A 57,671-nucleotide genomic window follows, 5' to 3' on the forward strand; every position below is an offset into this window, starting at 1 on the left:
CATCCTGGAAGTCGGTGAGGACGCCACCGGCCGCTGGGCCGTCGCCGAGGCGAAGCTGTGGGGCGACGACACCTGCGTCTACCGCGCCGACCGGCTCGGAATGCGCGTCTGTTGAACGCCCCCGGCGACCGCGACGGCCGCAGACCTCACCGTCCCGGCCGGGCGACCAGTCGTCCCCGTACCTCTCCGCGGGCGATGCGCTCCAGCCCCTCGTTGAGCTCGCCGAACGCGATCTCCTCGACGACGGGACGGATGCGCTCCTCGCCGATGAAATCGAGCACCTGGTGGAGTTCCTCCTTCGCGGCCCCGTACGAGCCGCGCAACTGCACACTCTTGCGCACCAGGTTGCCGCCGGTGAAGGACGTGGTCGTAGAGCCCAGCCCCACCAGGACCACCCGGCCCCGACGGCGCACCACGTCGATCGCGTCGGACGTCGTGGAACCCACGCCCACGAAGTCGACGACGGCGTCCGGCCGCAGCTCGGCCAGCGCACCGACCTCGGTGAAGCACGCCTTCGCCCCCGCGCTGTGAGCGGCCGAGAAGGTCGCGGGGTTGATGTCCACCCCGTAGACGGTGGCCCCCGCGAGCACCGCACTGCGCACGCCGTTCAGGCCGAGCCCGCCGAGGCCCACCACGGCGATGACATCACCCGGCCGGGCACCGGCCTCGGTGCGCACGGCGTGGTAGGCGGTGACGACCGAGTCGGTGGCTACGGCGGCGTGCACGGTGGACACCTCGTCCGGCACGGGCACCAGCGTGGAGGCGTGGGCCGTCAGCCGCTCGGCGTAGCCACCGTCGATGCCGATGCCCGGCGCGTAATGGGCCAGCACCTGCGGGTGGGCGATGATGGCGACGGCCACCCGGTCACCCACCGCGACCTCCCGCACTCCGTCGCCGACGGCGGACACCACCCCAGCGACCTCATGTCCCAGCGTGAACGGCGGCCGGCGTGACGGCTTGATGGTGCCGTCCAGCACGTGCACGTCCGAGTGGCACAGCCCGGCCGCTTCGACGTCCACCACCACCCAGCCCGGTTCCGCCACGGGATCCGGTACCTCGGTCAGCCGCAACGGCTCGTCCTGGGACACGTACCTGTACGCCTTCATCGGATCGCTCCCCACATCAACGGTCTCTTGTGAGGTGTACGGACGGGACGCACGCGCAGGTTCGTCCCGAGCGCACAGCTGGCCGAAACCGGTCGAGGTGCTACCTTCCTCAGCGTCGCGCAAGGAAACCTTGAAGGGGATCCGATGACATTCATCCGGCGCTTCGACCACGTCGGCATCACCGTGGCCGACCTCGACGCGGTGACGGCGTTCTTCGTCGGCCTCGGTCTGGAGGCCGATCGCAGGATGGCCGTCGAAGGCGAGTTCCTGGACACGGTGATCGGCACGACCGGCGCCCGCACCGAGATCGTCATGCTGCGACCACCCGGCGGAGGCACGACGTTGGAGCTCTCGAGCTTCACGCGTCCGGACCACCTCCCGGGATCTCCTGCCGCGCCGGCCAACGAACTGGGCGTGCGCAACGTCGCCTTCGAGGTGCACGACCTCCGGGCGGCGGTCGACCGTGCCGCCGTCGACGGCTACGGCCTGGTGGGAGGCATCGGCGAGTACGAGGGCATGTGGCGGATGGCCTATGTCCGCGGGCCCGAAGGAATCATCGTGTCGTTGGCCGAACGCATCGAGAAGTAGGGAGACACCATGAGCACGACCGTGACCGACGAACAGATCCAGGCTCTGGCCGCGACCGCGAAGCCCTACAGCGTGGCACTCCTTCAGTGGGGCCCGGAGCGCACCATGGACGGCGCGGACGCGATCGAACTGGAGCACCAGCGCCGCATGGTGTCGCTGCGTGCCGAGGGGACGATCGCGGTCCTGTGCCCGGTCGCCTCGGACACCTTGGCCGGTGTCGCGATCATGACGGTGCCGGCCGAGGAAGCCGCGGAGATCATGGCCGGGGACCCCTGCGTGCGAGCCGGGATGATGCGCTTCGAGGTCCACCCCTGCCACGGCTTCCCCGGAGACGCCCTCCCCGCCTGAACGATCGCAGCCGGCGGCGGGCCCACCGAGGGGCACGGCGGCCGGTGGAGCCGGCCGCGTCGTTCACCCGATTGCCCCACATCCAACCGCCTGGAGAACCGTTACTCCTGGCATGATCAGCAAAACACGGGGCGGGGATGTCCGGCCGTCGGGGGACGGGGAGAGCACCTCATCGCCTCCTCCGTGAGTATGTTCAGCGGCATGGCGGCCTACGAGCCCCTGCGCCTGACCGCTTCCGCCAGCGCGTCCGGCGGTGTGATGTCGTGGTGGCCGCTGCTCGTCTACGGCCCCTGGCTGGTGGCCTCACTGGCCGTACTGAGGGCGGCCCTCCACCAACGCCGCGCCGTGCACTCATGGGCGGTGGTCGTCCTGTTCTCGGCCCTGGCGATGCTCCTGTGCGTCCTACAGGCGCCGAGGACGCTGGCGGACACGTCGTCGGCAGCCCTGCCGGGACTGGCGTCGCTGATCTGCTTCCAGCAGGTCGTCCGGCAGATCACCCTGAGCCGGCCACCTCGCAGGGCAGTGCCCCGGCATCGTCAGCCTCCAGACGGCCGCACGGCGTCCAGCGCGAGCGGGCAAGCACCACCACCCCACCCGCGTCCCTCGCGCCCCCGCGTCCAGAACACCGTCCCCAACCGGGGCCGACCTGCCGGCACCCGTCCCTGAACCCGAAGCGCCGGGGGGGTGACGTCCTCGGGACATCACCCCCCGGCGGCAGGTGCACGGCACCCGCCGGATGCCGTTGCGCACGTGAACGTCCGTGGTGGGAAACCCCCTTGAGAGATCCGGAGAAGAGCGCATCCGTAGGTCAGAGCACTCGAACGAACCTCCGCCGTATCCGGCGGATCGGCCGGTCCGGTGGCCGGCCCAAGCCTTCGCCGAGGGCGCCGGAGAGGGCCAGTCGGTTGAGCCCGACGTCGTCCCGCGCTCACCAGCGGAGGCGTTTCGCGCCGCGTCGACGCCCGAGGCGGCTTTCGACGCGCTGTACGTGCACGCGGCGCCTGATCTGGTCCACCAGACGCACCTGCTGACCGGGCATCGAGGGCGAGCCTTCGAATCCGTCGAGTATGCCTTCTGCCGAGCCTGGGAATGCTGGCCGGAGGTCGCCGTCACCCCGGACCCGGTGAGCTGGGTGCGAGCGTGCGCCCATGAATACGCTCTCTCACCGTGGCATCGTTTTCGGACGGCCTTCGAACGACAGCCGCCCGCTCCCGGCGATCCGGTGTCCAGCGCGCTCCTTCGCCTGAGTCCGCAGCACCGGCGAACCCTCCTGCTCTGTGACGGCCTGCAGTTGACCGCCCAACAGGCGGCAGCGGAACTCGAGGCCTCCCGTACCGCCACCCTGAACAGGCTGCTCCACGCCCGGGCCCACCTCGCCCGGCAGCTCCCTGGAGTCGGTGTCCCCGAATCACTGCCTCCGAGGATCAGAGCACTCGTGACGACGCGATCGACCGCGACCCTGCCCACGGCAACCGCGGTACGTGGCGAGAGCGAGCGCCGGGTCCAACTCATCATCCGCACGGTCGCCGGCGCGGTGCTCGCGCTGAGCACCCTCGTCACCGTTTCCGTCCTGACGAGTCCGGATCGGCCCGATCTCCCCGCGTCCCAGGAGACCGCCGGGACCGCCGGGCATGCGAGCTGCCCCTCGAACACCACGTGGGCTGAGTCCTGTCACCGCACGCGGATGAGTACCCGTACTCACGTCCAGGGCATCCCGCGCCGCGACCATTGACGCAGAGACGCAGGCACGGGCGTCGACCGACACCCGAGACCATCATGGGGGAACCTTTCATGTCCCGACGAATCGTCCTGTCCTCGGCAGCCGCGGTGCTCGTCCTCGGCGGTGCGGGAGCCTTCGCACTCGCGCAGGACGAGGACCGGCCGATCTCCCTGGCGAACAGCACCGCGCGTTACACGCCCCCCGGCCACAACCAGGACGGCTCCCTCACCTTCACCACCGACGTCACGACGTCCGAGGGCCTGAAGGACCTCAAGGTACTGGCCTGGCCGGCGGACAACGCCACCTTCGCGAAGAACGGGCTGACCGAGAAGGACATGGCCGAGGTGGAGTCCGCCACCTGCGAGTCGACCGGCAAGGACACCGCCCGCTGCACCTACCGGATCACCGGGCCCGCCGCCGGGGTCGAGAACGGCACCTGGTACGTCGCCACCCTTGCCACGGCGAAGAACGGCGACACGGTTCTCGACCCGAAGACGTCCACCTTCACGGTCGGCTGAGGGCAGTACGGCCCCCGAGAGCGGTGAGACCGAGCGCGAGGTCCATAGGTGTCGTCCGCTTCAACATGGCACTCACTGCGAGCAGTTGAAGAACGGGGCCGTAGGGTGCGGCACATGGAGTCGTTGATCGCTGCCCTCCGTGAGGAGGAAGATGCCGCCCACTTCCTCGCCCGCACTTGAGGGGTTTGCCGGCGACGGCGCCGGCGGCACCTTCTTCTTCTGCGGTGAAAAGGAGGAGCGGCTCTGGTGGCCGTCGGTCTTCCCGAGTTGGTCCGGCTTCTGCCGGTCGCTCCGTGGTGGCAGGGCCGCCAGACCTTCACGGACGAGGAGAGTCGTGGGCTTGAGACGGAGTATCTGGACGGTCTGAGGCTCCCTCTCCGTCAGAGCCACGTTCCGTGCCGTTGACGGCCGGGAGCGGACGGCCGCCGTCACCGGCGGCTCTGCGGTGACCCGCGCTGCTCAGGGCGATCCCACCACCGTGCTCCGGCCCGTTCCAGGTTCGAGAGGGCGGTCGCTGTCTTCCGCCGCGTCAAAGGCTTCGCGTGCTTGCTCGATGGCCGGCATGTGCTGCGATGCCCAGGCCAGCAGCACGTCGATGGGGTGGCGAAGCGTCTTGCCGAGACGGGTGATCCGGTACTGGACCGCTACGGGCCGGGTGGAGACGACCTCGCGCTCGATCACCCCGTTGCGTTCGAGCCGCCGCAGTGTCGCGGTGAGCGACTTCTGTGTGACCTGGGGGATGGCCCGGCGCAGTTCGTTGAAGCGGCACGGGCGTTCACAGAGCTCGTTGAGGACGCTGAGCGACCACTTGTCGAGGATCTGGTCGAGCAGTTCGCGGTGCGGTGCGTCGATGCGGAGCTCGTCGGCGGTGTCCATGGCGAAACCTGGTTTCGTTGAAGTGTCCTTCTGCCACTAGGTAGCTTACCGATACCTACTCGGGTGACCACTTCAGAGGAGCGAGACATGACTGTTCAGCACTTCACGCCGGCCGGCATGCTGCAGCCGACCCCGTACCACCACGTCGCCGTGGGCACCGGAACCAGGCACGTCCACGTCAGCGGCCAGATCGCACGCCAGGCCGACGGGACACCGGTCGCGCCCGGCGACCTGACCGGGCAGGTCGCCCAGGCGCTGCGCAACACCTCCGTCGGCCTGACGGGCGCGGGTGCCTCGCTCGCGGACGTACTTCGCCTGACGTTCTACGTGACCGGGTGGAGCCCGGAGAAGATCGCCGATTTCACGGCGGGCGTCGAATCCGTCGCCGACGAGATCGGGCTCCGTCTCCCCATGCCCCCGGCCTCCCTCATAGGCGTCGAGTACCTCTTCGAGCCGGACGTCCTCGTCGAGGTCGAGGCGACCGCCCTTCTTGACTGACGAGCGCGTCCCGGACCGGACCCCGCGAACGACGCAAGTACGGCGGCGCTCCAGGATCCCGCCCGATTGGCCGCGAGGATCACGAAGCCGGACCGAGGGATCAGGAGCGGTCGAACAGAGTGACCACGCTCTGCGGCGCCCCTCGGCCGAAGAAGACCTCCAGGTTCCGCGCCGAGCGGTCGGCCGCGTCGGTCCCGCGCGGGAACAGCCGCTCTTCGTAGGCGGTGAGCGCGGCCTCGGCGTCGGGTTGCTCGGCCAACTCGCCGGCCAGGGCGGCGCCGTCGTACATGGCGAGGTTCGCGCCCTCGCCGGCGAAGGGCGACATCAGATGCGCGGCGTCGCCGACGAGCGTCACGCCGGGTACCCGGTCCCAGGTGAGCCCGACGGGAAGGGCGTGGATGGGCCGGAGCCGCGGTGTCGCCTCGCTCGCGGTGACGAAGGCGGTGAGCAGCGGGGACCAGCCGTCGAACTCGTCGGCGACCTGGCGCAGGCCCGCGGACGGGTCGCCGAAGTCGATCGACCTCATCCACGCCTCGGGCTTGTTGAGTGCCACGTATCCACGCACACGCCCGTCTGCGTCGCGATGGGCGATGATGCCCCGGCCCGGCGCGACGGCCATCAGCGTGCCGCTGCCGATCGCGGCCACACTCGCCCGATGGTCCCGGCCGCCCGGGGCGAGGGCGATCTCGACGAAGCAGGTCCCGCTGTAGGAAGGCGTGGCGGGGGTGAGCAGCGGTCGCACCCTCGACCAGGCGCCGTCCGCGCCGACGACGATGTCGGCGCGCGCGGTGGAACCGGTGTCGAAGGTGAGGTCGTAGCCGCCCCCCTCACGGTGCCGGACCGAGGTGAGTTTGTGGCCCCACCTGATCGTCCTGGACGCCAGTGAGTCGATGAGCAGGCGTCGCAGTTCGCCACGATCCACCTCCGGACGGCCCGAACCGGGGTCCGCGGGCCTGTCGAAGAGGAACCTGCCGTGGCGGTCGACCACGCGCTTGGCGTCCTCGCCCGGACGGACCAGAGCGAGGAACTCGTCGTACAGACCGGCCGTGCGCATCGCGACCTGTCCGGTCTCTTCGTGGATGTCGAGCAGGCCACCCTGCGTGCGGGTCGTCGCCGAGTCCTCGCCCTCGTAGATCGTCGTGGCGACGCCGTGGGTCTGAAGCACCCGGGCGAGCGTCAGGCCGCCCAGCCCCGCTCCGACGACGGCGATGGTCTTCCGCATGCTGCGCTCCTCTGTGGCGCCGACACACGTCGGCGATGGTCAGGAGACGCTCACCGATCAGAACCATCTGCATCGATGTACGAGCGATGCCCCGGTGGGTGGACCCGCGGGCCATCGTTTTTCGCGACCCGGTGACTATAGCCCGACGTCCGGGGACGGCAGCCGGCGGGAAGCCCACACCGTTAACAACAACTGCATCCTCCCTGCTTGTACAGACCGGCTCGTCCTCGCCGTCCGGTCGGGCCACCCGCTCACCGAACAGCCCGTGACCGTGGAGAGCTACACGGCGGCCGAGCACGTCACCGTCTCCCGGCGCGGCAGCCTGCACGACCGGATCGACGACGCCCTGACCGCCCTTGGCCACGAGCGCCGCGTCATCGCCTCCGCCCCGACCACGGCCCCCGCACTGCAACTCGCGCACGACACCGACCTCGTGGTCACCCTTCCCGACGCGACCACCCGCTCCAGCCGTCACCAGTTGGGCCTCACCACACTCCAACTCCCGCTCGAACTGCCCCCCGTGACCCTCCACCTGCTCTGGCACCATCGCCACGACAACGACCCCGCCCACACCTGGCTGCGCGACACGGCGATACAGACCCTCCGGGCCCTGTTCCGTACCTAGACGTGCCTTCCTCCGACCTGCCCGCCAGGCATCGACGCGGTGTGGCCGGGCAGCGGTGCTTACGGGACCGTCAGGACGATCTTGCCCTGGATGTGCCCCTGGGCGGCGCGTGCGTGTGCGGCCTGGGCGTCCGCGAGCGGGAACGTGCTGTCGATCGCGACGCGGATGGCGCCCGTGCCGAGCAGGTGCCCCAGTTCGGCGAGCTGGGTGCCGTTCGCGCGGACCTGTGTGCCGGTCACGGTGATGTCCAGCTTCGCGTTCTCCTCGTCGTCGAACTCCCCGAAGTACACCGGGTGAAGGGCGCCGCCGCGCTTGAGGGTGGACAGGAAGCGCCGGCTGGTGGGGCCTCCGACGGCGTCCAGGACGACATCGACACCGCGGACGAGGTCCTCGGGGCGCTGCTTGGTGTAGTCGATGAACTCGTCGGCGCCGAGATCGCGCAAGAACCTCTCGTGGCGTCCGGATGCCACGGCGATCACGCGGGCCCCCTTCCACTTCGCCAGTTGCACGGCGAGGTGGCCCACGCCACCGGCTGCGCCGTTGACGAGCACGGTGGTGTCGCCGTTCAGCGCCGGGGGACGGTGCCTGGCGTCCTGGAAGGGGGAGGGGTGGTCGTGTCCCACATCGATCAGGTACTGCCACGCCGTGAGCCCCGACATGGGCAGTCCGGCGGCGTGCGTGTGGTCGATCGCGGCCGGCTTGTGGGCGAGATCGGATGCCGGAGCGGTGACGTACTCGGCGTACGCACCGCTCTGCATCAGAACGGGGAAACGCAGCATGCCGGTCACCTCGTCCCCGGCGGTGAAGCCGTGGACGTCGTCGGCGACGGCTTCCACGGTGCCCGAGATGTCCGTCCCCGGAATCAGCGGCAGGTCGAACGGGGGCCTGAACTCGTCAGGGATGCCGGGCATGCCCTCGCGTACGTACCAGTCGGGCGGGTTGAGGCCGGCCGCGCGCACGCGGACGAGCACCTCGCCCGGCGCCGGTGCGGGTATCTCCGCCTCTTCGTGGCGCAGTACTCCGGGGCCGCCGAATGCGTGCAGCCGGATGGCCTTCATCGTGAGGTCCGACATGGTTCTCCCTATGTCCGCGGTGCGGGTACGCTGATTCGGATCAGCGATCCATATAACCGGTTCACTGATCCGAATATATGGATCAGCGAACCGGATCGTCAAGCGGCAAGTGAGGGACCCATGCGGGCCGACGCCAGGAGAAACCGCGACCACCTGCTCGCCGTCGCAGGCGACGTCATCAGTGAGCAGGGCGTCGACGTGTCGATGCGCGACATCGCGCGCCGGGCGGACGTCGGACTCGCGACGCTTCTGCGGCACTTCCCGACGCGCGAGGCACTGCTGGAGGCGCTGCTTCACACGAGCTTCCACGAGCTGACGGCGAGGGCCGCCGAGCTCGAGGCGTCGCAGGCGGTCGAAGGGGCCCTTGTCGCGTGGGTCCGCGAGTGTGTCGCCTGGACCACCGAGTACCGGGGCGTGACGGTGCTGATGGCGGCCGCCATCGAGGACCCCGAGTCCGCACTGCACGTCTCGTGCACCACTCTGCGCGCGGCCGGGGGCCGCCTCCTCGCCCGGGCGCAGGCCGAGGGCAGGGCGCGTGACGACATCGACGGCGACGACCTGTTCGCACTGATAGCCATGCTCGCCTGGGCCGGTGACCAACCGGCGCTCGCTCCCCGCGCCGACCGCCTGTTCGCCGTTCTCGCCGACGCGGTCCTGGTGGACGCGGGTGACCGCGGGGGGCGGGGTGCCGAGAAACCCGCTCAGCCCAGCACGCGCCCGAGGAAGCCGCGGAGGTAACCCGCGACGACGTCCAGGAATTCGTGCAGGAGCGGGTAGAGCGGGCGGTGGTTCCGGTAGTCGCGGAACAGTGCCAGCTGGATCTCGTCGTTGCCCTCACGGGAGACGAGGGCGAAGTCGTGCTCCCAGGTGTCCGGGCTGACCAGGCTCGGGTCGGGCACGCCGCGCACGTATCGCCAGCGGATGGCGTCGGGAGTCAGCGCTGAGCGGACGGCCGGTTCGGTGTCGGCGCCGGGGTCCGCCCCGTACGCCCGGACGTCGGTCCAGAGCGACTCGTCGAGCGCGTATCGGTCCAGGCCCAGTTGGTCGAGCAGCGGGGAAGTGAGGTCGGCGAGGGCGTCGAAGGTGTAGGCGAACTCGCCCGCGAGAGGGGCGGCGGGGACGGCCTCGCTGACTCGTCAATCGATTTACGGGTTAGGAAGGGCGCCGTCGATGGGCGTACCGCTGGACCTGCTCGACAGCCGGCCGCTCGATGTCGGCCGGGCTGCCGGCCATGATCGTGCGGGTGTGCTCGGTGATCAGGTCGGCGGGCCAGTCCCACCAGGCGGCGCGCTGGAGCCGCTCGATGTCGGCGTCGTCGAAGCGCTGCCGGATCGGTCTGGCCGGGTTGCCGCCGACGATCGTGTACGGCGGGACGTCTGCGGTCACCTGGGCGCCTGGCGCGATGATGGCACCGTCACCGATCCGCACGCCGGGCATGACCGTCGACCGGTAGCCGAACCACACGTCGTTGCCGACGACCGTGTCGCCGCGGCTGGGCATCGCGGTGACGATGTCGAGGGTCTGCTCGGCCCACCGGCCGCCGAACATGGTGAACGGGTACGTCGAGACGCCCATCGACGGATGTTCGGCGCCGGCCATCAGGAACGTGGTTCCCGAGGCGATCGCGCAGTACCTGCCGATGATCAGGCGCTCCGGCCCGTAGGCGTAGAGGACGTTGCGGTGCTCGAAGTCCGTGGCGCCGTCCGGGTCGTCGTAGTAGGTGTACTCGCCCACTTCGATGTTCGGGGAGGTGACCAGTGGGTTGAGGAACACCACGCGGTCGTGGGCGGGCAGCGGGTGCACGGTGGTCGGGTCAGGAGACAAGGCTGGAGTCCTTTGCGTAGGGGTGGGATGTCGCGCGGCGTCCTGGTGGGCCGCGACCGGACCAGGTGCGGATGCGACCTGGCACCTCTCCCGGCCAGGGCGGGCGGCCGTGACGGTCAACGGCCGTTCAAGGGCGCCGTGTTCGAGGCAGCGACCGCGTCCGGCGAGATGGCACGGCGCGGTGCCGCGGAACCTGCCGTGGGATGGGACTTCACCAACCACAGTCCGGTGAACACGGCGCTCGCCAAAGTGACCGCGCCCGCCGTGACGAAGGCGCTGCCGAGACCGGTCTCGAAGGACGCGCCACCGGCCTGCCGGGTGCGCACGACGGCTCCGAGTACGGCCACGCCGAGCACCGCGCCGATCTGGCGGGTGGTGCTGCTGATGCCGGATGCGAGGCCGCCCTCCTGCGACCCGACCGCTTGGATGGCGGCGCCGGTCAGCGGGGACATGGCGAGGGCGAAGCCGGTGCCGGCCAGTGCGAGGCGCCACCACACGTTCCCGTAACCGGTGTCGGCGTGCACCGTGCCGAGCGCGAGGAGACCCAGGCCGGCCAGGGCCAGGCCGGTGGTGACCACGACGCGGAAACCGTAACGGGCGGCCAGTCGGCCCGCGTACGGGCTGACGATCACCATGGCGAGGGAGACCGGCAGGGTCTGCAGGCCGGCACGCAGGATCGAGCTGCCCTGGACGTACACGAAGAACTGGGAGAAGAAGAACGACGAGCCCATGAGCGCGAACCCCACCACCGTCATGGCGGTGTTGGACACGGTGAACAGGCGCTGCCGGAACAGCCGCAGCGGCAGCATCGGAGCGGAACGACGCCCTTCGACGGCCACGAACACGGCGAAGAGGATCACCGCGGCGCCGAAGCTTCCCAGGATGAGCGGTGAGGTCCAGCCGCGGACGCCCCCCTCGATCAGACCGTAGGTCAGGGCTCCCACCGCCAGGACGGACAGCACCGTGCCGGGGACGTCGAGGGCGGGGGCGTTCGGATTGCGGGACTCGGCGAGGTGGCGCAGGCCGACCAGCAGCAGAACCGCTCCGATGGGCAGATTGACCAGGAAGATGGCGGGCCACCCGAAGGCGTCCGTCAGCACGCCGCCGGCCGCGGGGCCCGCGGCCAGACCGATTCCGCTGAGTCCGGCCCACAGCCCGATCGCCTTGACGCGTTCCTGCGGCAGGGGATGGGCGGCGGCGAGCAGGGCGAGTGAGGCGGGGGCGAGCGCCGCGGCGCCGACGCCCTGCAGTACCCGGCCGGCGACCAGCCAGCCGACCGAGGGCGCGAGGCTGCACACCACCGACGCGGCGGTGAACACCGCCACACCGGTCAGGTACACGCGCTTGCGGCCGAACCGGTCGGCGAAGACACCCCCGGTCAACAACAGCATGGCGACCAGCAGTACGTACGCGTCGACGATCCATTGCAGACCGGTCAATTCCGTGTGCAGCCGGTGCTGCATGTCGGGTAGTGCCGCGCCGACGATCGTGTTGTCGAGCAGGACCATGAACTGGCCCAGGCAGGTCACCGTCAGCAGCACGGTCCGACTTGATCGACTGCTTGCGGTCGCATGCGATGCAGTCATGGGGTTCCCCTCGATCGACAGGTGTACCCGGTCGGGGCCGACGCGGGTGGCGATACAGCAGAGCGCGCTAAAGCCGTCCGCGACTGCGTTAATGGACTGTACGTCGGTGCGCCTCACAAACGCAACCAGCCACTGCGTTAAGATGGGATCATGAACGAACAGCGAGCCAGGCGGCCCGGCGGGCGCAGCGCCCGAGTTGCCGCGCAGGTACACCAGGCCGTCACCGACCTGATCGGCGAACGCGGCTACGGCAACTTCACCGTCGGCGACATCGCCACTCGCGCCGGAGTGGCCGACAGCAGCATCTATCGCAGGTGGGGAAGCCTGGAAACCCTGCTCACCGACGTGGCGCTCACCCGCCTCAACGCCCAGTCGCCGATGCCCGACACCGGGAGCCTCGACGGCGACCTGCGCACCTACGCGGCCCAGGTGGCCCGCGAGATCACCGGACCCGACGGCCCTGCGGTGCTGCACCTGGCCGTGGCCCTGGCGGGCAGCGGTCAGCACGGCGTGCAGGCTGGTGCCGACCTCCGGGCCGAACGCACCCGCCAGTTGGAGTCCATGCTCGACCGCGCTCGCCAACGCGGCGAGAAGGCACCTGACGCACTCGACGTGCTGGACCACATCCTGGCCCCGATGTACATCCGCGTCCTGTTCGGCATGGTCCCGCTCACCCCGGACTACATCGACGGACTGGTCGACCGGCTGCTGTGACCCCGACCGCCGTACCGCCGCCGCAGGTTCCTGATCACTCCGCTCGTCCGGCCACAGGGTCGTCGGCGGCTTGCGCGGCCCATGAGGCCAGGATGCGCAGACGTGCGTGACTGGGCGTGCCGGGCTCGGCGGTCAGGGTGACGAGTTGCTGGTCCGGGTCGTCGGTGGAGGTGAGGAAGGACCAGTCGAGGGTGAGCGGGCCGACCACCGGATGGTTCAGCGCCTTCGTACCCGAGCGCTGGACGGCGACCCGGTGGGCACCCTATCAGCGCCTGAAGTCGGGGTCCCGCAGCGACAGTTCACCCACCAGCTCGGTCAGCCGAGGGTCGTTCGGATCACGGACGGCTTCCATGCGCAGCTGCGCCAAGGTCGTCTGTGCCACCCACTCCCAGTTGCTCTGTGCGGCGCGCCTTGAGGAAGGCGCCCAGTGCGCTGTGGTGGGCCTCGCTGCTGCTCGGTGCCATGGATCCCGGACAACGCAGAGGAACTGCTGGAGACGGCCACCCGGCAGTTCCGGGAGATGTTCGACTTCTACCGCACCCCGCGCGGCTGTCACCCCCGTGCCGTCCAGGAGTGGGTGCTGCGCAGCGTCGACCAGCTGGCCCAGTACGACTCGTACGCGATGATCCGGCTCGTCTCGCCCCGCCCCCTGCTCATGATCGTCGGCTCGGAGGCGGAGAGCGCCTACTTCAGCAGGGAGGCGATCGACCGGGCGGCCGAGCCCAAGGAACTGGCCGTGATCGACGGTGCCATCGACCTGTACGACAGGGACGCCTACGTCACCCCCGCCGTCGCCAAGCTCACCGAGTTCTTCGGCACCTGCTTGTCCGGGTGAGTCCATCCGCCCTCCCCGCCCAGCAGGAGTCGTGTGGGGGTGGAGGGGCCCGTTGCCGACCGTCAGTCTTCGGCAAAGGTTCACATGAATGACCTGGAAACATATACATGACTCTTGACTCGTGCTTGCCGCCCCCTCTACGGTCCCCCGATAGAGAGCGTTTTCTGCCGTCGTTTGTCGCGCCCCACTCACGAGAAAGCCCCTGTTCGTACCCAGTCATCCCCCACATTTGGAGTTCGAACGATGGAACTGAGACCTCTCGTCGCCTCCTTCAGCCTGCTCGCCGGCACTCTGGCCGCGGTGGCCACCGGCACTACCGCACAGGCCGCGGCGCAGGCCGCGACGACCGTGTACGTCGCGCCGTCCGGGACGGCGGGCGCCGCCGGCACCCTGGCCGACCCGACGACGCTGGCCTCGGCGGTCAGTCGCGTCGCCGCGGGCGGCACGATCTACCTGCGCGGCGGAACGTACGCGTACAGCCAGACCGTCACCGTGCCCCAGGGGCAGAACGGCACCTCCTCCGCGCGGACCACGATCACCGCCTACGCGAGCGAGAAGCCGGTGCTCGACTTCTCGGCGCAGAGCGAGAGTTCGACAAACCGCGGGCTGCAGGTGAACGGCTCGTACTGGCACGTCAAGGGCATCGTCGTCGAGCACGCCGGGGACAACGGCATCTACGTCGGCGGCAGCAACAACATCATCGAGCGCACCGTCACGCGCTTCAACCATGACACCGGCCTGCAACTCGGGCGGATCTCCTCCAGCACACCCGCGAGCCAGTGGCCGGCGAACAACCTGATCGTGAGCGCCGAGTCGCACGACAACGCCGACTCCGACGGCGAGGACGCGGACGGGTTCGCCGCCAAGCTCACCACAGGCACGGGCAACGTCTTCCGCTACGCGGTCTCCCACCACAACATCGACGACGGCTGGGACCTGTACACCAAGACCGACACCGGAGCGATCGGCCCGGTCACCATCGAGGACTCGCTGGCGTACGGCAACGGCACGCTCAGCGACGGCACGCTCAGCGACGGCACCGTGAACACCAGCGGTGACCGCAACGGCTACAAGCTCGGCGGCGACGACATCGCCGTCAACCACGTCGTGCGCCGCAGCATCGCCTTCAAGAACGGCCACCACGGGTTCACGTACAACAGCAACCCCGGCACCATGGCGATCTCCAGCAACCTGAGCGTCGACAACGCCGAGCGCAACTATTCCTTCGACAAGGGCACGTCGGTGTTCCGCTCCAACACCTCGTGCCGGTTCTCGGTTTCCGGCTCGAACGACAAGACCGTCGGGAACGCGGACAGCTCCAACCAGTTCTGGACGGGCGCGAACGGCAGCCGCTGCTCCTCCTACAGCGGAGCCCTCGCCTGGTCGTTCGCCACCGACGGCAAGCTCGTCGTCACCCTCGGCGGCAAGACCGTGACGTTGTAGGACCTGAAGCGGGTAAACGCCCGAGGGCGCAGACGTCACCGAAGTCTGACGCTCCGGTCCGTGGACAGCACCATGCGGGGCCCTGAAGCAGTCGTATAGGGCCCCGCACGGTGCCGACGCCGTCCAGCAGACCATCAGCAGGAGCAGGTGGCGGCGCTTGAGCGCCCGGCGAGGACTGTCCGGTCCGGTGGGTGAGTACGGTCAGTGCCGTATGCTCGTGCGCGTGAATTCCTCGCCCCCCGCCCGCAGACGCGACGGCGCCGTGACGCGCGAGGCGATCCTCGCCGCCGCGGTCGTGGAGTTCACCGAGCACGGGTACGCCAGGGCCGGGGTGCGGCAGATCGCCGAGCGAGCGGGTGTCACGGCGATGATGATCAACCGCTACTTCGGTTCGAAGGAGCTTCTGTTCGCCCGGGCCGTCGACCGTGCCTTCGCACCGCCGACCGTCGTCGGTGACGGGTCGCCGCGGCTGGCGCACTCCATCGCCCGCACGCTGGCCGAGCGCACATCCGCAGGTGCCGAACAGCTCGATCCGTTCCTGCTGCTGCTCCGTTCGGCGGCGGACCCGGAAGCGAGGGACATCGTCCGGCAGGGTGTCGAGGACCATGTGGGCGCTCGGTTCGCCGGGCTGCTCGAAGGTCCGGACGCGGGCGTCCGGGCGCAACTGGGGCTGGCGCTGGTGGCCGGTACGTGGCTGCTGCGCAGCGTCGTCGGCACCACCGCGCTCGCTGAGGCGGACGACGGACCCCTCGCGGACATCCTCACCGACATGCTCCGCCCGGTCACCCGGGAGGGCGGCGCCTCGGCGGCCGAAGGCCCGGACGGCGGCCTCGGAACCGGTCCGGACGGCGCCGCCGGGTAGCGCACAGGCGCGGTGCCGGCGGAGTGATGCCCGGGTCCGTATCAGAAGGCGGAACGGATCAGCCCGCCGTCGACGCGGATGGTGGCTCCACTGACGTACTGGGCGTAGTTGCTGCAGAGGTAGGCGACCGCCGCGGCGATCTCCTCCGGCTCACCGAACCGCTCCTGGTCGTTGGGGATCAGGGCGTTGACGGCGTTGGGCTGGATCTCCTCCCAGGTCTCTCCCCACCCGCGGGCCGGGCCGATGGTGGTGACGAGCTCCTGGGTGGCCTCGACCAGGATGGCGCCGGGGGAGACCACGTCGGAGGTGACGCCGGTGCCCTTCAGGTCGCGGGCCAGGGAGACGGCCAGGTTGTGTCGGGCCGCCAGGGTGGCGTTGTACTGCGGGTGGGTGTTCATCGGCTGGGAGGCGAGGCCGCCGCCGATGGTGACGACCCGGCCCCAGCCGCGCTCCCGCATGGCGGGGACGAGATGCTGGATCATGCGGACGCCGGAGACGACGTTGACGTTGTAGGTGTCCTGCCACTCCCCCGGGGTCGCCTCGGCCCAGGACAGGTGGCGGTAGAAGCCGGCGTTGTTCACGAGGATGTCGACGGGGCCGTCAGCGGTCGCCGCGCGGGCCACCTCGGCGGCGGCCGCGTCGTCGGCCAGGTCACCGAGCACGATGGAGGCGGTGCCACCGGCCTCGCGGATCTCCCGCGCAACCCGCTCCGTGCGCTCCTTGTCGCGGCCGTGCACGACGACGGCCGCGCCCTCCGCCGCCAGCAGCTTCGCGGTGGCCTCACCGAGTCCGAGGCTGGAGCCGGTGACGAGCGCGCGCTTTCCGGTCAGATCGAGGTTCATGCCTGTTCTTTCCTTGGAGGTTTCTCGGCCGTGAGGGCCGGGAATGTGTGTCTCCCTAGAAGTATACAGCTGTAGACGTTTGGCGTCTGCCGGTTGCGGTCCGCCTGGTGCGGTCGGTTCACCAGCGTCCGAACCGGTCAGTGGGGCTGTGCCCGACCTCTACCGCAGGGCCATGGCGTTGGAGGAGGAGCCGACTCCACCGGTGAGGCAGCCCCGACGTCTCCTGGTCCTACACCGGTTTCCACATGTTCAGGCAGTGGCTGGCCGTTGCAGAGGGCTTCACCCTTGGTGAGGTGCGCGGGTTCGGTGGAGACCGCGAGTGGAGCAGTGTCTCCACCACACTGACACCGCTGCTCGACCACCCAGACGCTGACGGATCCCTCACGGCCGCTCAATGCGCAGCCATGTTGCCCAGACTGGAGGCGATCATCGATCAGCTCGGTCCCGAGGAGGGCGACCTCGTTCTCCAGCGACGTGTCGACGACGCCCGCGAACTGGTCACCGTGATGAAGTACTGCCTGGGCAAGGGCGTTGATCTCGTCTTCGGCTGACTGTCGCAAGCGGTTCCCTGTCGGAGACGACCTGCGGTTACGGGACATCTCTCCCGGCGGTCTCACCGAGCCTTGAGCGGCGCTTCTCACAAGCCCGGGTGACCTGAGTCAGTCGAAGAGGGCAACAAGCCCATTCACCCAGATCGCGAGGAACCCAAGGGTCGCCGCCAGGCAGCCGACGCCCGCCAGCACACCGCCGGCCGTCCACGGCTCGGAGGGCGCCTCGTACGCTCCTTCCAGGGCGTCCCGGTAGGAGGTGGGGTCGTCCCAGTCGACAGGGTGCCCCAGTTCCACGGCGCAGGCGGTCCGCACCGCGACCAGTTGCTCCTCCGCGAAGGTGGAGGCGGCCTTCGCCTCGGGGCCCTGCCAGGCGAGGGCCTCCATGCGCCACCGGGAAGACCCGTACCGCGCCTCGAAGGCAGCGGTCTCGTCGGTGTTCCGGTCCTCTTCGAGGTACATCCAGCGTCCAGCCTCGGCGGCGTCGCCGTAGAGCCGGTACACCTCGGCGAGACGACGGCGGAGCGTCAGATCGTACGGGAAGGACGAGACGAGACCGCGCAGGCGCTGGCGCGCGACGGGAACCCGGCCGGCGGCCAGGTCCGCATCGACTCGGGCAAGGGTCTCTCTCAGGGGCATGGTCGCATGATCGGATACCACACTGACCTACGTCGACCTGGTTTCGTTGCCTCCGGTGGAAGTTCACGTGATTCCCCTGCTACTGACGTGAACTGACGGCAAGACAGTTCCTGAGTTGCTTCCAGCCTCGGCTTGAGCAGGTCAGACGCAGGGGGAGGACCGCACTCGCCAACCACCGCTTCAAGCGCTGGACACCTCGCGAAACGCTGCAGGCGGTCGCGAGCTGCGTGCAGGTCGGACACGACGACGAAAGGCAGATCAGCGCGTCAGCTCAGACGCGCCGCGCACTTGGTCGCGGCTGGCCACCACCACGTACTCGTCGCTCTCGGGATCGAAGGTGGTGGACTGCACCGTGAGCCCAACGCTCCGCAACTGCGCCACGAGGTCCTCGTACCGGTAGGGCCAGATGGACAACCGCTCCGAGCAGGCTCGCACCGCCCCATCCGGCTCGATCTGGGCGACCACGATCTCGAGGAAGTGTTCCTGCTCCCAGCGCTGCTCGATCTGCCAGTAGTAGCTGACGACCGCATCGCGGTCATTGCGGCGGATGAGTCGATCGCGGACGTCCACCCGTGAGCCGGCGGAGCGCACGAGCTCCCAGTTGCGTGAGTGGAGCACAAGGCGTCCGCCCGGATTCAGCAGCCGTGACATCGTTTCCAGCGCGGTCAGACGCCCGGCTGCGCCCTGGGCGTGCCCGAGGGAATTGCCGACACAGAACACGAGATCGAACGCGGCGTCCTCCAGGTGGTCGGGCAGCTCGTCCCAGCTCGCGTGGAGCGCTCGAAGCGAGACACCCTGCTCGTTCGCGGCCTTCTCGGTCCGGCGAACCATCCCACTGCTGGCATCTGTGGCGACCACGTCGAGGCCAAGACTCGCCAGACCGACGGCGAGCTGACCAGTTCCACACGCGCAGTCGAGGACGCGCGCGTTGGGCGGCAGAGAGCCCACGACATCGCTGCAGTAAACCGCGGCTGCCCTGGCGGGGGTCAACCTGTCGTCCCCGATCAGCCACTCGTATACGTCGGACAGCGCCCCGTAACCAGCCACCGCGACAACCTCCCTCACTCGACGACGCGCGGGTTGGACCGCGCCTGCGATGCGGACCGTGAGCCCCGCACCGTGCCGGGCCGTGTCAGCGCAGCATTGAGCAGGACCCAACCACTTCCGGCCGCTGAGACGCCACCGGATTTCGTGGGAAACCGCGGCACGTCGCACCGACGCAGGTCCCTACTCCACCGGCGCCCCATCGGCCACGATGGGGACCGCTTGTTCGGGCGGTAGCTGGGCCCGTTCGTGATCACCTGGTGGCTGGTGCTGATGAGCCGGTCCAGGAGGGACTCGGCGACGACGGAGTTGCGGAAGCGGAATGCCAGGTTGCTGGCGCCCAGTTGCCGGCGATGATCAGCGAGCGTCGGCCGGTCCCACCGGGCCGACTCAACGCCCGTCGACGCGAGCAGCGGGCACGGTTCGGCTGTGCAGTGGGCCGATAAACCCCGTTCGGCGGATTATCACCGCTTCGGGGTAAGCCACCCGCCACCAGGGAGGATGCGGCCATTTGAGCGGCTAGCTTTCTGGGGGAGGAGGGATCGCCGTGATTCCTCCCGCCCGATGTCCACGCCTCCCGTCTGCCGTATCCCCATCGGCGCAGCTGTGTGCGCCGGTCGACCCGTCGTGCAAGGAGAACACCTCCCGATGTCCGTCGACAGCATCCCGGAAGCCCAGACCCCGTCCGACGCACCGCAGCAGGCCCTCGGCACCGCCGCAGCCCGCAACCTCGCCACCACCGCCAAGTCCGCGCCGCAGATGCAGGAGATCACCTCCCGCTGGCTGCTGCGCATGCTGCCCTGGGTCGAGGCCGGCGGCGGTGCCTACCGGGTGAACCGACGGTTGCGCCACACCCTCGGCGACGGGCGCATCGAGTTCGTCCAGGAGGGTGCCACGGTCCGGGTGGTCCCCCAGGAGCTGACCGAGCTGGAGCTGCTGCGCGGTTTCACCGACAGGGACGTCCTCACCACCCTCGCCGACCGCTGCACGCAGTACGACTTCGCGGCGGGCGAGGTGCTGGTCGAACGCGGCAGCCCCGCCGACCGGATCCACCTCATCGCCCACGGTCGGATCGGCCAGACCTCCGAGGGCAAGTACGGCGACCGGATCTCCGTCGCGGTACTCGCGGACGGCGGCCACTTCGGCGAGAACGCACTGTCGGACCCCGACGCCCGCCATGACAGCACCTACACCGCCGAGACCGCCGGCACCCTCCTGACCCTTTCCCGTGCCGACTTCGCCGCGGTCCAGGCGGCCTCGCCCCATCTGCGGGCCCATGTCGAGGAGACCGGATCCCGCGCCCGGCGGCGGCAGACCAAGCACGGTGAGGCCGAGATCGCCCTGTCGGCCGGTCACGTCGGCGAGCCCGACCTGCCCGGGACCTTCGTGGACTACGAACTCCAGCCGCGCGAGTACGAGCTCTCCGTCGCCCAGACCGTGCTGAGGATCCACACCCGCGTCGCCGACCTCTACAACGGCCCGATGAACCAGACCGAGGAGCAACTCCGGCTCACCGTCGAAGCCTTGCGCGAACGCCAGGAGCACGAGCTCATCAACAACCGCGAGTTCGGTCTCCTGCACAATGCCGACTTCAAACAGCGCATCCAGCCCCGCACCGGCCCGCCGACCCCGGACGACATGGACGAACTGCTCTGCCGCCGACGCGGCACGAAGCTGTTCCTCGCCCATCCCAGGACCATCGCCGCCATCGGACGCGGCTTCAACGCCTGCGGTCTCTACCCCGACCACGTCGACCTGGGCGGGCAGTCCGTCCCCGCCTGGCGCGGCGTCCCCATCCTGCCCTGCAACAAGATCCCGATCAGCAGGGAACAGACCAGCTCCATCATCGCGATGCGCACCGGCGAGAAGAACCAGGGCGTGATCGGCCTGCACCAGACGGAGTTGCCGGACGAGTACGAGCCGGGCCTGTCGGTGCGGTTCATGGGCATCAACGAACAGGCGGTCATCTCCTACCTCGTCAGCACCTACTACTCCGCCGCGGTGCTCCTGCCCGACGCCCTCGGCGTGATGGAGAACGTCCAGATCGCCCCCGGGCCGCGCTGAAGCTCTGAATCGTCCAAGAGGCGGTGCCCGTGCCCGACCCGCCCCACGCACCACAGAGTGCTCACCCCCACAGCAGCAAGGAGCCGCCGATGCCCGACTCCGGGCCCCTCGGAACATCACCCGCTGAGCGGGGGCCGACGCCGCCCGCGGCCGTGCCGGACGCTCCCGCCCCGGTGATCCCGGGCCTCACGGTCGCGCCGACCGCCCCCGACTTCCTGGCCGGACTGCATCCGCCGGTCACGATCCCCGACCCGGCACCGCCCTCGACGCCCGCCCCCGCCCCGCGTGACACGCCGGACACGACGAAGGCCGGCTCCGCCCTCCAGCGGGTCCTGCGCGGACCAACCGGGCCCGGGACGACCGCGATCGCCGTGGCCGACCGGTACCGGCAGCACCCGGATCAGGCCTCCCCGGCACCCGCTCCGCCCGCCGCCGGACGAGCCGTTCCCGGCCTCTACCACCACCCCGTCCCGGAACCCGATCCCGTACGGGTCGAGGAGGTGAGCCGCCGGATCAAGCGCTGGGCCGAGGACGAGGTCCAGCTCTATCCCGAGGAGTGGGAGGGCCAGTTCGACGGCTTCTCCGTCGGCCGCTACATGGTCGGATGCCACCCCGACGCGCCGTCCGTCGACCATCTCATGCTCGCCACCCGACTGATGGTCGCCGAGAACGCGTTGGACGACTGCTACTGCGAGGACCACGGCGGCTCACCCGTCGGTCTCGGCGGGCGCATCCTCCTCGCCCACACGGCGATCGACCACTTCCACACCACCGCGGAGTACACGCCGGCGTGGCAGGAATCCCTCACCTCCGACGCGCCGCGGCGCGCGTATTCCAGCGCCATGGACTACTTCGTCCGTGCGGCGACCCCCTCCCAGGCCGACCGCTACCGGCACGACATGGCCCGGCTGCACATGGGGTACCTCGCCGAGGCCGCCTGGGCACAGACCGAACACATGCCGGAGGTGTGGGAGTACCTGGCGATGCGCCAGTTCAACAACTTCCGCCCCTGCCCCACGATCACCGACTCCGTCGGCGGCTACGAACTCCCCGCGGACCTCCATGCTCGGCCCGACATGCAACGGGTCATCACCCTCGCCGGCAACGCGACCACCATCGTCAACGACCTCTACTCGTACACCAAGGAACTCAAAAGCCCGGGCCTCCACCTGAACCTGCCCGTGGTGATCGCCGTCCGCGAGCAGCTCTCGGAACGCGACGCCTACCTCAAGGCCGTCGAGGTCCACAACGAACTCCAGCACGCCTTCGAAGCCGCCGCGGCCGACCTCGCCAAGGCCTGCCCCCTGCCCAGCGTGCTGCGCTTCCTCAAGGGCGTTGCCGCGTGGGTCGACGGCAATCACGACTGGCACCGCACCAACACCTACCGCTACAGCCTGCCCGACTTCTGGTAGAGAACGGACGTATCTGTGACCACTGAGACCACCTCCACCGCCCCGGCGAAGATCCCGGCCCCGGCGACGCCGTACCAGGAGGACATCGCCCGCTACTGGAACAACGAGGCACGTCCGGTCAACCTTCGCCTCGGTGACGTGGACGGGCTCTACCACCACCACTACGGCATCGGCGCCGTGGACCACGCCGCGCTCGGCGACCCTTCGCACAGTCAGTACGAGAAGAACGTCATCGCGGAGCTGCACCGGCTGGAGTCGGCCCAGGCGGAGTTCCTCTTGGACCACCTCGGCCCGGTCGGTCCCGGTGACACCCTGGTCGACGCGGGATGCGGTCGAGGCGGGTCCATGGTCATGGCCCACCGCCGCTTCGGCTGCCGGGTCGAGGGTGTCACCCTGTCCGCCGCCCAGGCCGACTTCGGCAACGGCCGCGCCCGCGATCTGCGTATCGACGACCACGTTCGCTCCCGCGTGTGCAACATGCTCGACACACCCTTCGACAAGGGCAGCGTCACGGCCTCGTGGAACAACGAGTCGACCATGTACGTCGACCTCCACGACCTGTTCAGCGAACACTCCCGCTTCCTGAAGGTCGGCGGCCGGTACGTGACGATCACCGGCTGCTGGAACCCCCGCTACGGCCAGCCGTCGAAGTGGGTTTCCCAGATCAACGCCCACTTCGAGTGCAACATCCACTCCCGTCGTGAGTACCTGCGTGCCATGGCCGACAACCGGCTCGTGCCGCACACCATCGTCGACCTCACCCCGGACACGCTGCCCTACTGGGAGCTCCGGGCCACGTCTTCGCTGGTCACCGGGATCGAGAAGGCGTTCATCGAGTCCTACCGGGACGGCTCCTTCCAATACGTCCTGATCGCTGCCGACCGCGTGTGAGCCCAGACCCGCGGGCCGGGTCGGCGTACACCGACCCGGCCGGCGCATGGGCCCCGTGGTGCGTGGTGAATGGGAGGGAGGCGGCGGCGCTGCACCACTTGCAGGTCGGCCGTGACCACGTCGACCTTCTCCCTCTCCATGCGTCACCTGCCCACCACACGGGAGTTGAGCAAACCACGGACCATGCCAGAGTGGTGGGGCCCGGCGGTAGGCCGGACTACCGGGAGCCCGCCGCAGACCCCGCTTGCCCGCGATCTCGTGGACGCGCTCGGCCACTGCCTGGTCCCCGTCGCGGTAGAGGATCCTGCCGCCCGGGTCTGTCGCGGCACGCGCCGTGGCGGTGCCCCCGACCCGCGTCAGCCTGCCCCGCGCCAGCGGGCTCCACGGGATCACGCCGATGCCCTGGGCGGAGGTTGTAGTGGTCCTGCATCGACACGAACCGGGTCCAGCCGTTCAGGTCGGCCAGGTACAGGGCCTTGGCGAACTGCCAGGTGTACATGGAAGAGGCGCCGATGTAGCGGACCTTCCCGGACCTGACCGCGTCGTGCAGCGCCTCGAGGGTTTCGCTGATCGGAGTGTCATAGTCCCAGCGGTGGATCTGGTACAGGTCGATGTAGTCGGTCCCCAGGCGCTTCAGGGAGGCGTCGAGTTCGGCGAAAACCGCCTTGCGGGACAGCCCTGCGCCGTTCGGACCGGGGCGCATCCGCATCCAGACCTTGGTGGAGAGGACGACGTCCTCGCGCCGGGCGAAGTCCTTGACCGCCTGACCGACGATCTCCTCGCTGCTTCCGGCACTGTACCCGTTGGCCGTGTCGAGGAAGTTGACGCCGACCTCAAGGGCCTGCTTGATGATCTATCGCAACCTAGGAGTTGGAGTGCGCGCTCACGCACCTTCGGAGGCATGGGGCATGCGGGAGCTCCTGGTTGCGCCGTCCGTCCCCACGTCGGAGCAGGCGACCGGCCTGCTTGAGGTCGGTGACGATGGCCTGGACGGTTCGCCATCGGTATGAGGGCGTGGGAAGAGGCCATCCGGTACTTGGGCGGTCGCGTTCGAAGGGCCTGACCTAATCGAAGGGCTCCGGCCACGGGGCGGTCATGTGGGCCGGACGGCGCAATCCGGCAGGTCGGGCGCCACCTGCATCCCGAGGATGGTGCGGACGAGGTGGCTGCGACTGACTGCCGTGCCGTCCATGCGTTCAGGAGGCGTAAGTGAGTGTTCCAGACCAGTCGGCCGTCCCCGAGGTGCCTGACTTCGCGGACCGTACGGACTTCGAGGACGCCGACCGCGGGCTGGTCGCGCCGCCTGCGACGCCGACGGTGACTGGTGCGGACGGGCGGGTGGTCTGGGACTTTCGGGCTACCGACTTCCTGGACGGCGACTGTCCCGAAGCCGCGCACCCGAGCCTTTGGCGTCAGTCCCAGCTATGCGCCCGGGCGGGGCTGTACGAGGTGACCGACGGGGTCTACCAGGTGCGCGGCTTCGACCTGTCCAACATGTCGCTGATCGAGGGGGAACGCGGTGTCGTCGTGGTCGACCCGCTGGTCTCGGCCGAGTGTGCCCGCGAGGCGCTGGCCCTGTACCGCGCGCACCGCGGCGACCGCCCGGTCACCGCGGTGCTCTTCACCCACTCGCACATCGACCACTTCGGCGGCACGCTCGGCGTCGTCGACGAGGGTGCCGACGTCCCGATCGTCGCACCCCAGGGGCTGATGGAGCACGCGGTCGCGGAGAACGTGTACGCCGGTACGGCCATGCTGCGGCGCGGTGTCTACCACACCGGCGGTGACCTGCAACCGCGCCCGGACGGCCTGATCGGCGTGGGGTTGGGCTTCACCGCCTCGCGCGGGCTCCCGAGTCTGCTGCCGCCGACGCTGGAGATCACTCGGACCGGGCAGGAGGAGCGGCTGGACGGCGTGCTGTTCCGGTTCCAGCTCACGCCGGACACCGAGGCGCCCTCGGAGATGAACTTCCACCTCCCCGAGCGGCGTGCCCTGTGCATGGCGGAGAACGCCACCCACAACCTGCACAACATCCTGACCCTGCGCGGCGCGGTGGTCCGCGACGCCCGCCTCTGGTCGCGCTACCTCACCGAGGCGATCCAGCTCTACGGCGACGACTCCGACGTCCTGTTCGCCTCCCACCACTGGCCGACCTGGGGCACCGACCGCCTCAAGCGCTTCCTGTCCGAACAGCGCGACCTCTACGCCTACCTGCACGACCAGACTCTGCGGCTGACCAACCAGGGCCACACCGGCACCGAGATCGCCGAGATCATCGAACTGCCGCCCGCGCTCGCGCAGGCGTGGCACGCGCGCGGCTACTACGGCTCCGTCAGCCACAACGTCAAGGCGATCTACCAGCGCTACATGGGCTGGTACGACGGCCACCCGTCCTCCCTGTGGGAGCATCCGCCGACCGCGAGCGCGAAGCGGTACGTCGACTGCATGGGCGGCCTGGACGCGGTGGTGGGCAAGGCCCGCGCCTACGCCGACGACGGCGACCTGCGCTTCGCCGCCCAGCTCCTCAAGCACGCCACGTTCGCCGCACCGGACAGCACCGAGGCCAAGGAGCTGCTGGCGCGGGTCTTCGAGCGACTCGGACACGGCGCCGAGTGCGGGACCTGGCGCAACAACTACCTCATGGCCGCGAAGGAGTTGCGCGAGGGAGTGAAGCAGGTCCCGATCGCCGCCGGCAGCATGGCGTCGGCGCTCAGCGTGGACCAGATCTTCGACTCGCTCGCCATTCGGGTCAACGGGCCCACGGCGTGGGAGCACACCGTCTCCACCCACTGGCACTTCACCGACCTCCGCGAGCACCACCAGGTGATCCTGCGCAACGGCGTCCTCGTGCACTACGCCACCGAGCGCCCCGAGGAGCACACCGACCTGACGCTCACCCTGACCAAGGCCCAACTGGCGGGCATGCTCGCGGGCCGGGCGAGCCTTGACGGCATCGAGCACATCGGTGATCCCACTGTGCTTCGGACACTGCTGTCGGCCTTGGACGAGCCGGACCCCAACTTCCCGATCGTCACTCCCTGAGCTGTGCCATCAGGCACCCGACCGCATCGACCGCATCGACCGCATCGACCGCATCGACCGCATCGACCGCACCGGCCCCCGGACCCGTCGGGCCCGAGCAGAGGAGGAAGCTCATGGGTGACGCCGTCGGACAGATGCTGGCCTCTGCGGTCGGCATCGCCATCAGCCCGATCCCGATCATCGCGGTGGTGCTCATGCTGGCCACGCCCGACGGTCGCGTCAACGGCACGGCGTTCACCCTGAGCTGGGTCGTGTGCGTCGCGGCCGTCGTCACGGCGGTCGTCCTCCTCGGCTCGGGCGCGGACGCCTCCGGCGACGACGGACCGGCCGGTTGGACGCTGTGGGTGAAACTGGTCCTCGGCGTGCTCTTCCTCCTGCTGGGCGGCAAGCAGTGGGCGGGCCGGCCACGCGAGGGCCACGAAACCGCACAGCCCGGCTGGATGCGGGCGATCGACCGGTTCACCCCGGGCAAGGCGGCCGGGCTCGCCGCCGTACTCGCGGTCGCCAATCCGAAGAACCTCGTCCTGGCCGTCGGGGGCGCCGTCTCCATCGCGGGCAGCGGGGCCTCAGCCGCCGGCAAGGCCGGCGCGGTCGTCCTGATGGCACTCATCGCCTCGCTGTGCGCACTGGCCCCGCTCACCGTCTACCTGGTGGGCGGCGACAGGTCCGCCCGAGTGCTGGACGAGTGGAAAGCGTGGATGGCCCGCCACAACGCCGCCGTCATGACCACACTGCTCGTCGTCCTCGGCGCCAAGTACATCGGCGATGCGGTCAGTGACCTGTCGTCCCACTGACCCGAGCGAAGGTGGGTCCACTCCGTGGGGGTCACACGATCACACGGCAAACCGAACGGAGCGGTGATGGGCTGGCTGCGTCACTACCGCCCGTCCGGGCTGCGCGGTGACGGCCTCGGCGCGCTGACGGCGTGGGCGCTGATCGTGCCCGAGTGCGTGGCCTACGCGCAGATCGCCGGCGTACCACCACAGAACGCCTTCTACGCCGCCCCGTCGCCCTCATCGTCTACGCGCTGCTCGGCCGCTCCAACTTCCTCGTCGTGGGTGCCACCTCGGCCGCCTCCGTGCTGTCCGCCTCCGCCATAGTCGGCGTCGGCTCGCCTGCAGAGGCGGTGGGCCTGTCGGCGGCCGTCGCGGTCATCTCGGGCGCCGTCCTGGTCGCTGCCGGGCTCGCCCGACTCGGTTTCGTCACCAACTTCCTCGCCGAACCGGCTCTGGTCGGCTTCCTGTTCGGCATGGCCCTCACGATCATCGTTCGCCAGCTGTCCAAGATCACCGGTGCCGACGGCGGCGACGGCGACTTCTTCGAGCGGCTCTGGACCCTAGTCCGGCACGTGTCCCACTGGTCGCTCGCCACCCTCGCCGTGGGGCTGACGGCTCTGGCGGTGCTGCTCGTCCTGGAGCGGTTCTGGCCCCGGTTGCCCGCCGCGCTCCTGGTCCTGGTCGTGGGCCTCGCCGTGTCCGCCGGCGCCGGGCTGGAGAAGCATGGAGTGGAGGTCGTCGGAAAGATCCCGTCGGCGGTTCCCGTAGCGCCCCTGCCCGGAATCCCCGCCGCCGACTGGCTCGCCCTCGCCGGGGGCGCGCTGGGCGTGGCCCTCGTCGTCTTCGCCGAGGCATACAGCATCGCAGGCCGGTTCGCCCGCGAACACGGGCAGGAGGTCGACGCCGACCGGGAGATGATCGCCGTAGGAGCCGCGAACGTCGCCGTCGGTCTGGTCCGCGGCTTCGCGGTCTCCGGCAGCGCCTCGCGGTCCGCCGCCGCGGCCGGTGCGGGCGGACGTACGCCCATGGTCTCGCTGATCGCGGCCGCACTCATCGTGCTGACCGCGGCGTTCCTCACCCCCCTGTTCACCGACCTGCCCGAGGCGGTACTGGGCGCCATCGTCATCATCGCGGTGCGCGGTTTCCTGAGAGTGGGAGAACTGCGGCGGTACCCTGCCTGGACCGGAGCAGCCTGTGGGTCGCGCTCACCGCTCTCCTCGGCGTCCTGCTCTTCGACCTGCTGCCCGGCCTGCTGCTGGTGGTGGCCCTCTCCCTGGTCCTGTTCGTCGCCGCCGCCAGCCGCCGCCACGTGGCAGTGCTGGGCCGGCTGCCGGGCAGCGCCGCCCGCGACGACCGCGGAGCCGGGCGCGGTCTCCTGTACGGCGACACGGACATGCGCCCCGACGCCGAACCTGTCCCCGGTGTGCTCGTGGTCCGCCCCGACGGCAATCTGTTCTTCGGCAACATCAGCCGAGTACGACTCGCCGTCCGCGACCGGGTGCAGGCCGCGGAGCCCCCGCCCCACACCGTCGTACTCGACCTCACCGACAGCTACCATCTCGGCGCCCCCGTCCTCGACACCCGGCCCTGTCGACGACCTTCCTGTAGGCGTTGGTCGTCGGCGTGGCGGTTGCGCCTGATGATGCAGCGGCGGATCATGCTGCCCTGCTCAAACGTTGCCCGACGCGGCACGAGTGCAGCGCCGCGTTGATCTTGCGGGGGTGTGTGTCCCGCTGTCGGCAGGCGACGGGGCTGCTGACAGCGGACAGTGATGTGTCAGTTCTTGACGAGCACAGTCGCGTGGGCGGATAGCGCGGAGTTGACCTCGGCTGGATCGAAGGCTGCGGGGCCGAACTGGTCGGCAGAGTCGAGGCCCAGCCATTCCAGGCGGTCTTGGTGTTCTTCGTGGTGGGGATCGGCAAGGATCTCGAGGAGGTAGTCGTATCCCCAGATGCCGCCGCAGTCCTCGGGCGGGCAAGCCCGGCGGCCGGTGAGGCAGCGGGGGTAGGCGGTGTCCGGCTCGGGCTCGGTGATGTCCTCGATGAGGATGTCGTGTTCCCAGTCGTCGCCGAAGTCGTAGGTGTAGCGGAGCCGGTCGCCGGTGGGGGCGGCGACCTGGTGGAGCTGCTTGGAGGCGGCGCTGCGGATGCCCAGGTCACGGTCGGCGGTGCCGTATCGGTCCCGTCCGCTTTCGAAGGCCCACATGTGGTAGTCCTCCCAGCCGAAAGCGGCCTGAATGACGTCGTGCAGTTCGCGCAAGGTGATGCCGGACGGCACCTCCAGGCGGCGCCAGATCGGAGGCCGGGAGTCCCGCAAGGTGATCTTGATCTTGTGGACGGTCTTGCTCGGCGCCGTCCGCGAGGCCGGCTTCGCACTCCTGCTGTTCGCCATGGCGGCCATCCTGCCACCCATGCTCGCCGTCTTCCGGCGGGAGGCGTGGCCCCTGCCGACGACAATGGTCAACGCCATCGGTGGAGCTGGGGGAAGTGGGGGCGTGTGCCGGTGGAGAGTCCGTTCCAGGTGGCCTGGAACAGTGAAGAGCGTGCGTTGCTGGAGGAGTTGACGCGTTCGCGGACGGCGCCGGTGCGCCGGGTGCAGCGGGCCCGGGCCGCACTGGCCTATGCAGACGGTGACGCGAACGCGGCTGTTGCCCGCGCGCTTGGCCTGCATCTGGACACCGTGCGGCGCTGGCGCAAGCGGTTCGCCGCCGAGGGGATGGCCGCGCTGGAGGACCGGCCCCGGCCTGGCCGCTCCCGCCGCTACGGCCCCGAGGTGCACCTGGCCATCGTCGCCACTGTCACCTCCGCCCGGCCCGCCACCGACAGTCAGTGGACCCATCGGGCCATCGCCCATCGCCTGGCCTCCACCGGGATCTCAGCGTCCCAGGTCGGGCGGATCCTGGCCGACCTGGATCTCAAACCGCACCTGGTGCGGGGCTGGCTCACCCGACCGGAGGATCCCAATTTCTACGCCAGGGCCACCAAGGTGTGCGCGCTCTACCTGCGCCGCCCGCCCCACTCGGTGGTGCTCAGTGTGGATGAGAAGACCGCGATGCAGGCTCGCTCACGGCGCCATCCGACCCGGCCGACCCGCCCCGGCCGGATCGAGCGGCGCGAGTTCGAATACCGCAGGCACGGCACCGCCTCCATCGTCGCGGCCCTGGACGTACACACCGGGCAGGTCCTGGTCGAGGACATCACCCGCAACGACTCGGCCGCCTTCATCCGCTTCCTGCGACTGCTGGATCAGAGCATCGACCCGGCCCTGACCATCCACCTGATCCTGGACAACGGGTCGTCCCATGTCTCCAAGGCGACCCTGGCCTGGCTGGCAGCGCACCCGAGATTCACCGTCCACCACACACCCAAACACGCCTCGTGGCTCAACCAAGTCGAGATCTTCTTCTCGATCCTGACCCGCCGACTGCTCCGACGCGGTGAGTTCACCTCGCGCCAGGACCTCATCGACCAGGTCCTCGACTTCACCCTCGCCTACGACGACGAGGCCCACCCGTTCCGCTGGACCTACGACGGCACCCCACTCGAAGCCGCATAACCCCCGCAAGATCAACGCGGCGCTGCACTAGCTAGCGTGTAAGTGTCTCGAAGCCGACATCATCGCAGTACTGCACAACGCGCCCCTCCGCCTCGGAGTCACTGTTGTTCATCGCTGCCACCGTCGCCTCCGCCAAGGTGCGGCCTCCGCCAACGGTCTCATCCCGGAGCGGTCGCATCGCGAGGAAGGCGACCTGAGCAACGGCCCCGACCTGGTCGTACCCTGACGACTCCGGTGTGTCCGTGCCCGCCGCGTTCCGCGCCTTCTGCCACGCCCCCAGCTGCGTGCAGTAGTTCTCCCGCTGCGCGGTCAGCTGCTGCTCGTCCTCGCCCTTCGACGAGGAACACCCGGCCGTCACCGCCACCAGGGCGAGAACCGGGACTATCGCCTTAAGCACGCCCACCACGTTGCCCCCGACTGAAACTGCGTCCGGCTCGTACCTGTCACCTGCAACTCCCGTAGCAGGATATCCGCGTGGGGCCCCTTGGCCGTCGCAGCAGTCGCTGACTCAGCGGCGCAGCGCCCGGCCGTTACGGTCACCCGCCTCTACGGGGAGGGTTTCGCGCAGGCGGGGGACCGGCTGCATCCCCGGCTGACCACCACCCTGAGTCGGACCACAGGGCGGGCCGACTCACTCTCTCTCGGTCGCCGTCAAACCTGCTGAACAATGAACGCGCCGAAGATCGGTAAGTGCTGCCCAAACGCATCGACAACTGCTGTCCGCCTTCAGGTTCTGGCTCAACTTCTGTACTGCGGCGACTCTGAGTGACAGCCGGGCTGCTCTGAGTCGTACGTGAAGTCGCCCGAAAACGGCCCATAGGCAGGGCTGTTGGGCTGACAGTTCGAGGCCGTGGAAGAGGTCGTACTCCGACTGAAGGAGTTGCTGTTCCCGTCGATCGCGCACGTCGCCGTGCCGGGAGGGCTGTCGGCTCGTCAGGAGATGGCTGCCGTCGGCGAGATGCGGGGCGTTCTCGAAGACGCCTGAATGTCCGGATCGCCGGCCTTCGCCCGGTCCCCAGGAGACGCCGCCCTCGCCGGCCTGCGCGCGGGCGGCTGCCCGTGGGGGAGGCAGTGCCGCACCCCGCCGAGCAGGCGGACGGAACGCGTCGCCGCACCGCGGGCTCCCCAGGGCACCCCGACAGACCGGACCGGCCGAAGCGCCCCGGCGTTCTCAGCCGGGTACCCGGCCCCGCGACGACGCTGCCGGGCTTTCCGGCAGCGGCCCGAGGACCGGCGGCCGGCCCGGCGTGCCGTCGAGGCGACGGTGTTCACTCGCCGTCCCACTGGCCTTCGGACGGTTCACGAGGGCTCAACATGTGCAGACCGTCCACTGAACGCTGACCAAGGCCGCTCAGGCCACCAGAACGAAAGAAGTCAGCCAGTGCCGTTCCCCAGTCATAGCACCGACCCGCGAACACGGTCCGCCGTCCGGCGGGGGAGTGTTCTCCTCGCCCTGGCCACGACGCTCACCGTCAGCGCGGGAATGGTGACGACTGCTCAGGCGTCCACACCCGAGCAGACCGCGTCGGCTCCTCGACACATCGGCGGCAAGGACACCGCCCCTCGCCTGATACCGAGTGTTCCCGGGCAGTCCGTCGTGACCCGCGAGGAGCGGACGCCGATCGCCCCCGGACTGAGCCTGACCCGTTTCGACCGGCTCGGAACACAGGGATGGGTACGGGGTCAGGTGCTCGTCGCCGACCTCGCCGAGGACCGGCTGAGCGTCGACCACATCTCCTCCGGCACCGTCACCGGCAAGTCCCGCGTGACCGAGCAGGCCGCTCGTGCCGGAGCCGTCGCCGCGATCAACGGCGACTACTTCGACATGAACGACACCGAGGCTCCCGTCGGCGCCGCCGTCTCCCGCGAGCACGGCCTCGTCAACGCGCCCACCCCGGACCGCACCCAGACGGTCGCCGTCGGCACCGACGGCATCGGCCGGCTCGCCCAGGTGTTCCTGGAAGGCCGGGTGACGGTGGACGGCAACCGCGGCCTCAAGCTGGCCGGTGTCAACTCGCCGGTCCTCAGTGCGGGCGGCATCGGCCTCTTCACCGACCAGTGGGGTCCCTCGCCCCGCACCAAGCCCGTCAGCGGCGCCGACCGGGTCACCGAGGTCCGGCTGCGCGACGGCAAGGTCACCGAGGTGCACGCGGCCGTCGGCGACGGCCCCATTCCGGCCGGCACCAGTGTGCTGCTCGGCCGCGAAGCGGGCGCCGACGCGCTCGCCGAACTCGAACCCGGCGACGCCGTCGAGGTGGCCTACCGCCCGCGCGCCGACTTCGGGGAGGTGGCCATGGCCGTCGGCGGTGGGCAGGTCCTGGTCGCGGACGGCGACGTGCGGCGCTTCACCGACGGTGACACCGTCACCGCCACCTCGCGCACCGGCGTGGGCTTCTCCGCCGACGGCCGCACCATGTACCTGGTCGCGATCGACGGCAAGCAGACCGACAGCCGCGGCATGGACCTCAACGAACTCGGCGCCTTCATGAAGGGCCTGGGCGCCGTCAACGCCCTCAACATGGACGGCGGCGGCTCGACCACCATGGCCGCACGCCTTCCGGGCGAGACCGCGACGGGCCTGGTCAGCAGTCCCTCCGACGGATCGGAACGGCTGGTCGCCAACGGCATCGGGCTCTTCGCAGCCCCTGGATCCGGCACCGTACGCGGCTTCCACGTCCGGCCCGCCCTGTCGGCGGACGGATCGGACAAGGTCTTTCCCGGCCTGCGCCGCACCGTGCGGGCCCTCGCCCACGACGAGACCTACGCGCCGGTGCCCGCCGCCGGGGTGCGGTGGCACATCGAGGGCGGCCGCCTCTCGGTCCGTCCCGGCGCGGACGGCACCGCCGTCGTCACCGGCCGCCGCTCCGGCACCGCTCGCGTCGAGGCCTCCGCCGGTCACCACGCCGACGGGCAGTCACCGCTGACGGTACTCGCGCCCGCCGTACGGATCGCCCCCAGCAAGACCCTGGTGGCACTCGACGGCGCCGGCAAGGACGCCCGACTGACAGTGACCGGCTTCGACGCGCTCGGTGACTCGGCCCCCGTCGAGGCGTCCGACATCAAGGTCACCGGCGGGGAGGGGATCGTCGCGGTGGCGCCCGCCGCCGACGCCACGTTCACCATGCGTGGGCTGGTGGACAGCGGCTCCGCCACCCTGCGCCTGACAGTCGGCCGGATGACCACCGACGTCGCCGTCACCGTCGGCCTGGCCGAGACGTCCTTCGCCGACCTCGCCGACGCCGCTTCGTGGACCTCGGCGAACGACCGCGCCCCCGGCGGATCCGTCGCCCCGGCCCCCGGTCACGACGGCGCGCAGGGTCTGCGGCTGAGCTACGACTTCACGCAGTCCACCGCCACCCGCGGCCAGTACGCCCTGCCCCCGCAGCAGATACAACTGCCCGGCCAGCCCCAGGCCGTCACCATGTGGATCAACGGCGACGGCAACGGGGCCTGGCCCCGGCTGCAGTACCGCAACGGCTCGGGAGTGACCGCCAACCTGGACGGCCCCGTGATCGACTGGACCGGCTGGCGCAAGGTCGAGTTCCCCGTGCCCGCGGGCACCGCCTACCCGCTCACCTTCCAGCGGGTGCGGCTGATGGAGACCAGCGCGGCCCGCTCCTACACGGGCCGGATCACCGTCAGCGACCTGCGGATCAAAGTCGCCCCGGACGTGGCCCTGCCCGCCAGTGCGAGGGTCACCGACCCGGTCGTCGTCACCGACGGCACAGTCGACGGCCGTCCGCTGCGCGTCGCCGTCATGTCCGACGCCCAGTTCGTCGCGCGTGACCCGGACAGCCCGCTGGTCGAGGCGGCCCGTCGTACCCTCGCCGAGATCGCCGAGGCCCGCCCGGACCTGCTCGTCATCAACGGCGACCTCGTCGACGAGGGCTCCCCGGCCGACTTCGCCCTCGCCCGCCAGCTCCTCGACGAGTTCGACGCCCGCACCGGCGGGAGCGTCCCCTGGCACTACGTGCCCGGCAACCACGAGATCATGGGCCCGGGTTCGACCGTGAACTTCGAGGCCGCGTTCGGCGAGACCACCTCGGTGTTCGACGCCGGCGGCACCCGTTTCATCACGCTGAACACCTCCACCGGCACCCTGCGCGGCGGCGGCCTCGCCCAACTGCAGCTGCTGCACGACCAACTCGCGGCGGCGGCCGAGGACAAGTCCGTCAGCGGCGTCGTCCTCTTCGAGCACCACCCCACCCAGGACCCGTTGCCGGACAAGGCGAGCCAACTCGGCGACCGCAAGGAGGCGGCACTGGTACAGCAGTGGCTCGCGGACTTCCGCACCGGCAGCCACAAGTCGGCCGCGTTCGTCGGCTCCCACGTGGGCGTCTTCCACGCCGCGTCCGTCGACGGCGTCCCCTACCTGGTCAACGGCAACTCCGGCAAGAACCCGGCCGGTGCCCCCGACAACGGCGGCTTCACCGGCTGGACGATGCTGGGTATCGAACCGTCCGAGGGCCGGTCCGGTGACCTGTTCGACGTGCCGTCCGACGACGCCGGGATGTGGCTGCGGGCCGAAGTGCACGCCCGCACCGACGCGGTGTCGCTCAGCGCACCGGAGAGGCTCTACGTCGGAGAGCGGTCCGAGGCGGCGGCGACGGTCACGCAGGACGGCACCCGTACGGTGCCGGTGGCGTGGCCGATGAGCGCCGACTGGGCCGGAGCTCGCGTCGACGTGGTGGGCGACGACCACGACGGCCGCTCGGGCGCTGCCCCCGTGGTCTCCTTCGACCCGGCCTCCGGCACACTCCTCGCCCGCAGGGCGGGCACCGCGGTGCTCCGGGTGACTGTGAACGGGGTGTCGGCGCAGCGGCAGATCACCGTCCGCAAGCACTGAACGGTCGACCACCGGCCGGGCGGCGGCCCGCACACCCGCCACCCGGCCCCGGCCCACCACTCGCCCCCCGTCCGTGAGGCTCGGGTGCACCCCCTCTGCGCCGGCGACGGGTCTTCACGGGTGGTGGCACTGCCGGCGAGTGGACGATCTCGCGGGGATCGCGTCTTCGCACCTCGGTGCGATGGCGGGAATGGCGGGTATGGCGGGTATGGCGGTGGGAACCGAGAGTGGTGGCGGGCGGAGTGTCGCGTATCGCGTCCGGTGTCCGGTCCCCGGCCGAGGCACACTCCGTGTGGCCGCACACCCGCGCTCACGCCGAGGACCTCGCCGACCGACGGTGACGACCCGGTACTGCGGTCAGTACGCGCGGCCCGTCGGCCCGGGCACGGGTGACAGGCCTCGCACCAGCACGTCGTGGAACCGGGGGGCCTGATCCAGCAGGAAGAAGTGGCCACCGGGGAAGACGTGGACGTCCACGTCGGCGGAGGTGTGACGGCCCCATTCGGTGGGGTCCTCGTCGGCCGTCTGCGGATCGTCGGCCCCGATCAGCACGGTGATCGGACAGTCGAGGAGCGGCCCGGGCGCGTGGCGGTAGGTCTCCACGGCCCGGTAGTCGGCGCGGAGGGCCGGGATGATCATGGCGCGGATCTCCGGGTCCTCCAGGAGCCGGAGGTCAGTGCCCCCCAGCGCGCCTATCCGCGCGAGGAACCTCTCGTCGTCCAGCGTGTGGAGGTCGGTGGAACGCTGCCGGGACGGCGCACGTCGACCGGAGACGAACAGGCGGTCGAGGCGGACCAGTTGATCCTGGCGCAGCCGCCGGGCCACCTCGTAGGCGACCACCGCTCCCATGCTGTGTCCGAGGAAGGCCAGCGGAAGGCCGGTGCAGTCGGCCAGCGTCGCGGCGATGCGGTCGGCCAGGTCGGCGAGGTCGTCGACCGCCGGCTCACCCACCCGGTCCTGGCGCCCCGGGTACTGCACGCACAGCACGTCCGTACCGGGCGTCAGCGCCCGCGCCGTCGGCACGAAGAAGGTGGCCGACCCGCCGGCGTGCGGGAAGCAGACCAGCCGTCGCGTCGCCCGCTCCGCGGGCGCGTACCTCCTCAGCCAGCGCGGGTCCTCGGCCGGGTGGTGCTTCATGCGCCGGCCTCCCCGGACTCGTCGACCTGGCTGTCCCGACCCGACGCGTGGGTCACGTGGGTGGCGGACGGCGGGCCGCCGAGACGTTTCCTGATGCCCTCGACGAGGGTGGCGGCACGCAGCGAGAGCAGGCTGAAGGAGCCGGCGTCACCGAGCCCGTGGGTGGTCTCGCACAGTCCGTTGAGGAACAACGGCGGCATCCCGGCCGCCGTTCCACGCGCCGGGACGTGATAGTCGCGCTCGACGCACAGCACCCCCCGGTCGTCGAGCGCGAGTTGCTCGACCACGGGTGCCAGGAGTCCGGGATAGGGCTCGCTGCGTTCGTCGGGCCCCAGGTCACGGAAGCCGGTGGCCAGCACGACCAGGTCGGCCTCCACCGAGGAGGCGGCGTCCGTGTCCCGGTCGCGCAGCACCAGCCGGACGGGCCCGTCGTCGCCGAGCAGGACATCGCCCACCTCCTGGTTGCGGTGGAGCGTGAGGCGGTCCTCGCCGTCGATGCCGTCCTCGTAACGGCGCACGTACAGCTCTTCCAACACGTCCTGGTCGACCGAGGAGTAGTTGCTCGGCCGCAGTTGGGCGTCGAGTCGGGCCTTCGCCTCGCGCGAGGCGTGGAAGTAGTGGTCGGTGAACTCCGGGAAGTAGGCCTCCTCGGAGAACGGGCTGGTGTCCTTCAGCCGGTACCCGAACCCGCGCATCACCGCCACGACCCGGTCACCGTGGCCCCCGGAGTGCAGGTCCAGGGCGATCTCGGCGGCGCTCTGGCTCGCGCCGATCACGGCGACGGTCAGCGGGCCGCCCTTGGCCCGGCGGCGTTCGGCGAGCCGCCGGCGGTACTCGGTGCTGTGGCAGACCCGGCTGCCCAGGACGTTCGCGAAGACCTCGGGGACGTACGGTGTCCGACCGGTTCCGACCACGAGGGCACGCCCCCGGTGGACATGGCCCTCGGAGGTCCGCAGGACGTAGTGCGGCTCGGGGCCGTCCGCCACGGAGATGTCCGTCACCCTGCTGTCGTAGGCGACGTAGGAGGACAGTTCGGCGGCGACCCAGCGGATGTAGCGCACGTAGTCGCGGCGCAGCGGGAAGTGCTGCGGGACATTGAGGTAGGCCAGCAGCCGGTCCGTCTCGTGGAGGTAGTTGAGGAAGGTGTACCGGCTGCGGGGATTGCGCAGCGTCGCCAGGTCCCGGCTGGGATGGTGCTGGGTGTCCACTCCCCTCAGCAGCATGCCGGGCTGCCAGGTGGCCTCGCTGCGGCTCTCCAGGAAGAGGCAGTCCAGCTCCGGCGCCTCCTCCTCCAGCGCGGCGGCCAGCGCGATGCCGCCCGGACCGAAACCGACACCGATCACATCGTGCGGCGTCCGTCGGGAGGCGTGGTCGTCTTGGGTGTACACGGGCAGGTCCTCGATTCTGTGGGGTGGGGGCTGTGGACCGGCTCAGGCGGCTGTGCCGACCGCTGTGTCGAGCGCTGTGCCGACGACGTCCTGGGCCACCTCGGCGACGGTGGCCGCGGTCTCCCGCCAGTCGGCGACCGGCATGGTCAGCGGGGGCAGGAACTTGAGGACCCGGCCGTCCCCCGCGCTCTCCGCGATGATCCGGGCTCGGAACAGCTCCGCGCGGATGCGCTCCACGAGCCCCGGGTCCCTGAAGCGCAGGCCGCTCATCGCTCCGCGGCCGGCGGCCTCGGCCACGCCGTCGGGAAGTGCCGCGGCGATCTGCGTGACCGAGGCACGGATGGCCTCGCTCAGGTCCTCCACGTGCGTGGTGAAGGCGGTCCGGGACCAGCTCTCCAGTGCCGCCGTCGCGGCCACGAAGGCGAGGTTGTGGCCGCGGAAGGTGCCGTTGTGCTCGCCCGGCGCCCAGCGGTCCAGCGGACGTGCGATCAGCAGGGCTGCCATCGGCAGACCCATGCCGCTGAGCGACTTCGACAGGCACACCAGGTCGGGCCGCAGCCCGGGAACGTGCTCGAAGCTGAAGAAGGTGCCGGTGCGGCCGCAGCCGGCCTGGATGTCGTCCACGATGATCAGGGCGCCCGCCGCGTCGGCGAGTTCACGCAGCCGGGTCAGCCAGGGGCGGCCGGCCACGTTCAGGCCGCCCTCGCCCTGCACGGTCTCCAGCAGGATCGCGGCCGGCGGCCGGTCCGCCAGCGCCCTCTCCAGAGCGGCGCTCGACTCGGTGCCGCCCTGCCCGTCGTCGTACGGCAGGATCGTCACGTCTCGCAGTTCGGTGCCGGCCGCGCCGCGCATCAGCGCGGAGGACGTCGCGGCGAGCGAGCCGAGCGAGACCCCGTGGAAGCCGCCCCGGAACGCGACGATCTCCGTGCGTCCGGTGATCTTGCGGGCGAGTTTGAGGGCGGCCTCGACGGCGAGGGTCCCCGCGGGGCCGGGGAACTGCACCACGTGGTCCGCGAGGCCGCGCGGCGCCAGCACCTCGGTGCCGAACCGATCCAGGAACTCCGCCTTGGCCCGGGTGTACAGGTCGAGGGACTGCACCGGTCCGCCGGACGCCAGGTAGGCGGTGACCCGTTCCACGATCTCGGGCGGGTTGTGCCCGTAGTTGAGGGCGCCCGCGCCGCACAGCAGGTCGGTGTAGCGGTGGCCGTCGACGTCCCACAGATGGTGCCCCGAGGCCCGTTCGAAGACGGCGGGGAACCCGCGGCAGTAACTGCGCACGGCGGACTCGCGGCGTTCGAAGACAGCGGTCAGGTCCTGCTCCGGCACGGTCGGTATTCCTTCTCCACTTGGTACGGCGCTCACTTCACCAGCACACTTCCGTCGCCCGGCCGGCTGTCCCGGGACCGCCGCAGGTCGGTGAAGGAGAACATCCGCTGCAACCAGCGATCCCTGCCGTCGTAGCGGGGGACGAAGGACGAGCGGCCGTGCAGGGTGACGCGGTTGTCGACGACGGCCAGGTCGCCGGGCCGCAGGCGGAACCCCTCGTGGTGGCGCGCGACGAGGGCGCTCAGTTCCGCCAGCGCCCGGCCGCCCTCCGCGGACAGGGCCCGGGTGGCCCCCTGATCGAAGCGGAGGTCGGGATCGGCGGGGTCTCCGCTGAGGACCGCGTGCCGGGTGCCGTCGCCCTCGCCGCCGAAGGACGGCGGAGCCTCGGTGATGAACTCCGCCCGGAAAAGGGCCCGCAGCGTGGGGGAGGACAGCTCGGGCAGGAGCCTGCGGCTGCAACAGGTGCGCAGTTCCGACATGCCGTCGTGGTCGCTGCGCAGGCAGAGCAGCAGGACGTAGTCGGGGCGGTGCGGGTGGAAGGCGTTCTCGGTGTGGAAGCTCAGCTCGACCGAGCCCGCGTTGCCCTGGAACTCCTCCTGGCCCGCGACCGGCACCACGTCCTGGACCAGGGCGCCGGACTTCTCCGCCGCGAAGGCGGCCGGGTCGCCGAGGCCGTTGGCGATCAGCATCAGCAAGGCGGCGGGCAGGGTGGGCACCCGCTGCACGGAGCCCGGCGCCGAGGGCGTGTCGGGGATCGAGCCGGCCCCGACGGGCAGGCCGGTCAGCAGGAGCCGGCCGGCGGGGCCGGAATCACGGCGGAACTCGCGTACCGCGTGCCGCACCGCTATCGGTGTCCTCTCCCAGTGATGGCGGGCTCCCGCGACCCAGGAGGGGTCGTCCACCATGTCCGGGGCCTGTTCCAGCAGGTCGCGGGCGACCTCGCCGAGCGCGGCGAGGTCAGCGGCCGGCAGCGCGACGGGACGCTGGTCGGTGGCCGTCACTCGCCCATCGCCTCGACCAGGCCGGCGGGCCGCATGTCGGTCCACGACGTCTCGATGTGCTCCAGGCACGCGGACCGGGCCCCGGGGCCGAACACCCGCTCCCAGCCCGGCGGCACGTCGATGTGCGCGGGCCACAGTGAGTACTGCCGTTCGTGGTTGACCAGGACGAGGAACGGGGTGTCCGGGTCCTCGAAGGGATTCGTCATTCTTTCGGTCCTCTCGGAGGGGGGAGGTCGGGGAGGTCAGGAGGTCGGCCGCGGCCGGTCGGACGGAGGCGGCCCGTCCGCGGTCAGCCGGGCGGTCAGGACGCGGCCGATCTCGGCGGCGGCCCGGGCTGTCATCAGATCTTCGTGCTCGGCGTCGACCGTGAAGGCGTCGATCCGTCCGCTCACGTGGTCACTCCACCGGCCCGCGTCGGCCGGCCGGTCCACGCCGGCCCGGCAGAACACCAGGTCCCCTCGGTGGACGCCCGGTGTGTGCCGCCGGGAGAGCCGGTGGTTGTTGAGGTACACGGCCTTCAGCGCGTCGAGTCGGGCGGGTGTGAGCAGTTCGAGGACGTCGGCCGGGACCTGCGTCTCGGCCATGATCTCGGCCTCGTCCGGCTCGGGTCCGCCGTGCGCGCCGGGGTGGTGGGTGTCCAGCATCCCCAGCAGTTCGACGCGCTCCGAGGCGTGCTGGAGCCGGACGGCCATCGCGTGCGCGACCAGGCCGCCGAAGGACCACCCGACCAGGCGGTACGGCCCGGCGGGCTGGACCGCGCGGACGCGTTCGACGTAGTCGGCGGCGATCTCCTCGATCCGCTCCGGCAGCGGGGTGACGCCGTCCAGTCCGGCCGACTGCAGGCCGTACACAGGGAAGTCGCCGCCCAGGTGCCGGGTCAGGGCGGAGTAGGGCCAGGCCAGGCCCTCCACGGCGTGGACGAGGAAGAGCGGCGTCTCGCCGCCCCCGGTCCGCAGGGGCAGCAGCCGTTCCAGCGGGTCTCCCGCGCGGTGCGCGACGTCGAGCAGCACGTCGAGCCCGGCCACGGTGGAGGCCTCGAACAGGGTCCCCAACGCGACGTCCACGCCCAGTTCCGCGCGGATCCGGACGACGAGCCGGGCCGCCAGCAACGAGTGGCCGCCGAGCGCGAAGAAGTCGTCGTCGACGCCGACTTCGGGCAGCTCCAGAAGCTCGGCGAACAGTTCGCACAGCACGCGCTGACGTGCGGTCGCCGGAGCCTTCCCGGTCCGGACCGTGCGCACCGGGGCGGGCAGCGCGCCCCGGTCGAGCTTGCCGTTGAGGTTGCGCGGAATCGCATCGAGGACGACGTAGGCGGAGGGCAGCAGGTGGGAGGGGAGCACGGCCGCCAGTGCGGCGCGCACCCGCTCCTCGTCGACCCTCCGGCCGGACGCGGGCACGAGGTAGGCGACGAGCCGGTGTTCACCGCCGTGGTCGCGGCGGGCGACCACGGCGGCGTCGGCGATCGCGTCGACAGCGGTAAGGGCGGCCTCCGTCTCGGCCGGCTCGACCCGGAAGCCGCGGATCTTCACCTGCTCGTCGATCCGGCCGGCGTACTGGAGGACGCGGCCGTCCGCGGACCAGCGGACCCGGTCGCCCGTCCGGTACATCCGGGTCCCGGCCGGGCCGAAGGGGTCGGCGACGAACCGGTCGGCGGTCTGGCCCGGGCGGCGGAGGTAGCCGCGGGCCAGACCGGCCCCGGCTATGTACAGCTCGCCCCAGACACCGTCGGGCACCGGTCGCAGTCGGGCGTCCAGGACGTACACCGCGGTGTTCCCGATCGGGCGTCCGACGGGCACCGGCCCGGTGAGGGCGGGCGCGCCGGGTTCGAGCCGGAACACGACGCACCCGACGGTCGCCTCGGTCGGGCCGTACTCGTTGACGACCGCGGCGTCCGGGTGCCGGTCGCGCCAGCGTTGCAGCACCTCGCCGTCGAGCGCCTCACCGCCGACGATCAGGTCGGTCGCGTCGCTCACCCGGTCCGGCAGCGGTTCGAGCAGGGCCAGGTGGCTCGGGGTGATCTTGAGCAGGTCGGTGCGGGGGGTCCGCTCGTCCAACGCGGCGAACCTCACCCGGCCGCCGCTGATCAGCGGGGTGAACAGGACCGTCACGGGCATGTCGAAGGCGACCGAGGTGTGGACCAGCGACTCGCCCGCGGCGGCCGGGTACAGCGCGGCGGCCTCCGACAGGTAGGCGGCGAGCGAGGCGTGCTCGACGACGACCCCCTTGGGCTCCCCGGTCGACCCCGAGGTGTAGACGACGTACGCGGCGTCCCGGGGATGCGGGACGACACCCGGCTCCGCCTCTACCGCGTCCTCGGGCAGGTCGGCGAGCAGGGTCTCGTCGACCACCAGGACGGCGTCGGCGTCGGCGATCAGACGCGCCCGGCGGGCCGGCGGGTGGACGGGGTCGACCGGCAGGTAGGCGGCGCCGGTCCTGACCACGGCGAGCAGCGCGACGAGGAGGTCCGTGCCGCGCGGCAGGACCACGGCGACGACCGTGCCGCGCCCGGCGCCGCGCCCGGCCAGATGCCTGGCCAGCCGGCCGGCCCGGGTGTCCAGCTCCGCGTACGTCAGTGTGCCGTCGGCCGCGGTGACCGCCACGGCCCGCGGCGTCCGCGCGACCTGTGCCTCGAACATCTGCGGCAGCAGGGCGTCGGGCAGGGGCCGTGAGGTGTCGTTGCGGGTGACGAGGATCTCATGGTGCTCGGCGGGGGTGAGGAGCGGCAGGGAGCCGACCGGCCGGGCCGGATCGGCGCTCACCTCGGCGAGCAGTCCCACGTAACGCCGGGCGAAGGCCTCGGCGGTGCCGCGGTCGAAGAGATCCGTGGCGTACTCGAGGAAGCCCCGCCACGCCCCGTCCTCCTCCTCGACCAGGGCGAGCGACAGGTCGAACTTGGCGCCGCCGGCCGGCGCCTCGTCCAGCGTCACGGTCAGCCCGGGCAGCCGGGGCGGCCGCGGGGGCGGACTGACGGTGAGCATCACCTGGAAGAGCGGGTGCCGTGCACGCGAGCGCGCCGGGCTCAGCACCTCCACAAGCCGCTCGAAGGGCACTTCGGCATGGGCGTACGCCTCGATGTCGAAGGCGCGCACCCGGGCCAGCAGCTCCTCGAAGGAGGGATCGCCGGAGACATCGGCGCGCAGCGCCAGGGTGTTGGCGAAGAGGCCCACCAGGTCTTCCAGCGCCCGGTCGGGACGTCCCTCGACGGGCGTGCCGACGACGATGTCGTCCCCCGCGCCGAGCCGGTGCAGCAGAGCGACGAGCGTGGCCTGGACCACCATGAAGGCACTCGCGCCCCGCTCCCGCGCCAGAGCGCCGACGCGCTCGCGCAACTCGGCGGGGACGACGAAGCCGACGGTGTCGCCGCGGTTCGACAGGACGGCGGGACGCGGCCGGTCGGTGGGCAGGGCGATCTGCTCCGGGCTCCCGGCGAGCGCCCGCGTCCAGAACGCGAGCTGCTCGTCGGCGCCGTCCCGCCGCCACAGGGCGTAGTCCGCGTACTGCAGCGGCAGGGGCGGCAGCGCGTGGCCGGTGCCGCCCAGCCGGGCGGTGTAGGCGGCGGCCAGGTCCCGGGCCAGCGGGCCCATGGAGGCGCCGTCACCGGCGATGTGGTGGACGAGGACGAGCAGGGTGTGTGTCTCGGGCCCGCTGGTGAACAGTGTGGCGCGCACCGGGGTTTCACGGGCCAGGTCGAAGGGGGCGGCGGCGGCCCGGGCCAGCTGCCCGGCGAGCTCCGTCCCGGTGCACGGGATCACGGTGAACACGGGCTCGGTGTCCGTCACGACCTGGTGGGGGCCGTGCTCGTCCTCCACGACGAGCGTGCGCAGGATCTCGTGACGGGCCACCACGTCGGCGAACGCCCGACGCAGCGCGGCGACCTCCAGCTTGCCGCCCAGCCGCAGGACGACGGGGATGGTGTAGGTGGCGGACGGCCCTTCGAGCCGGTCGAGGAACCACATCCGCGACTGTGCGGCGGAGAGCGGTACGCGCTCCGGCCGCCGGGCCCGCACCGGGCCGGGTGTCGCCTCGTTCGCGGCGGCATCCAGCAGCGCGGTGATCCCGGCGACCGTGGGGTGCTCGAAGACCTGGCGGAGGGAGATGTCGACGCCGAGTTCGGCACGGATGTGGTTGACGAGCCGGGCGACGAGCAGGGAGTGGCCGCCCAGGCGGAAGAAGTCGTCCTCGGCTCCGACGGAGGGGACGTCGAGGGCCCGGGCGAACAGGTCGGCCACCTGCGACTCGACCCCCGCCCGGGCGGGCCGGCCCGTTGCGGAAAGGCGTTCCGGCGCGGGCAGGGCCTTGCGGTCGATCTTGCCGTTGGCCGTGCGGGGGAGGGCGTCGAGCACCACGAGGGCCGCGGGCACCATGTAGTCGGGCAGCACGCGGGCGGCGCCGTCCTCCAGGGCGCGCAGGTCGGCCCGGCGGCCCTCCTCGGGCACCAGATAGCCGACCAGCCTGCGGTCTCCGGGCCGGTCCTCGCGGACCACGACGGCGGCCTGCGCCACCCCGTCGGCGGCGCCGAGCACCGCTTCGATCTCACCGAGTTCGATCCGGAAGCCGTTGATCTTGACCTGGTCGTCGACCCGGCTGACGAACTCGAGCAGACCGTCCCGCGTCCAGCGGGCCAGGTCGCCCGTGCGGTACATCCGGGAGCCGGCCGGACCGAAGGGGTTGGCCACGAACCGGCCGGAGGTGAGGCCCGGCCGGTTGTGGTAGCCGCGGGTGACCAGGTCGCCGGCCACGTACAACTCACCCGCGGTACCGGTCGGCGCGGGCCGCAGCCGGGCGTCGAGCACGTAGATCCGGGTGTTCCACACCGGGGTGCCGATGGTGATCACACCGGCGGGCAGCGGGTCGCCCGCATCGATGCGGAAGACGGTGCAGCCTACCGTCGTCTCGGTCGGGCCGTACTCGTTGAGGACGGTGACCCCGGGATGGCGGGCGCGCCAGGTGTCCAGCACGTCACCGAGCAGCGCCTCGCCGCCCAGGACCAGTTGGCTCGTGGGCGAGTACTGCTCGTCGAGCGCGCCGAGCAGCTGGAGGTGGCTCGGGGTGGCCTTGACGAACGCGGGCGGGACGACGGGCCGTTCGCCGTCCGGCCCCGACGCGGACCAGGCGATCAGCTCGACCCGGCCGCCGCGGATGAGCGGGCCCCACAGTCCCGTCGCGGTGAGATCGAAGGCGATCGGGGAGTGCACCAGGGCGTGTTCGCGCAGATCCGTGTAGGTGTCCACGGCCCAGGACAGGTACGCGACCAGCGAGCCGTGCTCCACCACCACGGCCTTGGGCCGGCCGGTGGAACCCGAGGTGAAGATCACGAACGCGGCGTGCTCCGGGCGCGCCGGGACGTGGGGGAGGGGCGTGTCCGGGGTCTCGGCGTCCCCGGCGACCTCGGCGCCCACACCGACGACGGGCCGGTCCCCGAACGCGGCGGCCCGCTCCGGGTCGGTGATCACCGCCACGGGGTCGATGTCCTCGACCATGAAGGCCAGCCGCTCGGCGGGCAGCGAGGGATCCAGCGGGAGGTAGGCCGCACCCGACTTGAGCACGGCGAGCAGCGCCACCGGGACCCACTCGGAGGTGGGCAGCAGTACGGCGACGAACCGCTCGGGACCGGCGCCCCGCGCGCACAGGTGCCGCGCCAGCCGGTCGGCCCGTGCGTCGAGTTCGGCGTAGGTCAGCTCGGTGCCGCCGAAGGCGACGGCGACCGCGTCCGGAGTACGGGCGGTCTGCTCCGCGATCAGACGGGTGAGGGTGGTGCGGGGCACCGGCCGGTCGGTGGCGTTCCACTCGTGGAGCAGCCGGTGGCGTTCGTCCGGGCCGACCAGGTCGAGCGCACCGACCGGCGCGGCGGGGTCCGCCACGACCGAGGCGAGCAGGGCGGTGAAGCGGTCGGCGATCGCCTGGGCCGTCTCCCGGTCGAACAGGTCGCAGGCGTACTCGACGGATCCGCCGAGTCCTCCCTCACGTCGCTCGCTGACGAAGAACGCCAGGTCGAACTTGGCGGTGGGAGCGGTGAGCGCCATCGCCTCGCCGGTCATCCCGGGGAACCGGTCGGCGAGGTCGAGGACGCTCTCCAGTTCGGCGTCCGTCCAGTTGAGATTGACCTGGAAGAGCGGGTGACGGGCGGTGGAGCGGGCCGGGTTGACCGCCTCCACGACCCGTTCGAAGGGGACGTCCTGGTGGGCGTAGGCGGCGAGGTCGGTCGCCCGGACCCGGGCCAGCACCTCGGTGAAGGCGGGATCGCCGGACAGGTCGGTGCGCAGGACGACGCTGTTGACGAAGAACCCGACGAGGTCGGCGAGCGCCTCGTCGGGGCGTCCGGCGACGGGCGTCCCGATGACGATGTCGTCCCCCGCGCCGAGCCGGTGCAGCAGGGTCGCCAGAGCGGCCTGGACCAGCATGAAGGGGGTGACGTGCTGCTCGCGGGCGAGCGCCCGCAGCGCGTCGTGCACGGCGGCCGGGACGGTGAAGTCCACGGTGCCGCCCCGGTGCGAGGAGACGGCGGGACGCGGCCGGTCGGTGGGCAGCTCCAGCTGCGTGGGCAGCCCGTCGAGGGCCGCGGTCCAGAACGCCAGCTGGCGCGCCATCTCGCTGTCGGCGTGGTCGGCGTCGCCCAGCGCCTCGCGCTGCCACACCGCGTAGTCGCTGTAGCCGACCGGCAGCGGTTCCCAGCCGGGAGCGCGACCCGCGTGCCGCGCCGTGTAGGCGTCGACCAGGTCGCCGGCGAGCGGCGGCATGGACAAGGCGTCGCCCGCGATGTGGTGCAGCAGCAGAAGCAGCACGTACTCGCCGTCGCCCCCGTCGAACAGGGTGGTGCGCAGCGGCGGTTCACCCGCCAGGTCGAACGGGGCGCGGACCGCCTCGGCGAGGCGCTCGTCCAACTCGTCGGGGCCGGTGCGGACCACGTGCAGCCGGGCGGCCGCCTCCCGCACGATCTGGTGGGGACCCCGGGCGTCTTCCGCGAAGACCGTGCGCAGGACCTCGTGCCGGGCGGCCACGTCGCCGACGGCGGCCCGCAGCGCGTCCAGGTCGAGATCACCCGACAGGCGCACCGCGACGGGCAGGTGGTAGGTGGCGGACGGCCCCTCGAAGCGGTGGAGGAACCACAGGCGCTCCTGCGCGGGGCTCAGCGGGAGCCGCTCGCCGCGCGGGCGGGCGGTGAGGGCCGGCCGGCGGGGGCCCGCACGGTCCAGCCGGACGGCGAGCCGGGCCGGGGTGGTGGCCTCGAACAGGGTCGCCAGGTCGACGTCGAGACCGAGCACCCGGCGGATGCGGTTGGCGAGCCGGGCCACGGACAGGGAATGGCCGCCCAGTTCGAAGAAGTCGTCGTCCAGGAAGACCCGCGGGACTCCGGTGACCTCGGCGAACAGACCGCACAGCAGCTCCTCGCGGGGCGTGCGCGGTTCCCTCCCGGTGACCGGGGCGAACTCGGGCACCGGCAGCGCCCGCCGGTCGAGCTTGCCGCTGGTCATCATCGGGAACGTGTCGAGTTCGAGGAAGACCGGCGGAACCATGTGGGCGGGCAGTCCGGCGGCGAGGCGGGTGCGCAGCTCCTCGTGGTCGACAGGGGCGTCGGTGACGAGGTAGCCCACCAGACGCTGGTCGTGGACGGCGGCGGCGGCCCGCGCGACCCCGGGGTGCTCACGCATCGCGGACTCGATCTCACCGAGCTCGATCCGCTGGCCGCGCAGTTTGACCTGGTCGTCGGCGCGTCCGAAGTACTCCAGGTCGCCTGACCTGTGCCAGCGCACCAGGTCCCCGGTGCGGTAGATCCGCGACCCCGGCGGGCCGTAGGGGTGGGCGACGAAGCGCTCGGCGGTCAGGCCGGGCCGGTCGAGATAGCCGCGGGCGAGCTGGACGCCGCCCACGTAGAGCTCGCCCGTCACCCCGGGAGGCACCGGGCGGAGTCGGGCGTCCAGGACGTAGGTCTGGGTGTTGCGCACCGGGCCGCCGATGAGGACCACCCCGGGGGTGGGGGGAGTGGGCCAGCGGGTCACGTCGACCGCGGCCTCGGTGGGACCGTAGGCGTTGGTGAGGATCGCGTGCGGGTGCTTGGACTCCCGGTGGAAGCGGCGGATCAGCTCGGCCGGCATGATCTCGTCGCCGGACTCGATCGCCCTGACCGTGGGCGGCAGCTCGGCCTCGGCGAGGAAGGCGGCCAGCCGGGACGCCCCGAGGTGCAGCACGGTCACCGACTCGTCGTGCATGAGCCGGGACAGGTAGGCCGGGTCGCGGTGCCCGCCCGGCTTGGGGACCACCAGGGTCGCGCCGCGGGACAGGGTCCAGAACACCTCCCACACCGACACGTCGAAGCCGGTCGGTGTGGCTTGCAGGACGCGGTCGCCGGGTCCCAGACCCAGGTCCTCCTGCATCCACCAGAAGCGGTTGACCATGCCCGCGTACGTGTTGATGGTGCCCTTGGGACGGCCGGTGGAGCCGGAGGTGTAGATGACGTAGGAGCCGTTGTCCCCGTGGGCGTGGACGCCCAGGTTCTCCCCGGACTCGCCGGGGGCGTGGACCGGCAGGCGTTCGAAACCCTCGACCTCCCGGTCCGCCAGGATCAGCGAGGCGCCGGAGTCGCCCAGGATGTAGGCGATGCGGTCGGCCGGGTAACCGGTGTCGACGGGGACGTACATCGCGCCGGCCTTGATGACCGCCCACAGGGCGACGATCAGGTCGACCGAGTACGGCAGCATCACGGCGACCCGCGTCTCCGGACCCACGCCGCGCCCGCGCAGCGCCCGTGCCAGCCGGTTCACCCGGGTGTTGAACTCGCCGTAGGTGACCCGCTCCCCTTCGCAGACCACCGCCTCGGCCGCCGGGTCCTGAGCCTCCATCAGGGCCACCACCGAGTCGCCGTCGGGAGTGCCGGCGGTGTCGTTCCAGGTGTCGAGGACCAGCGTGCGTTCCCGCTCGCTGATCAGGGGGACCTCGGAGATCCGGCGGGCGGGGTCGTCGGTGACCGAGGCCAGCACGCGCAGGAACCGCGCCACGATCGCCTCGGCGGTCTCGCGGTCGTAGAGATCGGTCGCGTACTCCAGACGGCAGGCCAGACCGCCGCTCCGCTCGTCGACGAGGCAGTCGAAGTGCGCGTCGAACTTGGACGTCCTGCTGTGCGCGTAGCCCGGTTCGGCGGTGACATCGGGCAGGGAGAAGCGCGCGTCGCTGAAGTCGAGCCAGGCGACCATGACCTGGAACAGGGGGTGCCGGGACCGGGACCGTTCGGGCGCGATCTCCTCCACCAGCCGCTCGAAGGGCACGTCCTGATGGGCGTAGGCGGCCAGGCCGGTCTCCCGCACCCGTTCCAGGAGGGTCTCGAACGTCGGGTCGCCGGAGGTGTCGAAGCGGTAGACGAGCGTGTTGATGAACACGCCGACGATGTCGTCGAAGGCCGCGTCGGAGCGGCCCGCGATCGCCCCGCCCACCGGTATGTCCTCGCCCGCCCCGTGTGCGGTGAGCAGGAGCGCGACCACGGCCTGCAGGACCATGTACGGGGTGGTGCGGGTACGGGCGGCGAGATCGAGCATGCGCCGGTACAGCGCGGCGTCGACGGTGAACTCGACGTGGTCCCCGGCGTGTGAGGCCACCGCCGGCCGGGGCCGGTCGGCGGGGAAGGTGACGTCCTGCGGCAATCCCTCCAGGGTCCGCTTCCAGTAGGCCACGTGCTCGCCGAGCCCGGCCTCCAGGGTGTCGCGCTGCCACAGCGCGTAGTCGGCGTACTCCAGGCGCGCCGGGGCGAAGCGGGGGGTGCGGCCGTCGAGTCGGGCGGTGTACGCGGCGGACAGGTCCTCGACCAGGGGCCGCATGGATGAGCCGTCGGCGGCGATGTGGTGGATCACCAGCAGCAGCCGGTAGGTGCGCTCACCGAGCACGTACAGCGTGGCGCGCAGCGGGAGTTCGCGGGTGAGGTCGAAGGGCCGGCCGGCGGGCTCGGTGAGATCGGGGTCGGGGTCGTGGACGACGTCCAGGGTGAAGCCGGTGGTGCCCGGGGCCAGGACGACCTGGTGCGGCCCTTCCGCGTCCTCCGGGCAGATCGTGCGCAGCGCCTCGTGGCGGTCGACGAGGTCGGTGAGGGCGGCGCCCAGGGCGACGGGGTCGACCGGCCCGTCGAGCCTGATGTCCAGCGGCATGTTGTAGGTGCCGGAGGCGCCTTGGAGCCGCTGCAGGAACCACATGCGCTCCTGCGCGAACGAGAGCGGCAGCCGCTCGGGCCGCCGGCGGGCGACGACGTCCGGCCCCTGCGCGGTGCGGCTGCCGACCAGCTCGGCCAGCGCCGCCACCGTCGGGGTGGCGAACACCTCGCGGAGGGTCAGCTCGGCCCCGGTGGCGGCCCTCAGCCGGTGCACCAGTTTGATCATCAGCAGTGAGGTGCCGCCGCGGGTGAAGAAGTCGTCGTCGGCGCTCAGGTCGTCGAGGCCGAGGACGTCGGCCACGATGCCGAGCAGTTCCGCCTCGGCGGTGTGCGGCGGGGCGGGGTCCGTGGTGACCGGCTGCTCGGAGCGGGGCGCAGGGGCGCCGGGGAGCAGGAGCTCGAGCTGTCCGTCCGGCCGGCGCCGGGCCCGGACGCCGCTGCGGAACATCCGCGAGCCGGGCGGGCCGTAGGGGTCGGCCACCATCCGTTCCGCGGTGCTGCCGGACCGGCCGAGGTATCCGCGCGCCACCTGCTCGCCCGCGACGTACACCTCTCCCCGGGCGCCCGGGGGCACCTGGCGCAGTGAGCGGTCCAGCAGATACAGACGGCTGTTCGCCGCCGGAGCGGGGATCAGGGGCCGGTCCGCCCCCTCGTCCGAGGTGCGGCGGACGGTGCCGAGGACGGCTTCCGGCGAGGCCAGGAGGTGACGGTGCGCGCCGGTGGGAAGGCGGGTGATCCGCTCCCCGGTGGTGAGGCCGAGCCGCACCGACGGCACGGGCGGCGCGAGGGCGCCGTGCAGGACCGTGACCCGTTCCCCGGTGGCCAGGGCCTCCGGTTCGGTGTCCCGGGCCGCGACGACGAGGGTCGCGCCCGCGGCGAGCGGTGCCAGCACGGCGGCCGGATCGGTGGGCTCCGCGGTCGTGAGCACGCGGTCCGCCGAGGTGAGCCCGCCGTCGTGCCGCAGGCAGAGGATGCGGTGGGCGAGGCCGGCGTGGGTGAGGACGACGCCCCGGTCGCCGTCCTCGGGGAAGGCGATCCACGCGGCGGCGTCGGCCGGGACGGACGCCGTCGGAACGCGCGAGGGCCCGTCCGCGCCCGCGTCGGGGGCCGTGCGGGCGAGGCCGGGCAGGTCCGTCGTGCTCACCGCGTGGACCGCACCGGAGGCGGCGAGGAGCTCGGCGATCCGCTCGGCGGGCGCGTCGACCGGGACGGGGACGACGGCCGCCCCGGTGCGCAGCACCGCGCACAGGGCCACGACGAGGTCGGCGGACGGCGCCAGCCGCACCGCGACGGGCGCCTCGGGCCCCGCGCCGTGCCGCAGCAGGACCCGGGCGAGCCGTTCGGCCCGCGCCGACAGCTGCCCGTAGGTGAGGCGGGTGTCGCCGCACACGACGGCCTCGGCGTCCGGGGCACCGCTCTCGCACAGGTGCGCCGGCGCCACGGTGGGCACGGCCACGGACGTGTCGTTCCACCGCGCCAGCCGCCGGCGTTGCTCCTCGTCGAGCAGGTCGACCTCGGCCACCGGGCGGTCCGGGTCGGCGGCGAGCCCGGTGAGCAGCCTGCGGTAGCCGTCCAGGTGGGCGGCGACGTCCTCGGGGGTGAAGCGGTCCGGGTCCGCGGTGAAGGCGCACAGGATGCCGTCGGCGGCCTCGGGCGTGGCGTGGGCGTTCAGGGCGAGGTCGCGTACGGGGCCGTAGCCGAGCTGGTGGACGGAGGCCCGGGCGGCGCCGACGGCGGTCGTGTCCGAGGCGTAGGTCAGCACGTTGACGGAGGGGCCGAGGACGGGCCCGGCCCGGCCGTCCTCGGCGGGCCGGCCCCGGAGTTCGTCGCCGGGGAACCGCTGGTGCCGGGCGGCCTCGGCGAGTCGTTCCGCCACCTGGGCGACGAGCTCCGTGAACGTGCTCCGGGCGTTCACGGCGAGCCGCAGCGGCAGTTCGTTGACGAGCATGGCGGGGGTGGCCAGCGTGGCCGGGCTCGTGCGGGCGGCCAGGTAGACGCGGACGACGAGGTCCTCGGCGCCGGTGACCCGGTGGGTGTAGGCGGCCATCGCGGCGATCACCGGCAGGGACCAGCGGCCGCCGGGGAGTTCACGCAGGCGCCGGGCGTCGGCCGCCGACACCGTCCCGGCGACGGCGGGCAGACTGCGGGCGAGGCCGCCGGTGCCGGGTCCCAGCTCGACGTCGGGCGGCCCGTCCCCGAGCCTGCGCGTCCAGTAGGCACGGTCGCGCCCGTACCGGTCGGACCGGCGGTAGGCGTCCTCCTCGGAGAGGACGTCGCCGAGCGGCGCGAACGTGGCCGGTTCGGGGGCGCGGCCGGCGACGAGTCGGCCGTAGACGTGCAGGAGCCGGTTCAGGTGGAGGGTCTGGCCGTAACCGTCGAGGAGGATGTGGTGACGGCGGAAGTACAGCCAGTGCCGTTCGGGGCCCAGGGTGAGCACGGCGTGGGCGAAGAGCGGACGGTCGCCGCCCACCGGGCTCGCGGCGCTCTGGTCCTCCTCGATCCAGGCGTGCGCGGCGGCCTCCGGGTCGGTCCGCGCGGCGAGGTCGACGACGGTGAGCGTCCCCTCGACGGCGGCGTCCACGACCTGGCGCACCTGGTCGCCGTCGTCGAGGAAACGCACACGCAGCGCCTCGGTCTCGGCGACGGCCTGGCGCACCGCGCGCTCGAGCGTCGCCAGGTCCAGCGGGCCGCTGATGTCGAAGTAGATCCCGCAGGTGAACATCGCGCTGTCGGGATGCAGTTGCTGGGCCACCCAGACACCGCGCTGGGCCGCGGTCAGGCGCAGGGCCGAGCCGGTCGACGTGTCGCTCGTGGTCACGCCTTCTCCTCGATCAGGGTGCCGAGCACCTCGCTGAGAGCGTCGATGGTGGGGTTGTCCCACGTGGTCTCCGCGCTGAGCACGACGCCGAACTCGTCCTCCACGTCCGCGGACAGGGCCAGGGCCGTCAGCGAGTCCAACCCGTACTCGGCCATCGGCACGCCGGTGTCGATCTCGGCCGGGGTGCGGCGCAGATACACCGCCACCCGCTCGGTCAGCCAGGCGTGTACATCGGGGGTCTCAGTGTTCACCGGACGTTCTCTTCTCTGCGGGTGCGCGGACGACGTCCGGCAGCGTGGGGGGTGACTCGATCGGGACGGGCCGGGTCAGCCCGGCTGGAACGCACGCCGTACCTGGTCCAGGTACGGAAGGGCATCGAGGGTGGCGCCGTCGGGAACGCCGAAGTCGATCAGGCAGGCCACCTCGTCGACGCCCATCGCGGCCAGCTCACCGACGAACGCGGTGGCCTTCGGGACCGAGCCGAGCATGGAGGCGGTCCGGAAGTACCGTTCGAAGGCGTGGTCCAGCAGCTGGGGGCCCTGGTGCCGGGCGAGCTCGGGCCACTGCTCCTTCCAGAGGTCCACGGAGGACTCCAGGTACTTCAGGAAGGGCGTACGCACGACCTCACGCACCGCCCGGTCGCTCTCACCCACGAAGGTGTGCACCATCGTCGTGACCCGCCCCGTGTCGGGGTCGTGTCCGTGACGTTCGCGAGCGGCCCGGTAGGCGGCGATGCGCGGTGCCAGCTCGGCGGTGTTGAGCAGGAGCAGCGCGGTGAGGACGTTGAGGCCCAGGGCGCCGGCCTGCTCGAAGGAGGCGGTGTTCGCCGAGCACGTCAGCCACAGGTCGAGGTCGCTCTGGACCGGCCGCGGGTAGGTGCGTACCGCGGTGTCGGCGCCGACACCGTTGCGCAGCGTGGTGGTCCTGCCCGCCCACAGGTCGCGCAGCAGGGGGAGTTGGCCGGTCGTGCGGGCGCGCCGGTCGGCGAACCGGTCGGGCGCGAGCACGAAGTCGTCGGGGTTCCATCCCGTGGCCAGGGCCAGGTCGACCCGGCCGCCGGAGATGTTGTCGACGACCGCCCAGTTCTCCACGACCGTCAGCGGGTCGTGCAGCGGCAGGACGACGCTGCCCGCCCGCAGCCGGACGCGGCGGGTACGGGCCGCCAGCGCCGCCGCCGCCAGGGCCGGGTTGGGGTATGACCCGCCGAAGGGGTGGAAGTGCCGTTCCGGCAGCCACACGGCGGTGAATCCGTGCTCGTCGGCGAAGTCCACCGCGCGGAAGAGGAGTTCGTACTCGGCGGGCGGATCGTCCGCGGCACGGTTGGCGAAGAACAGCAGACTGAAGTCCATGCCTGGTGGTGGTGTCCTGACGTGTGAGGTGTGGTCGGTCATCGAAGGTCCCCTCCGGCGTGCGGGAGCCTGTGCGCGCCGATGCCGAAGGAGCGGTGGGCGCGCTGGCGCCCGACGAGTTCGCGCAGCAGCGCCTGCTCGACGTGTGCGGGCATCGGAGTGTGTCCGTCGCCGCGGTGCAGGGCCGCACGCAACCAGGCGGGGTCGGCGAGGAAGGGGTCGCGGGCGTGGCGCCAGACCCGGACCTGGCAGTCCCGCTCCAGCAGCCGGACGTACCGGTCGACCAGGTCGTGGTGGCGGGCCGGGGTGTCACCGCCGGATCGGCCGGCCGGCAGGGCCGCGCAGGCGCCGATGAGGTCGTCCAGTTCCGCGGCGTCGGCGGACAGGGCCGCCCCGATGTCGTCGTGTCCGTCCGTCCAGGGCTCCCGGGGAGCGGCTCTGGGCGCCGGGACGGGGAGCACACCGCGGGCGGAGGCGGGCAGCGCCGGGGCTGCGCCGTGGACGTCCTCCCGGAAGGCGAATACGCCCTCCGGCACGGGCTCGCCGGCGCCGAGCGCGGGCAGAGCGGCGAGCAGGGAGAGACGGCACGCCGTACGTCCGGCCTGCCCGCCGTCAGCGGGGAGAAGGTCGCGCAGCAGCTTCTGGAAGGCGCCCGTGGGGCCTTCCCGCAGGTAGAAGTGTGCCCCCAGCAGTTCGGCGAGCCGGTCCATGGCACCGGCCACCAGCCCGGGGACGACGTACGCCGCGGCGTCCGCGTAGCCGGCGGCGAGGCCGGGGGCCAGATGGAGGCAGCGTGCCGCGGCCGCCCCAAGGCTCTCGGCGCGCAGCAGGTCGGTGAAGACACCGGCCAGCACGGTCCGCACCAGGGGGATGTCGACGGCCGGTCCGCCGTAGAGGGTGCGGTCGCTCAGGTGGGCGACGGCCACGCGCAGGCCGGTGTCGAGGGCACCGGTGGCCGCCGGGGGCAGGACCGCGCGCATGAGGGTGCGGGCCGCCGCGGCCGTGCCGCTGTCGCCGACCAGTTCTCGGGCGGTCACCGGCAACCCGTGCAGTTCCACCGCGTCGACGGGGACCGCACGGGTGCCGGTTCCGGCCGGTCGGGGCAGCACCCGCAGGGCGCCGAGGGGCGCCGTGGCCGGGTCTATCAGGAACAGGATCCGTTCGTCCGGCCGGTGTTCGGGCGTGGCGTGCACGAGGAGCAGGTCCGCGTGGCGTGCCCCCCTCACCGCTTCCTGGCCTCCGCTGAGCAGCCAGCCTCCGTCGCGGGGGACGGCGACGACGCCGCAGTCGTCGAAGCCGTCCTCGTGGACCGCTACGACCCGGCGTCCGCCCGCCAGCGCGGCAGGCAGCGGACTGCCGGGACGGGCCGCCCGGGTGTGGGCGGCCGCCGTCAGGGGGAGTGCGCCGCGGGCCAGCGCCAGGGCGGGATCGCGGCGGTGGATCGTTCTCAGGATCTCGACGAGGTGGTCGGCACGGCTCAGCCGTCCGCCGTGCTCGGTCGGCAGCAACTCCGCGGCCAGTCCGTACGACCGCAGCACACGTTCCCCGGCCGAGAACGGCTCGGCGCGTTCGTCGGCGTCGAGCGCGGCCCGCAGACCGGTCGGGTTCAGGGCGTCGAGGGGGTCTCCGAAGGCCGTCTCCAGGGCGTGTGCGCCCCACGGCGTCCCGGTCGTCACACTCCACCCCCCAGCAGGCTGAACCGGTCCTGCGTCGCCGAGGCCGCGGCCGCGCCCAGGGCCTCGTAGGACGGGTCGTCCGTCAGCCCCAGCAGGTGCGCCAGGCAGGCCCTCGGCCACAGCGCCGCCCGGGCGAGAGGGCCGCCGTGGGCCGCCGGGTCGTGGAGCCACAGCAGCAGGCAGGCGGCGGCCGCGTAGACCCGCTCGTACCGTCGCGCGAGGTCGAACGCCGCGCTGGGCAGGCCGCCGCTGACCGGGACGAAGCCGTCGAGGTCCGCGGCGAGGGTCTCGGCCTGGACCAGCGTGCGTTCGGCGAGCCCGGTCAGCAGCGGTTCGCCCTGCTCCCGGACGAGCCGTACCGTCTCCGCCAGACCCTGAACCGGGCCGCAGCCGGTGGCAGACAGCAGCGTGAGGCGACCCGGGGCGAGCGGGGAACGCGTCGCGTGCGGGCCGGCGACCGCGTCGAGACCCGTGGCGTCGGTCATGCCCCTGCGCATGAACCGGCCGAGCCGGGGCATCTGGGTGAGCAGGGCGGTGCGGTTGACGGCGGTGTTGCCGTCGAAGATCGCGCAGATCCGGTGGTCGCGCTCCAGCTTCTCGAAGCCGTCGGGGCCCGCCAGCTCGTCGGGGCCGAGAAGTTCGGTCACCAGGGCGAGCAGCCGCTGGACCGAGGTGGGGACGAACGCCTTGGTGACGGCGGAGGCCACACTGAGTTCCCCGGGCAGGACGTGGGCCGAGCGGCCCGCGAGCACGGTCACCGCCTCGGCGGTCAGGGCGATGGCGGCGGCGCGTCCCAGCACCCGTCGCGCATAGGGGAGACCGGCGAGCGGCCCGTCCCGGAAGCGGGAGGCGGTCACGGACCGCCGGGCCAGTGCCAGGGCGTGGTCGGCGGCGCCGAGCGAGAGACCGGCGCAGACGGTGCGGGTGAGCTGAAGGGCCCTCATGACGATGTCGACGCCCGCACCGGGGGCACCGATCAGTTCCGCCGCGGACACCCGGGCGCCCCGCAGGGCGAAGCCGCTGATGTCCGCGCCCCGGACGCCGTGGGTGCGCACTTTCGGCGAGGGCCGCCACGCCTGCTCCGGCAGCCGGTCGCGGTCGAGGAGGAAGAGGCTGAATCCCCGCCCGCCGCCTCCAGGGCCGGTGCGCGCCAGGACACACCCCAGGCGGGCCCGCGACCCGTTGTTGATGAGCCACTTGTCGCCGTCGAGCCGCCATCCGTCGCCGTCCGGGACGGCTGTCAGCTCACCGGCCAGCAGATCGCTGCCGTGTCCCCGTTCCGTCAGGGCCCAGCACACCGGATGTCCCGCGCTCACGCGTGCGGCCAGTGCCCTGGTCTGCTCCGGT

45 protein-coding genes and 4 pseudogenes (2 of these 49 cut by a window edge) are annotated in these 57,671 nt (G+C 71.5%); 23 read left to right on the forward strand and 26 right to left on the reverse strand.

Annotated features, from left to right (window positions below):
- Positions 1–115, forward strand: the final stretch of a protein-coding gene (locus tag IE94_RS0113035; RefSeq protein ID WP_030182772.1) for a type I polyketide synthase. The gene continues 6,485 nt to the left of window position 1, outside the view; 115 of the gene's 6,600 nt are visible here — the last part of the coding sequence; its start codon lies off the left edge, out of view; its stop codon occupies positions 113–115.
- A 31-nt stretch (positions 116–146) separates the two neighbouring features.
- Here IE94_RS0113035 and IE94_RS0113040 read toward each other — a convergent pair whose 3' ends face one another.
- Complete coding sequence (locus IE94_RS0113040; protein WP_030182774.1) at positions 147–1,106, reverse strand: zinc-binding dehydrogenase; 960 nt, start codon at positions 1,104–1,106, stop codon at positions 147–149.
- A gap of 144 nt (positions 1,107–1,250) precedes the next feature.
- Here IE94_RS0113040 and IE94_RS0113045 point away from each other — a divergent pair, with 144 nt between their 5' ends.
- The 4 genes from IE94_RS0113045 to IE94_RS0113065 all read left to right on the forward strand — a co-directional run bounded on the left by IE94_RS0113045 (position 1,251) and on the right by IE94_RS0113065 (position 4,280).
- The gene (locus tag IE94_RS0113045) at positions 1,251–1,694 is read left to right on the forward strand and encodes a VOC family protein (protein ID WP_030182776.1); all 444 of its coding nucleotides are present in this window, start codon (positions 1,251–1,253) and stop codon (positions 1,692–1,694) included.
- Positions 1,695–1,703: 9 nt separating this feature from the next.
- Positions 1,704–2,042: a YciI family protein gene (locus IE94_RS0113050; protein WP_030182779.1), complete on the forward strand. Its 339-nt coding sequence runs from the start codon at positions 1,704–1,706 to the stop codon at positions 2,040–2,042.
- 189 nt (positions 2,043–2,231) lie between these two features.
- The gene (locus IE94_RS35480) at positions 2,232–2,708 is read left to right on the forward strand and encodes a DUF2637 domain-containing protein (RefSeq protein ID WP_245235237.1); all 477 of its coding nucleotides are present in this window, start codon (positions 2,232–2,234) and stop codon (positions 2,706–2,708) included.
- Positions 2,709–3,833: 1,125 nt separating this feature from the next.
- Complete coding sequence (locus tag IE94_RS0113065; RefSeq protein ID WP_030182789.1) at positions 3,834–4,280, forward strand: DUF5707 domain-containing protein; 447 nt, start codon at positions 3,834–3,836, stop codon at positions 4,278–4,280.
- Positions 4,281–4,352: 72 nt separating this feature from the next.
- Here the strand turns inward: IE94_RS0113065 and IE94_RS39895 are convergent, their stop codons facing one another.
- Positions 4,353–4,670 (reverse strand): hypothetical protein, encoded by a 318-nt coding sequence (locus IE94_RS39895; protein WP_157849347.1) that lies wholly within the window; start codon positions 4,668–4,670, stop codon positions 4,353–4,355.
- A gap of 69 nt (positions 4,671–4,739) precedes the next feature.
- Positions 4,740–5,156 (reverse strand): winged helix-turn-helix transcriptional regulator, encoded by a 417-nt coding sequence (locus IE94_RS0113075; protein WP_051777469.1) that lies wholly within the window; start codon positions 5,154–5,156, stop codon positions 4,740–4,742.
- Positions 5,157–5,243: 87 nt separating this feature from the next.
- On the opposite strand from IE94_RS0113075, the gene IE94_RS0113080 reads away from it, so the two are divergent.
- Entirely contained in the window at positions 5,244–5,654 is a 411-nt protein-coding gene (locus tag IE94_RS0113080) for a RidA family protein (protein WP_030182792.1), read from the forward strand.
- A gap of 100 nt (positions 5,655–5,754) precedes the next feature.
- Here IE94_RS0113080 and IE94_RS0113085 read toward each other — a convergent pair whose 3' ends face one another.
- Positions 5,755–6,876 carry an FAD-dependent oxidoreductase gene (locus tag IE94_RS0113085; protein WP_030182795.1) on the reverse strand — a complete coding sequence of 374 codons (1,122 nt, stop codon included), beginning with the start codon at positions 6,874–6,876 and terminating at the stop codon, positions 5,755–5,757.
- On the opposite strand from IE94_RS0113085, the gene IE94_RS40995 reads away from it, so the two are divergent.
- Positions 6,875–7,501, forward strand: coding sequence for a LysR substrate-binding domain-containing protein (locus IE94_RS40995; RefSeq protein WP_280922697.1), 627 nt, complete (start codon positions 6,875–6,877; stop codon positions 7,499–7,501). The genes IE94_RS0113085 and IE94_RS40995 overlap by 2 nt on opposite strands.
- A 59-nt stretch (positions 7,502–7,560) precedes the next feature.
- Here IE94_RS40995 and IE94_RS0113095 read toward each other — a convergent pair whose 3' ends face one another.
- Complete coding sequence (locus IE94_RS0113095) at positions 7,561–8,574, reverse strand: NADP-dependent oxidoreductase (protein WP_030182800.1); 1,014 nt, start codon at positions 8,572–8,574, stop codon at positions 7,561–7,563.
- 120 nt (positions 8,575–8,694) lie between these two features.
- On the opposite strand from IE94_RS0113095, the gene IE94_RS0113100 reads away from it, so the two are divergent.
- Positions 8,695–9,312, forward strand: coding sequence for a TetR/AcrR family transcriptional regulator (locus IE94_RS0113100; RefSeq protein ID WP_051777471.1), 618 nt, complete (start codon positions 8,695–8,697; stop codon positions 9,310–9,312).
- Here the strand turns inward: IE94_RS0113100 and IE94_RS37965 are convergent.
- The 3 genes and pseudogenes from IE94_RS37965 to IE94_RS0113115 all read right to left on the reverse strand — a co-directional run.
- Positions 9,276–9,686, reverse strand: a pseudogene (locus IE94_RS37965) (alpha/beta hydrolase); the annotation flags it as partial. The gene IE94_RS0113100 and the pseudogene IE94_RS37965 sit on opposite strands and share 37 nt — an antisense overlap.
- A gap of 40 nt (positions 9,687–9,726) precedes the next feature.
- Positions 9,727–10,398 (reverse strand): CatB-related O-acetyltransferase, encoded by a 672-nt coding sequence (locus IE94_RS0113110; RefSeq protein ID WP_030182807.1) that lies wholly within the window; start codon positions 10,396–10,398, stop codon positions 9,727–9,729.
- Positions 10,399–10,514: 116 nt separating this feature from the next.
- The gene (locus IE94_RS0113115) at positions 10,515–11,984 is read right to left on the reverse strand and encodes a DHA2 family efflux MFS transporter permease subunit (RefSeq protein ID WP_030182809.1); all 1,470 of its coding nucleotides are present in this window, start codon (positions 11,982–11,984) and stop codon (positions 10,515–10,517) included.
- A gap of 150 nt (positions 11,985–12,134) precedes the next feature.
- Here IE94_RS0113115 and IE94_RS0113120 point away from each other — a divergent pair, with 150 nt between their 5' ends.
- Positions 12,135–12,698, forward strand: a complete 564-nt coding sequence (locus IE94_RS0113120; protein ID WP_030182811.1) for a TetR/AcrR family transcriptional regulator — start codon at positions 12,135–12,137, stop codon at positions 12,696–12,698.
- A gap of 34 nt (positions 12,699–12,732) precedes the next feature.
- Here IE94_RS0113120 and IE94_RS35490 read toward each other — a convergent pair.
- Positions 12,733–13,107, reverse strand: a pseudogene (locus IE94_RS35490) (MmyB family transcriptional regulator); the annotation flags it as partial.
- Between the two features lie 48 nt (positions 13,108–13,155).
- Here IE94_RS35490 and IE94_RS0113130 point away from each other — a divergent pair.
- From IE94_RS0113130 to IE94_RS0113140, 3 genes are all read left to right on the forward strand, one after another.
- Positions 13,156–13,533 carry an alpha/beta hydrolase family protein gene (locus tag IE94_RS0113130; protein ID WP_245235239.1) on the forward strand — a complete coding sequence of 126 codons (378 nt, stop codon included), beginning with the start codon at positions 13,156–13,158 and terminating at the stop codon, positions 13,531–13,533.
- A 243-nt stretch (positions 13,534–13,776) separates the two neighbouring features.
- The gene (locus IE94_RS0113135; protein WP_030182816.1) at positions 13,777–14,976 is read left to right on the forward strand and encodes a right-handed parallel beta-helix repeat-containing protein; all 1,200 of its coding nucleotides are present in this window, start codon (positions 13,777–13,779) and stop codon (positions 14,974–14,976) included.
- A 223-nt stretch (positions 14,977–15,199) separates the two neighbouring features.
- Positions 15,200–15,838 carry a TetR/AcrR family transcriptional regulator gene (locus tag IE94_RS0113140; RefSeq protein ID WP_245235231.1) on the forward strand — a complete coding sequence of 213 codons (639 nt, stop codon included), beginning with the start codon at positions 15,200–15,202 and terminating at the stop codon, positions 15,836–15,838.
- Positions 15,839–15,879: 41 nt separating this feature from the next.
- Here IE94_RS0113140 and IE94_RS0113145 read toward each other — a convergent pair whose 3' ends face one another.
- Positions 15,880–16,680, reverse strand: coding sequence for an SDR family NAD(P)-dependent oxidoreductase (locus IE94_RS0113145; protein WP_030182821.1), 801 nt, complete (start codon positions 16,678–16,680; stop codon positions 15,880–15,882).
- 404 nt (positions 16,681–17,084) lie between these two features.
- Here IE94_RS0113145 and IE94_RS41000 point away from each other — a divergent pair, with 404 nt between their 5' ends.
- Positions 17,085–17,231 (forward strand): hypothetical protein, encoded by a 147-nt coding sequence (locus IE94_RS41000; protein ID WP_245235232.1) that lies wholly within the window; start codon positions 17,085–17,087, stop codon positions 17,229–17,231.
- 108 nt (positions 17,232–17,339) lie between these two features.
- Here IE94_RS41000 and IE94_RS0113155 read toward each other — a convergent pair whose 3' ends face one another.
- Positions 17,340–17,867 (reverse strand): DUF6584 family protein, encoded by a 528-nt coding sequence (locus tag IE94_RS0113155; RefSeq protein ID WP_030182827.1) that lies wholly within the window; start codon positions 17,865–17,867, stop codon positions 17,340–17,342.
- Positions 17,868–18,125: 258 nt separating this feature from the next.
- Positions 18,126–18,914: a class I SAM-dependent methyltransferase gene (locus IE94_RS0113160; RefSeq protein ID WP_030182831.1), complete on the reverse strand. Its 789-nt coding sequence runs from the start codon at positions 18,912–18,914 to the stop codon at positions 18,126–18,128.
- Between the two features lie 645 nt (positions 18,915–19,559).
- Here IE94_RS0113160 and IE94_RS0113165 point away from each other — a divergent pair.
- From IE94_RS0113165 to IE94_RS0113175, 3 genes are all read left to right on the forward strand, one after another.
- Positions 19,560–20,975: a family 2B encapsulin nanocompartment shell protein gene (locus IE94_RS0113165; protein ID WP_030182833.1), complete on the forward strand. Its 1,416-nt coding sequence runs from the start codon at positions 19,560–19,562 to the stop codon at positions 20,973–20,975.
- Between the two features lie 89 nt (positions 20,976–21,064).
- Entirely contained in the window at positions 21,065–22,387 is a 1,323-nt protein-coding gene (locus IE94_RS0113170; protein ID WP_030182836.1) for a family 2 encapsulin nanocompartment cargo protein terpene cyclase, read from the forward strand.
- Positions 22,388–22,402: 15 nt separating this feature from the next.
- Positions 22,403–23,278 (forward strand): geranyl diphosphate 2-C-methyltransferase, encoded by an 876-nt coding sequence (locus IE94_RS0113175; protein WP_030182838.1) that lies wholly within the window; start codon positions 22,403–22,405, stop codon positions 23,276–23,278.
- Between the two features lie 225 nt (positions 23,279–23,503).
- Here the strand turns inward: IE94_RS0113175 and IE94_RS35500 are convergent.
- Positions 23,504–24,131 (reverse strand): annotated as a pseudogene (locus IE94_RS35500) (aldo/keto reductase); the annotation flags it as partial.
- Between the two features lie 356 nt (positions 24,132–24,487).
- On the opposite strand from IE94_RS35500, the gene IE94_RS0113195 reads away from it, so the two are divergent.
- Positions 24,488–26,320, forward strand: a complete 1,833-nt coding sequence (locus IE94_RS0113195) for an alkyl/aryl-sulfatase (RefSeq protein WP_051777477.1) — start codon at positions 24,488–24,490, stop codon at positions 26,318–26,320.
- Here IE94_RS0113195 and IE94_RS41530 read toward each other — a convergent pair.
- Positions 26,310–26,435, reverse strand: a complete 126-nt coding sequence (locus IE94_RS41530; protein WP_280922698.1) for a hypothetical protein — start codon at positions 26,433–26,435, stop codon at positions 26,310–26,312. The two genes, IE94_RS0113195 and IE94_RS41530, sit on opposite strands and share 11 nt — an antisense overlap.
- On the opposite strand from IE94_RS41530, the gene IE94_RS0113205 reads away from it, so the two are divergent.
- The 3 genes and pseudogenes from IE94_RS0113205 (at position 26,434) to IE94_RS41830 (ending at position 28,807) form a co-directional block, all read left to right on the forward strand.
- Positions 26,434–27,114 (forward strand): GAP family protein, encoded by a 681-nt coding sequence (locus IE94_RS0113205; RefSeq protein ID WP_030182842.1) that lies wholly within the window; start codon positions 26,434–26,436, stop codon positions 27,112–27,114. The two genes, IE94_RS41530 and IE94_RS0113205, sit on opposite strands and share 2 nt — an antisense overlap.
- Before the next feature lie 152 nt (positions 27,115–27,266).
- A pseudogene (locus IE94_RS37970) lies at positions 27,267–28,241 on the forward strand (SulP family inorganic anion transporter); the annotation flags it as partial.
- Between the two features lie 248 nt (positions 28,242–28,489).
- Complete coding sequence (locus IE94_RS41830) at positions 28,490–28,807, forward strand: sodium-independent anion transporter (protein WP_425337963.1); 318 nt, start codon at positions 28,490–28,492, stop codon at positions 28,805–28,807.
- 65 nt (positions 28,808–28,872) lie between these two features.
- On the opposite strand, the gene IE94_RS0113215 is transcribed toward IE94_RS41830, so the two are convergent.
- Positions 28,873–29,487, reverse strand: a complete 615-nt coding sequence (locus tag IE94_RS0113215; protein WP_037922488.1) for a plasmid pRiA4b ORF-3 family protein — start codon at positions 29,485–29,487, stop codon at positions 28,873–28,875.
- Positions 29,488–29,616: 129 nt separating this feature from the next.
- Between IE94_RS0113215 and IE94_RS0113220 the strand changes: the two genes are divergently transcribed.
- Positions 29,617–30,651, forward strand: coding sequence for an IS630 family transposase (locus tag IE94_RS0113220; protein ID WP_051777490.1), 1,035 nt, complete (start codon positions 29,617–29,619; stop codon positions 30,649–30,651).
- Positions 30,652–30,682: 31 nt separating this feature from the next.
- Here the strand turns inward: IE94_RS0113220 and IE94_RS0113225 are convergent, their stop codons facing one another.
- The gene (locus IE94_RS0113225; protein ID WP_245235233.1) at positions 30,683–31,048 is read right to left on the reverse strand and encodes a hypothetical protein; all 366 of its coding nucleotides are present in this window, start codon (positions 31,046–31,048) and stop codon (positions 30,683–30,685) included.
- 453 nt (positions 31,049–31,501) lie between these two features.
- Between IE94_RS0113225 and IE94_RS41535 the strand changes: the two genes are divergently transcribed.
- Positions 31,502–31,636 carry a hypothetical protein gene (locus tag IE94_RS41535; protein WP_280922699.1) on the forward strand — a complete coding sequence of 45 codons (135 nt, stop codon included), beginning with the start codon at positions 31,502–31,504 and terminating at the stop codon, positions 31,634–31,636.
- A gap of 498 nt (positions 31,637–32,134) precedes the next feature.
- Positions 32,135–35,497, forward strand: a complete 3,363-nt coding sequence (locus IE94_RS0113235) for a phosphodiester glycosidase family protein (protein WP_078606469.1) — start codon at positions 32,135–32,137, stop codon at positions 35,495–35,497.
- 357 nt (positions 35,498–35,854) lie between these two features.
- Here the strand turns inward: IE94_RS0113235 and IE94_RS0113240 are convergent, their stop codons facing one another.
- The 10 genes from IE94_RS0113240 to IE94_RS0113285 all read right to left on the reverse strand — a co-directional run.
- Positions 35,855–36,634 (reverse strand): thioesterase II family protein, encoded by a 780-nt coding sequence (locus IE94_RS0113240; RefSeq protein WP_030182856.1) that lies wholly within the window; start codon positions 36,632–36,634, stop codon positions 35,855–35,857.
- Entirely contained in the window at positions 36,631–38,022 is a 1,392-nt protein-coding gene (locus IE94_RS0113245) for a SidA/IucD/PvdA family monooxygenase (protein WP_078606470.1), read from the reverse strand. Before IE94_RS0113245 ends, IE94_RS0113240 begins: the two co-directional genes overlap by 4 nt.
- Before the next feature lie 42 nt (positions 38,023–38,064).
- On the reverse strand, positions 38,065–39,348 hold the full coding sequence (locus IE94_RS0113250) for a diaminobutyrate--2-oxoglutarate transaminase (RefSeq protein WP_030182862.1): 1,284 nt from the start codon (positions 39,346–39,348) through the stop codon (positions 38,065–38,067).
- A 32-nt stretch (positions 39,349–39,380) separates the two neighbouring features.
- Positions 39,381–40,349: a TauD/TfdA family dioxygenase gene (locus tag IE94_RS0113255; RefSeq protein ID WP_030182864.1), complete on the reverse strand. Its 969-nt coding sequence runs from the start codon at positions 40,347–40,349 to the stop codon at positions 39,381–39,383.
- Positions 40,346–40,555 (reverse strand): MbtH family protein, encoded by a 210-nt coding sequence (locus IE94_RS0113260; RefSeq protein WP_030182867.1) that lies wholly within the window; start codon positions 40,553–40,555, stop codon positions 40,346–40,348. The genes IE94_RS0113255 and IE94_RS0113260 overlap by 4 nt, the downstream gene beginning before the upstream one ends.
- A gap of 36 nt (positions 40,556–40,591) precedes the next feature.
- Positions 40,592–53,299 (reverse strand): non-ribosomal peptide synthetase, encoded by a 12,708-nt coding sequence (locus IE94_RS35505; protein ID WP_051777480.1) that lies wholly within the window; start codon positions 53,297–53,299, stop codon positions 40,592–40,594.
- Positions 53,296–53,550: an acyl carrier protein gene (locus IE94_RS0113270; protein WP_030182873.1), complete on the reverse strand. Its 255-nt coding sequence runs from the start codon at positions 53,548–53,550 to the stop codon at positions 53,296–53,298. Before IE94_RS0113270 ends, IE94_RS35505 begins: the two co-directional genes overlap by 4 nt.
- Positions 53,551–53,625: 75 nt before the next feature.
- Positions 53,626–54,648, reverse strand: coding sequence for a MupA/Atu3671 family FMN-dependent luciferase-like monooxygenase (locus IE94_RS0113275; protein WP_030182875.1), 1,023 nt, complete (start codon positions 54,646–54,648; stop codon positions 53,626–53,628).
- Between the two features lie 38 nt (positions 54,649–54,686).
- Positions 54,687–56,324, reverse strand: coding sequence for an acyl-CoA dehydrogenase family protein (locus IE94_RS0113280; protein ID WP_030182878.1), 1,638 nt, complete (start codon positions 56,322–56,324; stop codon positions 54,687–54,689).
- Positions 56,321–57,671, reverse strand: the 3' portion of a protein-coding gene (locus IE94_RS0113285; protein ID WP_051777482.1) for an acyl-CoA dehydrogenase family protein. It continues 275 nt past the right edge of the window; only the last 1,351 of its 1,626 coding nucleotides appear in the window; the start codon falls outside the window, past its right edge; it ends in the stop codon at positions 56,321–56,323. Before IE94_RS0113285 ends, IE94_RS0113280 begins: the two co-directional genes overlap by 4 nt.

This window comes from Streptomyces violaceorubidus (genome assembly GCF_000717995.1).
GTDB lineage: Bacteria > Actinomycetota > Actinomycetes > Streptomycetales > Streptomycetaceae > Streptomyces > Streptomyces violaceorubidus.

Bases quoted from the DNA above. Each gene is read 5' to 3' on its own strand.
- IE94_RS0113075 (WP_051777469.1), bottom strand. From the start codon at position 5,156: ATGGACACCGCCGACGAGCTCCGCATCGACGCACCGCACCGCGAACTG.
- IE94_RS0113155 (WP_030182827.1), bottom strand. From the start codon at position 17,867: ATGCCCCTGAGAGAGACCCTTGCCCGAGTCGATGCGGACCTGGCCGCC.
- IE94_RS0113205 (WP_030182842.1), top strand. From the start codon at position 26,434: ATGGGTGACGCCGTCGGACAGATGCTGGCCTCTGCGGTCGGCATCGCC.
- IE94_RS41830 (WP_425337963.1), top strand. From the start codon at position 28,490: ATGCGCCCCGACGCCGAACCTGTCCCCGGTGTGCTCGTGGTCCGCCCC.
- IE94_RS0113170 (WP_030182836.1), top strand. From the start codon at position 21,065: ATGCCCGACTCCGGGCCCCTCGGAACATCACCCGCTGAGCGGGGGCCG.
- IE94_RS40995 (WP_280922697.1), top strand. From the start codon at position 6,875: ATGCTGCGCTCCTCTGTGGCGCCGACACACGTCGGCGATGGTCAGGAG.
- IE94_RS0113085 (WP_030182795.1), bottom strand. From the start codon at position 6,876: ATGCGGAAGACCATCGCCGTCGTCGGAGCGGGGCTGGGCGGCCTGACG.
- IE94_RS0113165 (WP_030182833.1), top strand. From the start codon at position 19,560: ATGTCCGTCGACAGCATCCCGGAAGCCCAGACCCCGTCCGACGCACCG.
- IE94_RS0113135 (WP_030182816.1), top strand. From the start codon at position 13,777: ATGGAACTGAGACCTCTCGTCGCCTCCTTCAGCCTGCTCGCCGGCACT.
- IE94_RS0113240 (WP_030182856.1), bottom strand. From the start codon at position 36,634: ATGAAGCACCACCCGGCCGAGGACCCGCGCTGGCTGAGGAGGTACGCG.
- IE94_RS41530 (WP_280922698.1), bottom strand. From the start codon at position 26,435: ATGAGCTTCCTCCTCTGCTCGGGCCCGACGGGTCCGGGGGCCGGTGCG.
- IE94_RS0113080 (WP_030182792.1), top strand. From the start codon at position 5,244: ATGACTGTTCAGCACTTCACGCCGGCCGGCATGCTGCAGCCGACCCCG.
- IE94_RS0113145 (WP_030182821.1), bottom strand. From the start codon at position 16,680: ATGAACCTCGATCTGACCGGAAAGCGCGCGCTCGTCACCGGCTCCAGC.
- IE94_RS35480 (WP_245235237.1), top strand. From the start codon at position 2,232: ATGTTCAGCGGCATGGCGGCCTACGAGCCCCTGCGCCTGACCGCTTCC.
- IE94_RS0113095 (WP_030182800.1), bottom strand. From the start codon at position 8,574: ATGTCGGACCTCACGATGAAGGCCATCCGGCTGCACGCATTCGGCGGC.
- IE94_RS0113235 (WP_078606469.1), top strand. From the start codon at position 32,135: ATGGTGACGACTGCTCAGGCGTCCACACCCGAGCAGACCGCGTCGGCT.
- IE94_RS0113050 (WP_030182779.1), top strand. From the start codon at position 1,704: ATGAGCACGACCGTGACCGACGAACAGATCCAGGCTCTGGCCGCGACC.
- IE94_RS41000 (WP_245235232.1), top strand. From the start codon at position 17,085: ATGTTGCCCAGACTGGAGGCGATCATCGATCAGCTCGGTCCCGAGGAG.
- IE94_RS0113215 (WP_037922488.1), bottom strand. From the start codon at position 29,487: ATGGCGAACAGCAGGAGTGCGAAGCCGGCCTCGCGGACGGCGCCGAGC.
- IE94_RS0113040 (WP_030182774.1), bottom strand. From the start codon at position 1,106: ATGAAGGCGTACAGGTACGTGTCCCAGGACGAGCCGTTGCGGCTGACC.
- IE94_RS0113275 (WP_030182875.1), bottom strand. From the start codon at position 54,648: ATGGACTTCAGTCTGCTGTTCTTCGCCAACCGTGCCGCGGACGATCCG.
- IE94_RS0113120 (WP_030182811.1), top strand. From the start codon at position 12,135: ATGAACGAACAGCGAGCCAGGCGGCCCGGCGGGCGCAGCGCCCGAGTT.
- IE94_RS0113100 (WP_051777471.1), top strand. From the start codon at position 8,695: ATGCGGGCCGACGCCAGGAGAAACCGCGACCACCTGCTCGCCGTCGCA.
- IE94_RS0113115 (WP_030182809.1), bottom strand. From the start codon at position 11,984: ATGACTGCATCGCATGCGACCGCAAGCAGTCGATCAAGTCGGACCGTG.
- IE94_RS0113045 (WP_030182776.1), top strand. From the start codon at position 1,251: ATGACATTCATCCGGCGCTTCGACCACGTCGGCATCACCGTGGCCGAC.
- IE94_RS0113260 (WP_030182867.1), bottom strand. From the start codon at position 40,555: ATGACGAATCCCTTCGAGGACCCGGACACCCCGTTCCTCGTCCTGGTC.
- IE94_RS0113065 (WP_030182789.1), top strand. From the start codon at position 3,834: ATGTCCCGACGAATCGTCCTGTCCTCGGCAGCCGCGGTGCTCGTCCTC.